The organism is Flavobacterium sp. GNP002, from assembly GCF_054343795.1.
The window spans coordinates 2,306,859-2,364,529 of sequence record NZ_JBTGUW010000001.1; the positions used below are offsets into that span (position 1 = coordinate 2,306,859).

The 57,671-nt window shown below is 34.5% G+C and carries 43 protein-coding genes, 2 rRNA genes and 1 pseudogene (1 of these 46 only partly in view); 16 read left to right on the forward strand and 30 right to left on the reverse strand.

Annotation, left to right across the window (positions count from 1 at the left end; translation table 11 throughout):
- Window positions 1-2,134: ribosomal RNA gene (locus tag ACXX80_RS10170) — 23S ribosomal RNA — on the forward strand (it extends 750 nt beyond the left edge of the window).
- A gap of 145 nt (window positions 2,135-2,279) precedes the next feature.
- A 5S ribosomal RNA gene (gene rrf, locus ACXX80_RS10175) occupies window positions 2,280-2,389 on the forward strand.
- A 195-nt stretch (window positions 2,390-2,584) separates the two neighbouring features.
- Here rrf and ACXX80_RS10180 read toward each other — a convergent pair.
- Window positions 2,585-3,361 (reverse strand): class I SAM-dependent methyltransferase, encoded by a 777-nt coding sequence (locus ACXX80_RS10180; RefSeq protein ID WP_458553091.1) that lies wholly within the window; start codon window positions 3,359-3,361, stop codon window positions 2,585-2,587.
- Between the two features lie 200 nt (window positions 3,362-3,561).
- On the opposite strand from ACXX80_RS10180, the gene pafA reads away from it, so the two are divergent.
- Window positions 3,562-5,178, forward strand: a complete 1,617-nt coding sequence (gene pafA / locus ACXX80_RS10185) for an alkaline phosphatase PafA (RefSeq protein ID WP_458553092.1) — start codon at window positions 3,562-3,564, stop codon at window positions 5,176-5,178.
- A gap of 57 nt (window positions 5,179-5,235) precedes the next feature.
- Here the strand turns inward: pafA and lysA are convergent, their stop codons facing one another.
- The 3 genes from lysA to gltB form a co-directional block, all read right to left on the reverse strand.
- A complete protein-coding gene (lysA, locus tag ACXX80_RS10190; RefSeq protein WP_458553093.1) occupies window positions 5,236-6,456 on the reverse strand; it encodes a diaminopimelate decarboxylase in 1,221 nt (406 codons plus the stop codon).
- Between the two features lie 171 nt (window positions 6,457-6,627).
- Window positions 6,628-8,082: a glutamate synthase subunit beta gene (locus ACXX80_RS10195; RefSeq protein ID WP_458553094.1), complete on the reverse strand. Its 1,455-nt coding sequence runs from the start codon at window positions 8,080-8,082 to the stop codon at window positions 6,628-6,630.
- Between the two features lie 2 nt (window positions 8,083-8,084).
- On the reverse strand, window positions 8,085-12,602 hold the full coding sequence (gene gltB / locus ACXX80_RS10200; protein ID WP_458553095.1) for a glutamate synthase large subunit: 4,518 nt from the start codon (window positions 12,600-12,602) through the stop codon (window positions 8,085-8,087).
- Window positions 12,603-13,010: 408 nt separating this feature from the next.
- On the opposite strand from gltB, the gene sucC reads away from it, so the two are divergent.
- Window positions 13,011-14,204, forward strand: a complete 1,194-nt coding sequence (gene sucC / locus ACXX80_RS10205; protein ID WP_099716000.1) for an ADP-forming succinate--CoA ligase subunit beta — start codon at window positions 13,011-13,013, stop codon at window positions 14,202-14,204.
- Between the two features lie 160 nt (window positions 14,205-14,364).
- Complete coding sequence (locus tag ACXX80_RS10210; RefSeq protein ID WP_458554092.1) at window positions 14,365-15,933, forward strand: protein adenylyltransferase SelO; 1,569 nt, start codon at window positions 14,365-14,367, stop codon at window positions 15,931-15,933.
- 62 nt (window positions 15,934-15,995) lie between these two features.
- Here ACXX80_RS10210 and ACXX80_RS10215 read toward each other — a convergent pair whose 3' ends face one another.
- Genes ACXX80_RS10215 through ACXX80_RS10235 form a run of 5 tightly spaced genes read right to left on the reverse strand, consistent with a single transcriptional unit; the run spans window position 15,996 to window position 20,095 of the window.
- Window positions 15,996-16,652 (reverse strand): Rossmann-fold NAD(P)-binding domain-containing protein, encoded by a 657-nt coding sequence (locus tag ACXX80_RS10215; RefSeq protein WP_458553096.1) that lies wholly within the window; start codon window positions 16,650-16,652, stop codon window positions 15,996-15,998.
- A gap of 2 nt (window positions 16,653-16,654) precedes the next feature.
- Window positions 16,655-17,122 (reverse strand): DUF1456 family protein, encoded by a 468-nt coding sequence (locus ACXX80_RS10220; protein WP_282744503.1) that lies wholly within the window; start codon window positions 17,120-17,122, stop codon window positions 16,655-16,657.
- A gap of 58 nt (window positions 17,123-17,180) precedes the next feature.
- Complete coding sequence (locus tag ACXX80_RS10225; protein ID WP_458553097.1) at window positions 17,181-18,212, reverse strand: aminotransferase class I/II-fold pyridoxal phosphate-dependent enzyme; 1,032 nt, start codon at window positions 18,210-18,212, stop codon at window positions 17,181-17,183.
- Window positions 18,213-18,218: 6 nt separating this feature from the next.
- Entirely contained in the window at window positions 18,219-19,229 is a 1,011-nt protein-coding gene (locus ACXX80_RS10230) for a dipeptide epimerase (protein WP_458553098.1), read from the reverse strand.
- Between the two features lie 44 nt (window positions 19,230-19,273).
- The gene (locus ACXX80_RS10235) at window positions 19,274-20,095 is read right to left on the reverse strand and encodes an alpha/beta hydrolase (RefSeq protein WP_458553099.1); all 822 of its coding nucleotides are present in this window, start codon (window positions 20,093-20,095) and stop codon (window positions 19,274-19,276) included.
- 56 nt (window positions 20,096-20,151) lie between these two features.
- Between ACXX80_RS10235 and ACXX80_RS10240 the strand changes: the two genes are divergently transcribed.
- On the forward strand, window positions 20,152-20,553 hold the full coding sequence (locus tag ACXX80_RS10240; protein WP_458553100.1) for an excinuclease ABC subunit B: 402 nt from the start codon (window positions 20,152-20,154) through the stop codon (window positions 20,551-20,553).
- Here the strand turns inward: ACXX80_RS10240 and uvrB are convergent.
- The 5 genes from uvrB to rlmF all read right to left on the reverse strand — a co-directional run bounded on the left by uvrB (window position 20,550) and on the right by rlmF (window position 29,404).
- Window positions 20,550-22,541, reverse strand: a complete 1,992-nt coding sequence (gene uvrB, locus ACXX80_RS10245; protein ID WP_458553101.1) for an excinuclease ABC subunit UvrB — start codon at window positions 22,539-22,541, stop codon at window positions 20,550-20,552. The two genes, ACXX80_RS10240 and uvrB, sit on opposite strands and share 4 nt — an antisense overlap.
- 126 nt (window positions 22,542-22,667) lie before the next feature.
- Window positions 22,668-25,697 (reverse strand): TonB-dependent receptor, encoded by a 3,030-nt coding sequence (locus ACXX80_RS10250; RefSeq protein ID WP_458554093.1) that lies wholly within the window; start codon window positions 25,695-25,697, stop codon window positions 22,668-22,670.
- Window positions 25,698-26,237: 540 nt separating this feature from the next.
- A complete protein-coding gene (locus ACXX80_RS10255; protein ID WP_458553102.1) occupies window positions 26,238-27,347 on the reverse strand; it encodes a FecR family protein in 1,110 nt (369 codons plus the stop codon).
- Window positions 27,348-27,436: 89 nt separating this feature from the next.
- Window positions 27,437-28,048, reverse strand: coding sequence for an RNA polymerase sigma factor (locus ACXX80_RS10260; protein WP_458553103.1), 612 nt, complete (start codon window positions 28,046-28,048; stop codon window positions 27,437-27,439).
- 396 nt (window positions 28,049-28,444) lie between these two features.
- Window positions 28,445-29,404, reverse strand: a complete 960-nt coding sequence (gene rlmF, locus ACXX80_RS10265; protein WP_458553104.1) for a 23S rRNA (adenine(1618)-N(6))-methyltransferase RlmF — start codon at window positions 29,402-29,404, stop codon at window positions 28,445-28,447.
- Window positions 29,405-29,560: 156 nt separating this feature from the next.
- Here rlmF and ACXX80_RS10270 point away from each other — a divergent pair, with 156 nt between their 5' ends.
- Complete coding sequence (locus ACXX80_RS10270) at window positions 29,561-30,427, forward strand: alpha/beta fold hydrolase (protein ID WP_458553105.1); 867 nt, start codon at window positions 29,561-29,563, stop codon at window positions 30,425-30,427.
- A gap of 3 nt (window positions 30,428-30,430) precedes the next feature.
- Here the strand turns inward: ACXX80_RS10270 and ACXX80_RS10275 are convergent.
- The 6 genes and pseudogenes from ACXX80_RS10275 to trmD all read right to left on the reverse strand — a co-directional run bounded on the left by ACXX80_RS10275 (window position 30,431) and on the right by trmD (window position 38,383).
- Window positions 30,431-31,094: pseudogene (locus ACXX80_RS10275) on the reverse strand (thiamine diphosphokinase).
- A gap of 214 nt (window positions 31,095-31,308) precedes the next feature.
- Complete coding sequence (locus ACXX80_RS10280) at window positions 31,309-32,130, reverse strand: DUF4249 domain-containing protein (RefSeq protein ID WP_458553106.1); 822 nt, start codon at window positions 32,128-32,130, stop codon at window positions 31,309-31,311.
- A 40-nt stretch (window positions 32,131-32,170) separates the two neighbouring features.
- Window positions 32,171-34,552 (reverse strand): TonB-dependent receptor, encoded by a 2,382-nt coding sequence (locus tag ACXX80_RS10285; protein WP_458553107.1) that lies wholly within the window; start codon window positions 34,550-34,552, stop codon window positions 32,171-32,173.
- Between the two features lie 141 nt (window positions 34,553-34,693).
- The gene (locus ACXX80_RS10290) at window positions 34,694-36,916 is read right to left on the reverse strand and encodes an NADP-dependent isocitrate dehydrogenase (RefSeq protein WP_458553108.1); all 2,223 of its coding nucleotides are present in this window, start codon (window positions 36,914-36,916) and stop codon (window positions 34,694-34,696) included.
- Between the two features lie 266 nt (window positions 36,917-37,182).
- A complete protein-coding gene (gene rplS, locus ACXX80_RS10295; protein ID WP_073354306.1) occupies window positions 37,183-37,533 on the reverse strand; it encodes a 50S ribosomal protein L19 in 351 nt (116 codons plus the stop codon).
- Between the two features lie 172 nt (window positions 37,534-37,705).
- Window positions 37,706-38,383, reverse strand: a complete 678-nt coding sequence (trmD, locus tag ACXX80_RS10300; protein ID WP_315210131.1) for a tRNA (guanosine(37)-N1)-methyltransferase TrmD — start codon at window positions 38,381-38,383, stop codon at window positions 37,706-37,708.
- 205 nt (window positions 38,384-38,588) lie between these two features.
- On the opposite strand from trmD, the gene ACXX80_RS10305 reads away from it, so the two are divergent.
- The 5 genes from ACXX80_RS10305 to ACXX80_RS10325 all read left to right on the forward strand — a co-directional run bounded on the left by ACXX80_RS10305 (window position 38,589) and on the right by ACXX80_RS10325 (window position 45,464).
- Window positions 38,589-40,715 (forward strand): M3 family metallopeptidase, encoded by a 2,127-nt coding sequence (locus tag ACXX80_RS10305; RefSeq protein WP_458553109.1) that lies wholly within the window; start codon window positions 38,589-38,591, stop codon window positions 40,713-40,715.
- 630 nt (window positions 40,716-41,345) lie between these two features.
- A complete protein-coding gene (locus ACXX80_RS10310; protein WP_458553110.1) occupies window positions 41,346-41,687 on the forward strand; it encodes a tetratricopeptide repeat protein in 342 nt (113 codons plus the stop codon).
- 11 nt (window positions 41,688-41,698) lie between these two features.
- On the forward strand, window positions 41,699-44,215 hold the full coding sequence (locus tag ACXX80_RS10315; RefSeq protein WP_458553111.1) for a tetratricopeptide repeat protein: 2,517 nt from the start codon (window positions 41,699-41,701) through the stop codon (window positions 44,213-44,215).
- A 12-nt stretch (window positions 44,216-44,227) separates the two neighbouring features.
- A complete protein-coding gene (locus ACXX80_RS10320) occupies window positions 44,228-44,389 on the forward strand; it encodes a hypothetical protein (protein ID WP_458553112.1) in 162 nt (53 codons plus the stop codon).
- 142 nt (window positions 44,390-44,531) lie between these two features.
- The gene (locus ACXX80_RS10325) at window positions 44,532-45,464 is read left to right on the forward strand and encodes a peptidylprolyl isomerase (RefSeq protein ID WP_417953374.1); all 933 of its coding nucleotides are present in this window, start codon (window positions 44,532-44,534) and stop codon (window positions 45,462-45,464) included.
- A 109-nt stretch (window positions 45,465-45,573) separates the two neighbouring features.
- Here the strand turns inward: ACXX80_RS10325 and ACXX80_RS10330 are convergent, their stop codons facing one another.
- Entirely contained in the window at window positions 45,574-46,452 is an 879-nt protein-coding gene (locus ACXX80_RS10330) for an alpha/beta fold hydrolase (RefSeq protein ID WP_458553113.1), read from the reverse strand.
- Window positions 46,453-46,596: 144 nt separating this feature from the next.
- Here ACXX80_RS10330 and ACXX80_RS10335 point away from each other — a divergent pair, with 144 nt between their 5' ends.
- Window positions 46,597-46,935 carry a tRNA-binding protein gene (locus tag ACXX80_RS10335; protein WP_417963870.1) on the forward strand — a complete coding sequence of 113 codons (339 nt, stop codon included), beginning with the start codon at window positions 46,597-46,599 and terminating at the stop codon, window positions 46,933-46,935.
- A 1-nt stretch (window position 46,936) separates the two neighbouring features.
- Here ACXX80_RS10335 and ACXX80_RS10340 read toward each other — a convergent pair whose 3' ends face one another.
- The 5 genes from ACXX80_RS10340 to ACXX80_RS10360 all read right to left on the reverse strand — a co-directional run bounded on the left by ACXX80_RS10340 (window position 46,937) and on the right by ACXX80_RS10360 (window position 51,463).
- The gene (locus ACXX80_RS10340) at window positions 46,937-47,485 is read right to left on the reverse strand and encodes an RBBP9/YdeN family alpha/beta hydrolase (protein WP_458553114.1); all 549 of its coding nucleotides are present in this window, start codon (window positions 47,483-47,485) and stop codon (window positions 46,937-46,939) included.
- A 17-nt stretch (window positions 47,486-47,502) separates the two neighbouring features.
- Entirely contained in the window at window positions 47,503-48,330 is an 828-nt protein-coding gene (locus ACXX80_RS10345; protein WP_458553115.1) for a sulfurtransferase, read from the reverse strand.
- Between the two features lie 4 nt (window positions 48,331-48,334).
- The gene (locus ACXX80_RS10350; protein WP_458553116.1) at window positions 48,335-49,159 is read right to left on the reverse strand and encodes an alpha/beta hydrolase; all 825 of its coding nucleotides are present in this window, start codon (window positions 49,157-49,159) and stop codon (window positions 48,335-48,337) included.
- A gap of 91 nt (window positions 49,160-49,250) precedes the next feature.
- Window positions 49,251-49,631 (reverse strand): PUR family DNA/RNA-binding protein, encoded by a 381-nt coding sequence (locus ACXX80_RS10355; RefSeq protein ID WP_099715976.1) that lies wholly within the window; start codon window positions 49,629-49,631, stop codon window positions 49,251-49,253.
- 71 nt (window positions 49,632-49,702) lie between these two features.
- Entirely contained in the window at window positions 49,703-51,463 is a 1,761-nt protein-coding gene (locus ACXX80_RS10360; RefSeq protein WP_458553117.1) for an ABC transporter ATP-binding protein, read from the reverse strand.
- A gap of 201 nt (window positions 51,464-51,664) precedes the next feature.
- On the opposite strand from ACXX80_RS10360, the gene ACXX80_RS10365 reads away from it, so the two are divergent.
- From ACXX80_RS10365 to yajC, 3 genes are all read left to right on the forward strand, one after another.
- Complete coding sequence (locus tag ACXX80_RS10365; RefSeq protein ID WP_458553118.1) at window positions 51,665-52,771, forward strand: Glu/Leu/Phe/Val family dehydrogenase; 1,107 nt, start codon at window positions 51,665-51,667, stop codon at window positions 52,769-52,771.
- 186 nt (window positions 52,772-52,957) lie between these two features.
- Complete coding sequence (gene nusB / locus ACXX80_RS10370) at window positions 52,958-53,869, forward strand: transcription antitermination factor NusB (protein WP_458554094.1); 912 nt, start codon at window positions 52,958-52,960, stop codon at window positions 53,867-53,869.
- A gap of 27 nt (window positions 53,870-53,896) precedes the next feature.
- The gene (yajC, locus tag ACXX80_RS10375) at window positions 53,897-54,169 is read left to right on the forward strand and encodes a preprotein translocase subunit YajC (protein WP_099715973.1); all 273 of its coding nucleotides are present in this window, start codon (window positions 53,897-53,899) and stop codon (window positions 54,167-54,169) included.
- Window positions 54,170-54,245: 76 nt separating this feature from the next.
- On the opposite strand, the gene ACXX80_RS10380 is transcribed toward yajC, so the two are convergent.
- The 4 genes from ACXX80_RS10380 to ACXX80_RS10395 form a co-directional block, all read right to left on the reverse strand.
- Window positions 54,246-54,695: a hypothetical protein gene (locus ACXX80_RS10380; protein WP_458553119.1), complete on the reverse strand. Its 450-nt coding sequence runs from the start codon at window positions 54,693-54,695 to the stop codon at window positions 54,246-54,248.
- 288 nt (window positions 54,696-54,983) lie between these two features.
- Window positions 54,984-55,568: a YdeI/OmpD-associated family protein gene (locus ACXX80_RS10385; RefSeq protein WP_458554095.1), complete on the reverse strand. Its 585-nt coding sequence runs from the start codon at window positions 55,566-55,568 to the stop codon at window positions 54,984-54,986.
- Between the two features lie 3 nt (window positions 55,569-55,571).
- The gene (pepT, locus tag ACXX80_RS10390; protein ID WP_417952349.1) at window positions 55,572-56,825 is read right to left on the reverse strand and encodes a peptidase T; all 1,254 of its coding nucleotides are present in this window, start codon (window positions 56,823-56,825) and stop codon (window positions 55,572-55,574) included.
- Window positions 56,826-57,002: 177 nt separating this feature from the next.
- Entirely contained in the window at window positions 57,003-57,560 is a 558-nt protein-coding gene (locus ACXX80_RS10395) for a hypothetical protein (RefSeq protein WP_458553120.1), read from the reverse strand.
- Window positions 57,561-57,671 lie beyond the last annotated feature (111 nt).

Genomic DNA, 57,671 nt, shown 5'->3' on the forward strand with positions numbered 1-57,671 from the left:
TGTGGAGGTCCGAACCGGTTGACGTTGAAAAGTCTTCGGATGACCTGTGGGTAGGGGTGAAAGGCCAATCAAACTCGGAAATAGCTCGTACTCCCCGAAATGCATTTAGGTGCAGCGTTATGCGTAAAGTTATATAGAGGTAGAGCTACTGATTGGATGCGGGGGCTTCACCGCCTACCAATTCCTGACAAACTCCGAATGCTATATAATGTTTCATAACAGTGAGGGCTTGGGTGCTAAGGTCCAAGTCCGAGAGGGAAAGAACCCAGACCATCAGCTAAGGTCCCCAAATATATACTAAGTTGAAAGAACGAGGTTTGTCTGCCCAGACAGCTAGGATGTTGGCTTGGAAGCAGCCATTCATTTAAAGAGTGCGTAACAGCTCACTAGTCGAGCGGACGAGCATGGATAATAATCGGGCATAAGTATATTACCGAAGCTATGGATTTAGAGTTTACTCTAAGTGGTAGGGGAGCATTCTAACAGGGTAGAAGGTGTTTCGTAAGGGATGCTGGACTGGTTAGAAAAGAAAATGTAGGCATAAGTAACGATAATGCGGGCGAGAAACCCGCACACCGAAAGACTAAGGTTTCCACAGCTATGCTAATCAGCTGTGGGTTAGTCGGGACCTAAGGCGAACCCGAAAGGGACAGTCGATGGACAACGGGTTAATATTCCCGTACTAGTTATTACTGTGATGGGGTGACGGAGTGATGAAAGCGCCGCGAACTGACGGAATAGTTCGTTGAAGTACCTACCTATAAGCTGCGCAGGCAAATCCACGCGGCTTGGGGAAATACGATAGTACTCGGAGTCTTCGGACAAAGAGATAGTGCGCCTAAGGGCTTCCAAGAAAAACCTCTAAACTTCAGGTAATAAGTACCCGTACCGCAAACCGACACAGGTAGTCGAGGAGAGAATCCTAAGGTGCTCGAGAGATTCATGGCTAAGGAATTAGGCAAAATAGACCCGTAACTTCGGGAGAAGGGTCGCCAGCAGCAATGCTGGCCGCAGTGAAGAGGTCCAGGCGACTGTTTATCAAAAACACAGGGCTCTGCAAAATCGTAAGATGAAGTATAGGGCCTGACACCTGCCCGGTGCTGGAAGGTTAAGAGGAGATGTTATCTTCGGAGAAGCATTGAATTGAAGCCCCAGTAAACGGCGGCCGTAACTATAACGGTCCTAAGGTAGCGAAATTCCTTGTCGGGTAAGTTCCGACCTGCACGAATGGTGTAACGATCTGGACACTGTCTCAGCCATGAGCTCGGTGAAATTGTAGTAGCGGTGAAGATGCCGCTTACCCGCAGTGGGACGAAAAGACCCTGTGCACCTTTACTATAGCTTAGTATTGACCTTGGATAAATGATGTGTAGGATAGGTTGGAGACTGTGAAGTGGCGTCGCTAGGCGTTGTGGAGTCATTGTTGAAATACAACCCTTTGTTTATCTGAGGCCTAACCCCGTAATACGGGGGACATTGCTTGGTGGGTAGTTTGACTGGGGTGGTCGCCTCCAAAAGAGTAACGGAGGCTTCTAAAGGTTCCCTCAGTACGCTTGGTAACCGTGCGTAGAGTGCAATGGCATAAGGGAGCTTGACTGAGAGACATACAGGTCGATCAGGTACGAAAGTAGAGCATAGTGATCCGGTGGTTCCGCATGGAAGGGCCATCGCTCAAAGGATAAAAGGTACGCCGGGGATAACAGGCTGATCTCCCCCAAGAGCTCATATCGACGGGGGGGTTTGGCACCTCGATGTCGGCTCGTCACATCCTGGGGCTGGAGAAGGTCCCAAGGGTTGGGCTGTTCGCCCATTAAAGTGGCACGCGAGCTGGGTTCAGAACGTCGTGAGACAGTTCGGTCTCTATCTACTGTGGGCGCAAGAAATTTGAGTGGATCTGATTCTAGTACGAGAGGACCGAATTGGACAAACCTCTAGTGTATCTGTTGTCACGCCAGTGGCATCGCAGAGTAGCTACGTTTGGAAGGGATAAGCGCTGAAAGCATATAAGCGCGAAACCCACCACAAGATGAGATTTCTTTTAAGGGTCGTGGGAGATGACCACGTTGATAGGCTATAGATGTAAAGGCAGTAATGTCATAGTCGAGTAGTACTAATAACCCGTAAGCTTATGTACGCTTTTCCCCCGATGCAAGTCGGGGGGAGAAACTTTCTAATAAAAAAAACTTTTCTTTATCTCAGTATGTTAAGATATTATGTGATTGATGTTTATTATACAATAAACAACATTACAATAATTGCCCAAAGCAATTATAACCTCTTAAGGTGGTTATTGCGGCGGGGCTCACCTCTTCCCATCCCGAACAGAGTAGTTAAGCCCGCCTGCGCAGATGGTACTGCAGTTATGTGGGAGAGTATGTCGTCGCCTTTCTTTTGAAAAACCCTATTCCTATCGGAATGGGGTTTTTTGTTTTACAGTGGAACCAGCGTTTGGCTAATGCCTAGATGGGGCGACTTTCTTTAAACTTAGCTCGTTCTAGATTCTATTATAATCCTCATCATGTTTGATGAGGATTTTTTGCGTTTAATATGGTTTGTGGTAAATTATTTGGTACTTATTAATATATTACTTTTTTATTCGTACTTGCATGGCATAATCATAAGGATCGAGTTGGGTAAATGATATTTTTTTAGGCTTCACAAATTTAAAATATTGATATATTTTTTCTTTAGTAAATCTTTGTGACCAAAATCTTTCTTTAGTAGCTGTAAAGCTATCTTTAGCATCAGTTATTACAGTCATTCCCATTTTTTTATACGAGAGCTCTTGTTTTTTTCTCGTATTCTCATTGTCAATATAGCATGCTCCAATTAAAATTTCGCCATTAGTAATCAGCATTTCATAGGCAAAGGTAAAAATGGTATCAAATTTTTCATTTTTTGATAAATTGATTTTTTCTGACAATAAATTATAATTTTCAAATGGGAAGTTTTCAGGATAGAAATTGCCAGCAGTAAACCAAGTTGTAATAATTAAATCATACTGTTTTTGTAATTGATTTAATTTTACAGCATCTAAAAAATATATGGTTACTTTATCTTCAATATTTAATTCTTTAGCTGTTTTACGTGATAAATTAACACATGTTTCTGCATTATCAGTACCGTCATAGAATTTAATCATATTCCATATTTCGGGAATTGCACTTAAATGTTTTAGTATTCGAGCATTACCAATTCCTATGTCTAAGATGGTTATAGGAACTCCTTTTTTTAAGTATATTTCTGCAATTACTTTCTTTAGTTCTATAAATTCTGCCCATTGTGCCTGTATTAATTCTTCTGATAAATAATTTTCATCGAATGATTTTTGAGCAGTATTAGTGTTGTCATACATTTCCATAATTACTTTATTTAGAAACCCATTCAAATTTAGTCTTTCATTTGCATTAGCGAGTAAAATATATGCTTGTAAATTTTAATTAACTTTTCCGTATAATTTTTAATGAAGTTAAGAATAGATTAATTTATTATCCTTAAGTGTTTGTTCGGAGTTTGATTAAAGTTTAAGTTGTATTTTTGTTTTAATTATAAAAGTATAATATGAAAAGAATTATTTTGTTTTTGGCATTTGTTATGTCTTTAAACTCACAAGCTCAACAACGACCTAAGTTAGTTGTAGGTATAGTAGTAGACCAAATGAAAATGGAATATCTATATCGTTTCTCAGATGATTTTTCCTCGAATGGCTTTAAAAGATTGATTAATAATGGATATACTTTTCACAATATGCATTACAATTATGTACCTACTTATACTGCTCCGGGTCACGCCAGTATCTATACTGGGGCTACTCCGTCAACGCATGGGATAGTTGGAAATGATTGGTTCAACAAGTCGACAGGAAGAGATATGTATTGTACGGATGATGCATCTGTTAAAGTACTAGGTGACGGTACAGAAAAGGAGGGAGCAATGTCTCCAAAAAACTTACTAAGTACTACCATTACTGATGAGCTTCGTATGGCAACAAATTTTAAAGGTAAAGTAATTGGGATGAGTATCAAAGATCGTGGAGCAATTTTGCCTGCGGGTCATTTTGCTAATTGGGCATTTTGGTACAGCAAAACTGGAGCTTTTATCTCAAGTACTTTTTATGGTTCAACATTACCGAATTGGGTAACGGAATTCAACCAAGAAAAACGATATATGAATTATATTAATAAAGGTTGGGATTTATTGAAACCAATAGCCACTTATAATGAAAGTCTTCCTGACGATAATCCTTATGAAGGCAAATTAGATAAAGCTAACGCACCAGTTTTTCCTTATGATTTAAGTAAAATGTATAAAGAAAAAGGAGCTGATGTTTTGAGAACTACACCTTTTGGGAATGATATTTTGGCTGAATTAGCTATGAAAGCTATTGAAAAAGAAGATTTAGGGAAAGATGAAATCACTGATTTTCTAACTGTTAGTTTTTCTTCTACTGATTATGTTGGGCACACTTTTGGTCCACGTTCTATGGAGTTACAGGATACTTATTTGCGTTTAGATCAAACGATAGCTCAGTTTTTAAACTATTTAGATAAGACTGTTGGAAAGGATAATTATTTACTTTTTTTGACTGCTGATCATGCTGGAGCTGAGAACCCTAATTATTTAAAAGATAACAAATATAGTGTGAAAAACATTCCTTCGAAAGACATTGTAGATGCATTAAAAAAACATTCAAATGAAACCTTTGGTTCAGATTTAATATTGGATTATTCTAACTTCAATCTTTTTTTTAATAAAGAAATTATTAAGCAAAAAGGTTTAGAATTGGCGAAAGTAAAACAAAGTTTCAAAGATTTTTTGATGACGCAAGAACAAGTGAAAAGAGTGTATACTGAAGAAGAAATTTTAGCTTCGTCAGGAGATGATTATTTTTTGAGTTTTATTTCCAAGGGTTATGATCCTAAACAAAATGGCGATATTGTTATACTTGATAAAACTGGTTATATGCAATATCAAGCTACAGGAACTACACATGGTTCACCTAATAGTTATGATACACACGTACCTTTACTTTTTTATGGATGGCAAGTTCCAAAAGGAGAATTGCATACTAAAAAGTACATAACTCAAATTGCACCTACACTTTCACAAATGTTGAAGATTCCATTTCCTAATGGAACTGAATCTGAAGTTTTAGACACGCTGCTTGAAAAGAAATAATAGTATTGCTTATTATTAAAAAATCCCATTTGCATTAGCAAATGGGATTTTTTTATTTTAGACTGATGTTACTGCAGCTGGTAACGGAATTTGATTTTTAAGTAAATCCTCAAAGGTTTCATGTGCTCTGATTAAATGCCCTTCACCGTTCATCCATAATACTTCAGCTGGCTTGTATCTGGAGTTGTAGTTTGAAGCCATAGAGAAACAATAAGCTCCTGCATTTCTAAAAGATAAAATATCGCCTTCTTTTATTTCTGCAATTTTTCTGTTATTTGCAAAAGTATCTGTCTCACAAATATAGCCTACCACGGAGTAGAAACGCTCTTTCCCTTTCGGATGAGATATATTTTCGATATGATGTTGTGATCCGTAAAACATTGGTCTAATCAAATGATTAAAACCACTGTCTATACCTGCGAAAACTGTTGAAGTAGTTTGTTTTACGACATTAACTTTTGCTAAGAAATATCCGGCTTCACTTACTAGGAACTTTCCAGGTTCAAATATCAAGGTTAATTCTTTTCCATATTCGGTACAAAAGGCATTGAATCTTTTGGATAATTTTTTACCTAATTCTTCAATGTCAGTTTCGATGTCGTCTTTTTTATAAGGCACTTTAAATCCACTTCCGAAGTCTAGGAATTCAAGGTTTTTGAAGTTTCTGGCGGCATCAAATAATATTTCAGCAGCATATAAAAATACTTCAATATCTAAAATATCAGAACCTGTGTGCATGTGGATGCCTACAATGTTCATTTTTGTATTTTCAACAATACGAACTAAATGAGGTAATTGGTGTACCGAAATACCAAATTTACTATCGATATGACCAACAGATATATTTGCATTTCCACCAGCCATTACGTGTGGATTTATTCGGATGCATACAGGAACATTTGGGTATTTTGTACCAAATTGCTCTAATATAGATAAATTATCAATATTTATTTGAACTCCCATCGCTGCAACTTCTTCAATTTCTTCAAGAGAAACACCATTCGGAGTATAAAATATTTTTTCTGGGTCGTAGCCAGCATGAAGTCCCAATAATACTTCTTGAATGGAAACAGTATCTAATCCTGAGCCCATTTCTTTCAATAACTGAAGTATAGCAACATTCGACAAAGCCTTCATTGCATAATTGATACGCAACTTTTCTACCTTTGAAAAAGCTTTAGTTAATCTATTGTATTGAGATTGTATTTTTTCGGCATCATAAACGTATAATGGACTGCCAAATTGTTCTGCTAATTGTACTAAGTCTTTCGATTGCATGATTATTAATTTTGAGCAAATTTATTACTCTTTATTTAGTCCCACAAGCTAATAAATGATTTCTAACAAATTCTAACAAAAAGTTATAAATTAAACATTTGTTTGGGATTTTAGAAAAAAAATAACCCTTGACAATTTTTTCTATCTAGGGTTATAAAATGTTATCTAGAACTACAAATTGGGTAAATCCCCATTTCCTTTGGTTGGTAAATTGGTATAACCCATTAAGTATTTATCGATTTCTCGGGCAGCTTCACGACCTTCAGATATTGCCCAAACAATTAATGATTGTCCTCTTCGCATGTCGCCCGCAGTAAATATATGAGGAACATTTGTTTGATAATTGGTTGCTTTATAATTACTTCTCATATCAATTTCTAACCCTAATTGATCACTTAGTGTTTTCTCTGGTCCTGTAAATCCAAGTGCCAATAAAGCTAGATCACAAGGCCATATTTTTTCTGAACCTTCTTTTTCTATCAATTCAGGTCTTTGTCCAGGTGTCATTTTCCAAGCCACTTCAACGGTTTTTAAACCTACAAGTTCTCCTTTTTCATTTGAAATGAATTCTTTGGTATTGATTAACCAGTTTCTATTACAACCTTCTTCATGTGAAGAGGAAGTTTTTAATTGCAATGGCCAAAATGGCCAAGGCGTAGTTTCACTTCTTCCAACTGGAGGTTTTGGTAAAATTTCAAAATTTGTAACTGATTTGGCTCCATGTCTGTTTGAAGTTCCCACGCAATCAGAACCAGTATCTCCACCACCAATAACAATCACATCTTTACCAGTGGCCATTATTTGGTCAGGAACAACCTCACCATATAAAGATTTCGTTTGTTGTGTCAAGAAAGTCATTGCCTGAACAACTCCTTTACTCTCTATTCCTTTAGTAGGCAAACTTCTTCTTTCGGTTGCGCCACCACATAATACGATAGAATCAAAAGTGTTCAATTCTTCAACACTATAGTTTACGCCAACATTTACATCCGTTTTAAAAGTAATTCCTTCAGCTTTTAAAACAGCAACACGTCTGTCGATAATCCCTTTTTCTAATTTGAAATTTGGAATTCCGTAACGTAATAATCCACCAATGGCATTGTCTCTTTCAAAAACAGTAACGGTATGTCCTGCGCGATTTAATTGTTGTGCAGCCGCTAAACCAGCAGGGCCAGAACCTATTACAGCGACTGTTTTTCCTGTTCTAACTTCTGGTGGTTGTGGTTTGATCCAACCTTCAGCAAAACCTCTTTCTATAATATTTTTTTCAATATTTTCGATAGCTACTGGCTCGCTAATAATTCCTAAAACACATGATTTTTCACAAGGAGCAGGGCATAAACGGCCTGTAAATTCTGGAAAGTTATTGGTTGATTGTAATATTTTCAAGGCACTTTCCCATTCCTCCTGATGTACCATATCATTAAAATCTGGAATCAAATTTCCTAATGGGCAGGCGCTGTGGCAAAATGGAATCCCACAATCCATACATCTGGATCCTTGTTCTTTGATTTTATCTTTGGTTAGCGGAATTGTAAATTCATTATAATTCGATACTCTATCTGGAACAGCAACATTACTTTCGTCGGTTCTAGTATATTCTTTAAATCCTCCTATCTTTCCCATGACTATAGTGCTATTAGTTCTTCAATTTTTTTTTCTTCGGCTAATCTCTGCAATGCTTTTTTGTAATCAGTAGGCATTACTTTGATAAAATGGTTACGTTGGTTTTCCCAATTTTCTAAAATCCTTTTTGCCAAAGGACTATTGGTATACATGGAATGATTTTTTATCAAACGTCTCAGTTTAGTAAAGTCATCATCTTCCAATGTTTCAAAAGCTACCATTTCCATATTACATAATGTAGCGTCGAATTTTTTATTTGGATCAAAAACATAAGCAATACCACCGCTCATTCCTGCCGCAAAATTTCTTCCTGTTTTACCTAAAACTACGACGGTTCCTCCAGTCATATATTCGCATCCATGATCTCCAATTCCTTCTACAACTGCTGTTGCTCCAGAATTTCTCACACAAAAACGTTCTCCGGCCATACCATTTATATACGCTTCACCTGTGATTGCTCCATAAAGTGCAACGTTACCAATAATGATATTTTCTTCTGGTTTGAAAGTGGCAGTAGGAGGGACTTTTATAATTAATTTACCTCCGGAAAGTCCTTTTCCTAAATAATCATTACAGTTTCCATGAATTTTAAAAGATAGACCATTTGTTGCAAAAGCACCAAAACTTTGTCCTGCAGAACCTGTAAAATCAACTAATATGGTATCCTCAGGTAAACCTTGAGCACCATATATTTTTGAAATTTCATTACTCAATATAGCTCCAACGGAACGGTCTGTATTTTTGATGTCAAAAGTAACTCTTGTTTTTTCTTTTCTATAAATAGAAGGAATAGCCGCTTTTATAATTTCAAAATCAAGTACATGTTCTAAAGCATGGTCTTGTGTAGTTGTATTATGGTTAGGAACTTCTTTAGCTTTTTCAGGTTTATATAGAATGGTAGACAAATCTAATCCACTTGCTTTATAATGCTTGATGGCTTTATTGACATTCAATTTTTGAGATTGTCCCACCATTTCTTTTAATGTTCTAAATCCAAGTTGTGCCATGATTTCTCTTAACTCCTCAGCAATAAAATACATGAAGTTTATGATGTGTTCCGGCGTTCCTTTGAAGTTTTTTCTCAATTCTGGATCTTGTGTTGCAATACCTACTGGACATGTATTCAAGTGACATGCTCTCATCATGATACAACCAGATGCTACTAAAGGAGCGGTTGCAAAACCAAATTCCTCAGCTCCGAGTAATGCAGCAATTGCGACATCACGTCCTGTTTTCAATTGTCCGTCACATTCTAAAACTACGCGACTTCTTAAATCATTTAAGATTAATGTTTGTTGCGCTTCGGCAAGTCCAAGTTCCCATGGAATACCGGTATGTTGCAGTGAAGTTAAAGGCGCAGCTCCAGTTCCTCCGTCATATCCAGAAATTAAAATCACGTCGGCTTTTGCTTTAGCAACACCGGCAGCAATTGTTCCAACACCCACTTCAGAAACTAATTTTACATTAATTCTAGCTTCACGATTGGCATTTTTTAAATCAAAAATTAACTGTGATAAATCCTCAATAGAATAAATGTCGTGGTGTGGTGGAGGTGAAATTAATCCAACATAAGGTGTTGAATTTCTAACTTCAGCAATCCAAGGCACTACTTTTTCACCGGGTAATTGACCACCTTCTCCAGGTTTTGCACCTTGAGCCATTTTTATTTGTATCTCTTTGGCGTTTGTCAAATAGTTGATAGAAACCCCAAATCTTCCTGAAGCAACTTGCTTGATAGCACTATTTCTAGAATCTCCATTTAAGTCTTTTTGGAAACGTTTTGGATCTTCTCCACCTTCTCCAGAATTACTTTTCCCTCCAATCCTATTCATGGCAATCGCTAGATTTTCATGCGCTTCTTGGCTGATAGATCCATAAGACATGGCACCAGTTTTGAATTTTTTTACAATCTCGGTCCAAGGTTCCACTTCGTCAATTGAAATAGGATCTAAATTATTGAATTCAAATAAACCTCTGATAGTCATTAAGTTTTCACTTTGATCATTGACCATTTTAGAGTATTCTTTATAACTCTCTGGGCTGTTTAAACGTACTGCTTGTTGTAATTTAGAAATGGTCGTTGGATTAAACATGTGTTTTTCTCCAGATCTTCTCCATCTGTAAATCCCTCCAATTTCTAAAGGCAATAAATTACTGACTTTTGAATTCGGAAATGCTTTTTGGTATCGTTTTTTGATTTCTTTTTCGACTTCCATCAGACCAATTCCTTCAATTCTGGAAGGAGTGTATGGAAAATATTTAGAAGTGAATGTTTTATTTAATCCTAAAATTTCAAAAATCTGTGCCGCTCTGTACGAATGTAAAGTAGAGATACCAATTTTATTCATGATTTTCAGAATACCTTTTGCGATAGCTTTATTATAATTTTTAATTGCATAATCAGCTTTTATACCAGTGATAAAACCTTGGTTAACTTGGTTATGAATAATTTCATTCACCATGTAAGGGTTAATTGCACTGGCACCATAACCAAATAATAGGGCAAAATGATGTGGTTCTCGAGGTTCTGCAGATTCTATTATAATTCCAAATTTAGAACGAACTTTTAGAATATTAAGTGAATGATGAATGTAAGAACAGGCCAATAACATAGGTATTGGAGCCATTTTTTCACTTACTCCTCTGTCCGAAAGAATCACAATGTTACACCCTTCAGAAACTGCTTTGAAAGTCGCTTGAACTGCTTTTTCTAATGCACGTTCTAATCCATTAACTCCTTTTTTGATATCGTATAATGTAGAAATAGTGACTGATTTGAAATCAGCATGATCAATATTTCTTATTTTATCTAAATCCTCGTTTGAAATTACTGGATTTTGAATTTTTAGTTTTTTGCAATGCTTAGGCTCAATATCAAAAATATTAAAATCTCCACCAATCGCTAAACTGATATCAGTAATGATTTCCTCACGAATACCATCCAATGGTGGATTAGTAACCTGAGCAAATAATTGCTTGAAATAGTTGTATAAAAGCTGTGGCTGATCTGATAAAACGGCAAGCGGCGTATCGTTACCCATAGAACTTAATGCTTCTGCACCTTCAGCTCCCATTGGGTTTATGATTGTTTTTAAATCCTCTATAGTGTATCCAAACAAACGTTGTCTCGTTTCGAAATCAATATTTTCTGTAGGGATTGGATTGTCAGTATATGGTATTTGAGCCAATTGTACTAAATTTTCATCCAACCATTGTTTGTAAGGACGTTTGGTGACAATCGCATTTTTGATCTCATCATCTTCAATGATACGTCCTTCGTTCATGTCAACCAAAAACATTTTTCCTGGTTCTAAGCGACCGTGTTGAATCACATCTTCTGGTTTGATGTCCAGAACACCAATCTCTGATGACATAATTACGAAGCCACTTTTAGTCAAAGTATAACGAGATGGACGTAAACCATTTCTATCCAATAAAGCGCCAATAACGTTACCATCCGTAAAAGGAATAGAAGCTGGTCCATCCCAAGGTTCCATAATACAAGCATTGTATTCGTAAAAGGCTTTTTTATCGGCTGACATCGTTTGGTGTTTTTCCCAAGCTTCAGGAACGACCATCATCATAGCTTCCGGTAAAGAACGACCTGTCATCAATAACAGTTCAATTACCATATCCATTGAAGCAGAATCTGATTTTCCTTCTAAAATAATTGGGAATAATTTTTTGATATCATCACCAAAAACATCACTTTTCATCAATTCTTCACGAGCACGCATACGGCTAATATTACCACGAAGTGTATTGATTTCACCGTTGTGACACATATAACGGAAAGGTTGTGCTAATTCCCAAGATGGAAATGTATTGGTAGAAAAACGTTGGTGAACCAAAGCTAATCGGGTTACCAAGTCATCGTCTAACAAATCAGTATAGTATCTGCTAATGTCTTCTGGCATCAACAAACCTTTGTATATAATAGTTGTAGTGGAGAAACTCGAAAAATAGAACCTGTGACTTTCTGAAATTCGTGAATTTCTTATAGTGTGTTCTGCAATTTTTCTTGCCGCAAACATTTTGGCGTTAAATTGCTGTTCTGTAAGGTCTAATCCATTTTTACCAACAAATACTTGTTTTACGGTAGGTTCCTTTTCAGCAGCGATTTGCCCCAAATTAGTAACATCTACAGGAACATCTCTCCATCCTAGAATTTCTAAATTTTGATCGTGTACTGATGCTTCAAAAGTTGTTTTACAAAAAGCTACTTGGTTAGGGCTTTTTGGCATAAAAACCATCCCTACAGCATATTGTCTAGCTTCTGGAATTTCAAAATCACATACTTTCTTAAAAAAATCATGAGGGATATCAAATAATATTCCAGCTCCATCTCCTGTTCTGCCATCTGAACTCACAGCACCACGGTGTTCTAATTTGATTAGTATATCCAATGCTTTGTGTATAATATCATTTGATTTAATTCCATTCAAATTACAAATGAATCCTGCTCCGCAATTGTCGTGTTCAAATTCGGGCAAATAAAGGCCTTGTTCTTTAACTTTCATGCTTAATATTTTTTTTACAAAATTAAAGATTTAGTAACATATAATGGGCTTAAAAGTTAAAAACGCCTTGTTTTTACAGTTCTAATAGAAAAAGGTTAAATAAATCACAATAATAAGATTTAAGTATATCTGATTTGATTTTTCGACAAAAACAAAATGAAATTTGAGCCTAAAAGCCACGAATTTTGAGAGAAATATTTTACTGATGGTTTTTGTTGAATATTTATAACAAATTAGTAATTAATATTTATATTTTTTATATTTTCATACCAGTTATCGGCGGGTTTAAAATATCTAAATTTAGACACTATTAAAATTTAAAAAAAAAATAACAGTTAAGTTTAATTTTGCTATTTTTGTGCCACTTTTATTCTGAAATAAATTCAGAATCCAGACAAATTCTATATTATGAACATACACGAATATCAAGGAAAAGAGATTTTAGCTAGCTACGGAGTTCGCATTCAACGCGGAATCGTTGCTAATAGCCCAGTAGAAGCGGTTGCAGCTGCAAAACAATTAACTACCGAAACTGGTACAAGTTGGTATGTTGTAAAAGCCCAAGTTCATGCAGGTGGACGTGGAAAAGGTGGTGGAGTTAAACTTGCCAAAAATTTACAACAAGTAGAAGAGATTTCAGAGCAAATCATCGGAATGCAATTGATTACACCACAAACTTCTGCTGAAGGTAAAAAAGTACACAAAGTTTTAATTGCTGAAGATGTTTATTATCCTGGTGAAAGTGAAACTTCTGAGTTTTATGTTTCTGTTTTATTGAATAGAGCTACAGGTCGTAACATGATTATGTATTCTACTGAAGGTGGAATGGATATTGAAGAAGTTGCAGAACACACTCCACATTTAATTTTTACTGAAGAAGTTGATCCTTCTGTTGGATTACAAGGTTTTCAAGCAAGAAGAATTGCTTTTAACTTAGGTCTTTCTGGAAATGCTTTCAAAGAAATGGTGAAATTCATCGATTCTTTATACAATGCTTATATTGGATCTGATGCTTCGATGTTTGAAATCAACCCGGTTTTAAAAACATCTGACAATAAAATTATGGCTGTAGATGCTAAAGTAAATATCGATGATAATGCTTTGTACAGACAAAAGAAATATGCTGACATGCGTGACGTTCGTGAGGAAAATCCAATTGAAGTTGAAGCAAAAGAAGTAGGTTTAAACTATGTAGATCTTGACGGTACTGTAGGATGTATGGTGAACGGAGCTGGTTTAGCGATGGCAACTATGGATTTAATCAAGTATGCTGGTTTTGAGCCTGCTAACTTCCTTGACGTAGGTGGAACTGCTGATGCAAAACGTGTTGAAACTGCTTTCCGTATTATCTTAAAAGATCAAAACGTAAAAGCAATTTTGATTAATATTTTTGGTGGAATCGTTCGTTGTGACCGTGTGGCGCAAGGAGTTGTTGATGCTTATAAAAATATGGGTGATGCAATTAAAGTACCAATCATTGTTCGTTTACAAGGTACAAATGCAGCTATTGCAAAAGAATTAATTGATAATTCAGGAATGCCAATTTTATCAGCTGTTGAATTCCAAGAGGCAGCAGATCAAGTAAAAGCAGCACTTTCTTAATTAGAAAAATTGTTATATATTGAAAATCCTGTTTGCTGTGGCAAACAGGATTTTTTTTTGGAATAAAATAAATTTTGTCATTGAACAAATCACAATAATAATTGAAATTGCAAAGTTTTCTGACTCACAACAATTATCTTTGTTTTTAACTTTTTTAGTTATTATGAAACTCCAGATACAAAATAATTTCACTACCGAATTGCCTGCTGATCCCAATCAAATCAATGTTCCAAGACAGGTTCAGCAATCGGCATATTCGTTTGTTTTGCCCAAAAAGCCATCTAATCCATCACTAATTCATGCTTCAATTGAAGTAGCTAATGCTATTGGTCTTTCTCAGGAAGATATACTTTCAACTGATTTTTTAAATACTTTTTCAGGGAATACCGTTTATCCGGAGACAAAACCTTTTGCCTTGTGTTATGCTGGTCATCAATTTGGGAATTGGGCGGGGCAATTAGGAGATGGTCGCGCCATCAATCTTACTGAAGTAGTTCATGAAAATAAGATATACACTTTACAACTAAAAGGAGCAGGGCCAACACCATATTCTAGAACCGCAGATGGTTTTGCCGTATTGCGTTCTTCCATTCGAGAGCATTTATGTGCCGAAGCGATGCATTATTTGGGAGTTCCTACGACACGTTCGCTTTCACTAATGCTCTCTGGCGATCAAGTGTTGCGTGATGTTTTGTATAATGGAAATCCTGCGTACGAAAAAGGTGCTATTGTTTGTAGAGTGGCTCCTTCCTTTATCCGTTTTGGAAGCTTCGAAATGTTTGCTTCCCGAGAGGATCATGTTAATCTCAAATTACTAGCGGATTTCACCATCAAACATCATTTTTCTCATATTCAAAAAGAGGGTGTCGAAAAATATCTTGCCTTTTTTCAAGAAGTAACCCAAACGACACTGAACATGATTGTACACTGGCAACGGGTTGGTTTTGTTCATGGTGTAATGAATACCGATAATATGTCTATTCACGGCATTACAATTGATTATGGTCCTTACGGTTGGTTAGAAGATTATAATTCTGGCTGGACGCCAAATACAACAGATAATCAATATAAAAGATATCGTTTTGGCAATCAACCAGAAATTGCGTTGTGGAATTTATATCAATTAGCCAATGCTTTGTATCCTTTGATTCAAGAGGCTAAACCGCTGGAAACTATTTTAGATGCTTTTAGTACGGATTACGAAAAGGAGTATTTGAATATGATGCAAAAGAAACTTGGTTTCCAAATCATAAAAGAACAAGATATTGTTTTGATTCAAAGTTTGACTCAATTGCTTGAAAAGGTAGAAACGGACATGACTATTTTCTTTAGAAATCTAAGTAATGTAACCAAAGCTGATGCTGCATTAACCGCTTTCAATACCATAAAAGACGCTTTTTATAATGAAAAGGACTTGAATGAAACAATTTTAAAAGATTGGCACGATTGGTTAGAGAAGTACACCATTCGAATTAATGAAGAAACACTTTCGGATTCTGAAAGAAAAGAGCAGATGAATTTAGTTAATCCAAAATACGTGCTACGAAATTACATGGCGAAATTGTGTATTGATGATGTGGATAAGGGAGATTATTCCTTGTTAAAAGAATTATTCGAAATGCTGAAAAAGCCGTATGACGAGCAACCAAATTTTCAAAAATGGTTTGCCAAAAGACCTGATTGGGCCAGAGATAAAGTAGGATGCTCTATGTTGAGCTGTAGTTCTTAATGTTTTTATGATAAGTATTATACAAAAAATCCTGAACTCTCATTCAGGATTTTGATATTGTATTAGTTTCCAATTTCTTGAATCACATCCGATTCATATATTTTGAAACCTGTATTATTTATTTGAGCAATTTTCAAAAGTGCTTTAGCTACTGTTTTACCTTCAATGGGTTTGTACTTTTTCAAGTTTCCAAGGAATAAGAAGGAAAGTGTTTTCATAAAAAACGCACCAACTTTTTCTCCAAATCTAAATTCAGTTCGGTTTCCCAAAAGAAGTGAAGGTTGCAATACAGCAACGCTTTCAAAATCACAATCTTTAAGAAAATCTTGAATTTCTCCTTTTGTTTTCAAATAGAAATTTCCAGAATTTGCATCAGCGCTAAGTGAGGAAATAATCAAGTATTTTTGAAATTTATTCTGCAAAGCAAAAGCGGCAAACTGTCGAGGATATTCAAAATCTACTTTTCTAAAAGCTTTTTTACTTCCCGCTTTATTTATTGTTGTGCCTATAGTACAAAAGAAATCATCACCAACGACTAATTCTTTGTAGGTTTCCGGCTTGTCAAAATCAATGATGTGTTGTGTCAATTTTGGATGCTTTATTCCAGTATCTCTCTTGACGAAAGTGATTACTTTAGCGTAATGTGAACTTTCCAAAAGTAAATTCAATAATTCGGAGCCTATTAAACCGGTGCTACCAATAATCACTGCCGTTTTCACAGTTATGATTTTTTATTCTTACCGAAATTAAATTTCACTTTCTCCACTACTTGAACTTTTGGAGTTCCTTTTGAGAATTGTTTTTTGAACGGTTTCTTAGCAGCAGGTTTCGATTTTGAAGGACTTTCATCGCCTCTTGATCTTTCTTCGTCTCTTGGCTTTGCTTTAAATTCTGTTCTTTCTGAAGCGCCTTCTTTTACAGGAATTTGAGCTTTGTGTTTAGCTAAAACATCATTTGGATTTTTTGGGTTTTCTTTCGTTCCACGCAAGTGAATTACTAATGCATTTAGGAAGTTACGCAAAACTTGGTCGCCACATTCCATATAATTTTCATGTTTTTCATCACGAAAAAAAGCACCTAATTCTGATTTAGTGATTCTAAAATCCACTAATTCTAATATTTCAACTATTTGATCGTCACGTAACATTAACGCCACACGAAGTTTTTTAAAGATATCGTTATTTGTCATCATATTCTAATTTTTTACAAAGGTACGGTTTAAAAGCAATTGGACCACAATTTTAGATTCAGAATTGGTTTTGGTTCAGAAGGTGAATTATGGTATCCAAATCTTCTTTTTTATGATTGGCAGTAATTACAATTCTGTTTAAATCTTTAGTGTCTGTTGGGTATTTAAAATTAGTTACTATAATTTTATTCGCAGTGAAAATATCATTTATACCTACGATTTTCGGATAAATTAGCGGATAATTGCTGTCAAAATGAATCCCTCTATTTTTAATTAAATGAGTATCTATATACTTTAAATTGTCTTTTAATTTTTGATGCTGTTGCAAATATATTGACGTCGCATCAGCCATGGTTTGCACAAAGGCTGCATTCATACCGGCACTGGAAACAAAAGTATCGTGAGTTGCAATCTGATTAATAAATTCGGAATCGCTAGCAATTACGCCACCCGTCAATCCAAAAGCTTTTCCTAATGAAGACACCATGATTTTCCTTTTAATATTGGGAAGATTGATTGTCGAAAAAATTCCGCAACCATTTGTTCCTAAAATCCCAAGGGAATGTGATTCATCAATAACCAAAGTAATTTCTTTATTCGAAGAAATCGAATTCATAATAGAAAAATCGATTGGCTGTACATGAAATGATGGAACCGAATCCGTAAGAATCGTAATTTTTTCAGTTCTATCATCGAGCAAACGAGGATTTAGCTCATTTCCAATAAAAACCGGTAAGCTGTTTGGCTTTTTGATGGCGGTGTGCGTATCCGGAAAATGAAAAAATAAATCGGTTTCAGGAGTTAATGTTTCAACAACTAATTTCCCCGCCAACATACCGGAAGAAACTGTAAGTACAGCATCTGCTTTGATGTAATTAGCTAAAAATCGTTCGCCATCTTCATAAGCGTTGAGTTGGATATTGGCACTTCTGGAACTTCCGTAAGCTGTTCCCCATCGCAAAATATTTTTGATAAGCAGTCTTTGAAATTCGGGATGCGTTGGCAAACCTAAATAAGCTGTTCCTCCAAAATAAAGATATTCTTCATTGTTGATTTCTATTGTTCGATCGGGAAATTGGTTGACTTTCATTTAAAGCTACATTAAAGTTACACCGGTTCCATTTAAGTCTGAATAGTTTATTTTTCCAAAATCGATTGTCACACCGGTCGCAATATCTTCTGCCAAAAGCAATGCGCCGTCCATATCTACATAATCCAGTTGTGGCAGTAAATGCGCAATGGCTGATATTCCAACTGTCGATTCGGTCATGCAACCCACCATCGTTTTCAAACCTAAATTTTTGGCTTCCTGAATCATTCGTCTTCCGGGTGTCAGCCCGCCACATTTTACTAATTTGACATTTACACCATGAAAATGGTTATGACATTTGGCTACATCTTCTTCTATAATACAACTTTCGTCAGCGATAATCGGTAAAGCAGAGTGTTTAAAAACTTCTTTGTGTCCTTCCCAATTGTCGGCTTTCATGGGCTGTTCCAAAAATTCCACTCCTAATTTTTTTAACTCGATGGCGTTATTTATGGTTTCTTCAACGCCCCAACCGCAATTTGCGTCAATTCTGAAAATGGCATTAGTATGTTTTCGAAGTTCTTTGACAATGGCAATATCTTCTTTGGTTCCCAATTTTATTTTATAAATCGGCCAAGGAAGTTCCTTCATTTTTGCAACCATTTTTTCAATGGAAGCTATTCCAATTGTATAATCTGTTAATGGATTTTTATCAATTGTATAATTCCACAATTCATATAATTTCTTTCCTTTTTTGCGCGCATATAAATCATTGTATGCCATATCCAAAGCGCATAGTGCAAACATATCGTGTTTTAAGTACGGATGGATTTTTGACCAGAATGCCGAAGGTGTTTCATTTGTCGCAGCTTCAATTACAGAACGAATTTTTTCTAAATCCTGCATCATTACCGGAACGGTTGTTTTGTAATACGGATTGGAAGTTGCTTCGCCAAAACCGGAATAACCATCACTTTTTAGTTCCACAATCAAAGAAGGTTGAAAGTCTATTGATTCTCTCGAAATCGTGAATGTATGTTTTAATTTGAGGTTGTATTCTCTTAATATTAGTTCCATTTGATTTTGTACTTAAAATTAATAAGTTTCTTTAAACATGAGATTTAATAACCAAGCCATAAAACGGCTTTTATAAAACCATCCCGCCATAATTTTTCATTATGTTGTCCGCCTTTTACAATTTTCTTTTCATTCAAATTAAGACAGTAACATCTATTTGAATTTAATAAATATTCCATTTTATTCAAATCCGAAACCATGTCATCACTTTCAGCATCGCCACATAGAAAATAGATTTTCGACTTTATTTTTTTGGATTTTTCTGTCAGCGTATAAATGTCTTTGTTAAACCAAAACGAAGGTGAGAAAACACCCGCTTTTCCAAATATTTCTGGGTATTTTAAAACCGCATAATAAGAATTTAGACCACCAAGGGAACTTCCCATGATAATAGTATTTTTCTTGTTGGTTTTTGTTCTATACGTTTTGTCAATGTATGGTTTTAATGTTTTCACGATGAATTCTAAATAATCATCTGCTTTTCCACCACCATATTTTTCATTTTTAAAAGGTGTTGATTCATCAATACGTTTGTTATTTCCATGTTCGATTCCTACAACAATAACTTGCGCTTTTAGGCTGTCCAGTTTTTCATCCACATTCCATTCTCCTGAATAGGAAGTTTTAGCGTCGAACAAATTTTGCGCATCATGCATGTAAATTACGGAGAATTTCTTTTTTGAAGTTAAATAATTATCGGGTAAATACACCCAAATTTTCTTTTCCATTTGCAGTTGTGGCGCCTCAATCGTATAGGTTGAAACTTGTTTTGACGCAGTACTTTGATTTGACTTTTTAGAGTCCTGAGCAGCAATTTTTGCTATTGCAAAAAAGAAGAGTAGGAGCAGGAACTTTAGTCGATTCATTATTAGTTTTTGTGTTTTGATTTAAAAACAATATTTTAGCTAAAAATAATAATTTGATGAATACATTCGAAGAAAAGAGGAGTTTACTTTTAGAGATGATTGCTTTTTCCACTGTTGATGGACATTTGCATAAGAGAGAATATGATTTTTTAGCAATTATTGCTAAGGAATTGAGTTTTGAAATAGATGTTTTTAAAGATTTATTTCATCAGGAATTACCACAATTACCTATTAAAACGGAATTTTTACGTATTCAACAATTTTATAGATTGGCTTTGTTGATGTATTGTGATGGGATTTTACATGAAAAAGAAATGACAACTATACAGCAAATTGCTATTGATATGGGACTTAATCCTATAGCCACAAAACGAATTCTTAAGTTGATGAATGAAGCACCAAATGCTATTATTGATGGCGAGATTTTATTGAATGTTTTTCAGGAACAACACAATTAAGACAATTGCCCTTGTAACGCTTTTATTTCATCACGTAATTTAGCGGCCTGCATAAAGTCTAATTCTTTAGCAGCTTTTTCCATATTTTTTCGTTTTTCTCGAATGCGTTTCTCAATATCGGGTTTTGATAAATATTCAGTAACAGGTTCGGCTGCAGTTGAAAGATTATAGCCTAATTCATAATCTGCTAAAGGATTTTTGGTAAAGGCACTTTCGATTTTTTTATTCAAGGCTTGTGGTACCAAATTATTTGCATCATTGTAATTAATTTGTTTGGTTCTGCGATAATTGGTTTCATCAATGGTTTTTTGCATGCTTGCCGTAATTTTATCCGCATACATAATTGCTTTACCGTTAAGGTTTCTCGCTGCACGACCAATTGTTTGCGTAAGCGAACGATGGCTTCGTAAAAAACCTTCTTTGTCTGCATCTAAAATTGCTACTAAAGAAACTTCGGGTAAATCCAAACCTTCACGAAGTAAATTGACACCAATCAATACATCAAAAATTCCTTTTCGTAAATCTTGCATGATTTCTATTCGTTCCAAAGTATCTACTTCAGAGTGAATATAACGGCAACGAATATTAACTTTGGTTAAATATTTAGCTAATTCTTCCGCCATTCTTTTGGTTAAAGTTGTCACCAAAACACGTTCGTCAATTTCTGCTCGAACTTGAATTTCTTCAATTAAATCATCAATTTGGTTTAAACTTGGTCGAATTTCAATGATTGGATCCAGTAATCCTGTTGGACGAATCACTTGTTCCACAACAACGCCTTCCGTTTTTTGTAATTCATAATCTGCTGGTGTGGCCGAAACATAAATTACCTGATTTTGCATCGCTTCAAACTCTTCAAATTTCAAAGGACGATTGTCCATTGCTGCTGGAAGTCGGAAACCATATTCCACTAAATTTTCTTTTCGGCTTCGGTCTCCGCCATACATAGCGCTAACTTGCGAAAGTGTTACGTGACTTTCATCCACCACCATTAAGTAATCTTTCGGGAAATAATCGAGTAAGCAAAAAGGCCTAGTTCCGGGTAAACGACCGTCTAGGTAACGGGAATAATTTTCAATTCCAGAGCAATAACCCAGTTCGCGAATCATTTCTAAATCAAAATTGGTACGTTCTTCCAATCGTTTTGCCTCGAGATGTTTTCCTATTTCCTTGAAATAATCAACTTGTTTTACTAAATCCTGTTGGATTTCCCAAATCGCACCTTGCAAAACATCTGGCGAAGTCACAAACATATTGGCCGGATAAATGGTCAGCTTGTCAAATTTTTCAAGAACCTGAGAATTCTTGGTATCAAAACTTTCAATTTCCTCTATTTCATCACCAAAGAAATGAACTCGATAAGCTTCATCCGCATAACTTGGATAAACATCAACTGTATCGCCTTTTATTCTGAAACTTCCGGGATTAAAATCGGCTTCCGTTCTGGAATATAAACTTTGCACGAGCTGATGTAATAATTTGGTACGAGAAATAATTTGTCCTTTCTCAATTGGAATCAAATTTTTCTGAAATTCTATCGGATTTCCAATACCATACAAACAGGAAACTGACGCTACAACCAAAATATCTCTTCGTCCTGAAAGCAACGAAGCGGTTGTTGACATTCGCATTTTTTCCAGTTCTTCATTGATGGATAAATCCTTTTCAATGAAAACGCCGGTTACAGGCATAAAAGCTTCGGGCTGGTAATAATCGTAATAGGACACAAAATATTCCACGGCATTATTCGGAAAAAACTGTTTGAATTCTGAATATAATTGAGCCGCTAACGTTTTGTTGTGTGCCAAAACTAATGTTGGTCTTTGTACTTCCTGAATCACATTAGCCACTGTGAATGTTTTTCCGGATCCGGTAACTCCTAATAAAGTTTGGAATTTATCACCATCTATAATCCCTTGGGCTAATTTTTCAATCGCTTGCGGTTGGTCGCCTTTTGGCTGGTAATCGGATACTACTTGGAAATTCATTTAATTAAGGGGCAAAGTTTTAGAGTTGCAAAGGTACAAAGTTTGGATTCTTTTTTTTCTAAACATTTTGCCAAAAAAAAACCATCCCGATATGACAGGATGGTTTCATTAGAAAAATATAAATTATTAGAAACTGAAGCTTAATCGAGCAAAAACGAAACGACCGTTTTGACCAAATTGAGACGTGTTTCTTGAATATGTAAATTGATTTGCATTTGATAAATCGATTGTTGCAGGAACAGCTGTATAATCAATAGCTCCTGATACTAATCTTGGTCTGATTGCAGTTTGTGTACCAAGATTTGCATCTGGATAAATATCAAAAATATTATTAGCTCCAATAACAATTTTGGCAGCACTAGTAATTTTGAAACCAACAGACAAATCAGTAATGATTTTTGCTCCCCAAATCGGGTGCTCAATTTCTACTGCTTGACCGTTTACAATAACACCTTCAACTCTTCCATCTCCATTTACGTCAGCAGTATTTGGGTCTGTAACTTTACCAAAATAAACATTTCTCAAGAAGAAATCGAATTTTTTATACGTTACAGAGTTGGTTAAATTAGCTTTTACTCTTGGAATTGCTTCTTGTAAATATACTCTACTAGCTTCAGAATAATATCTGTTTATCTGACCTGCAGCTTCTAATACTGGTGAAGCTTTAATTTCTCCTACTCGGTAAGTATTAGAAAAAGTTCCTGATAAATCAGTTTTTAAAGAAACGTTATTTCCAAAACTCGTTTTGTGACTAATTACAATATCAATTCCTTTTGATTCCGTGTCAATTGCGTTTGCAAAGAAAGTCGCTGCAGTTGCGCCAGCCGTATCAAATAATCCATTCAAAATTGCATTTGGAGTTCCTGCTGCAGGAGTTCCTCCCGGTCTTGAAAATTGATCGGTTAGAACCACTCTGTCGTCTATTTTTACAATATAAGCATCAGCAGTCAAGGTTAAATTAGCTTCTGGTATTTTAGCAGTAAAACCAACGCTGGCACTTTGAGATTCTTCTTGTTTCAATTTAGGAATTCCTAATAATTGTGCTGCTTGCGAATCATTACTGAAAGTTCCAACTTCAAATGGTACACCACCTACAAATTGTGTAGCTGTTGAATTGAAATAGATTTGATGTAATGATGGCGCTCTAAATCCAGTTGAAATAGCACCACGTAAATTGATATTATCTGTTAGTTTATAACGAGTCGCTAACTTGAAATTAGTTGTGTTTCCGAAATCAGAATAATTTTCAAAACGAACGGCTCCGTTTACCAACCATTTGTCCGTAACGTCTAATTCTAAATCAGTATACACTGCGACACTGTTACGGTCTTTGTCAATGGCATTTGCAGGTCTAAAACCCGGAAATACTTGTGAGCCATTTGGTCTTGCTGAACCAAAAAAGTCAGTAACTTTTATGTTTGCTGGAGTTGATGCGGTAACTATACCTCCGTTGATATCATATAAATTGTATGATTCTGGTTGACCTGCAGTGATAGCAAAGTTTTCATGACGGTACTCAGCACCAAAAGCCACGTTTAATCCTTTAAGAACATCAAATTTTCTATTCATGTCAAAATTAGTTGTGTTTTGGGCGAAAGCCAAACCACCGGCATCAAATTCAGTAGGAGAATTTTCTCTTAAAGAAGCGTTTACGGTATTTTCAACTCCATAATCAAAAGCATTTCTTCCAAAAGTATTGCTTAAGTCAAAATTCCAATTTTCGAATAGCATACCTCTAAGACCAGCAGCAACTGAGACATCGTTGATTGTAGAATGTATCTCTGGTAAAAATCCGTTTGGATACAATCCGGTGTATGATCTGGCTTGATTAGGTCTTCTGTAGAAACCGGCTGCTTCTCCGGTTCTATAACTGGTCCCACCAAATGCATATGCTTCCAATTTATCATTGATAGGGTAAGCAGCATTCAAAAAGAACTGAGCACTTTGCAATGAAGACTGACCCACTCTCATATTGAAATTGTTTCTTTCAAGACCTCTGTATGCTAATTCTCCTGCTGTAGCATCAAAGTTCAATGCTGTTTGCATTTGTGAAATTGTTGTTGCACCAAGTATTGCAGTTTGCTGTGCACCTGAAAAATAAGATACACCTGGAGCATACTGTTTTATAGTAGTAAGTATTTGTGCTGTATTTGGAGTATTAGTTATGTTTCCATAAAGTGAATTAATATTTGTTCCAGCTTCAGCAGCTCTTTGTTCAACTGCATTATAGGCATTAAACAAAGTTCCTGTAACTTCTTTAGCTCTGCTTGTAGCATCTCTAAGTTGTAAGCTAGCTGTTGCATTAATAAAACTTTTTTCTTTACCAAGACCTGTACCGTAGTTTAAATCTAGTTGGTAGTTGTTACCGTCATTCCCTCCTGTATGGTCGTTTGCATTTTTAGAAAAGTTACTTCCGGCAAAAAGAGCAACATCTAATTTATTGGTGTTTTTCTTAACATTGATGTTGATTACACCAGCAATGGCATCAGATCCATATTGAGCAGAAGCTCCGTCTCTTAATACTTCAATTTTTTCGATAGCAAAAGCAGGAATTGCATTTAAATCTGTTCCTACAGATCCTCTTCCCGGGGAACCATTAATATTTACTAAAGATGAAGTATGCCTTCTTTTTCCGTTAACCAATACCAATACTTGATCTGGTCCTAAACCTCTTAATTGTGCAGGGTCGATGTGATCTGTTCCATCCGCTACAGTTGTAGTATTTGATGTAAACGATGGAGCAACCATGTTCAGAATTTGATTTAAGTTAACTTGAGGACCTTGTGAGGCGATGTCTTTCATAGAAATCACATCAATTGGTACAGCAGATTCAGTTACGGTTCTGGTTGGATTACGGGAACCTATCACCACAACATCTTGTAGTGTTTCTCCACTTCCAGTTAAAGTAACATTTAATGTAGTTCCAGTTACAGTTACGGATTTAGTTTCTAATCCCACATAAGAAAATTGCAAAACGTCTCCAATTTCAGCACTGATGGTATAACTTCCATCAATATCTGTTGTCGTGCCTTTTGTAGTTCCTTTTACAAGAATCGTTACGCCAGGTAAAGACTCTCCTTTTTCATCAACTACGCGGCCTTTAATGATTTCAGCTACTGCGTTTTGATTTAAAGTTGAGAAAATATCTCTATTCATTCCTGTGCTTGCAATACCTTCTTTTTGTAAAATAATTTGATTACTTACTTCGGTATAGTTCATTTTTAATGGTTTCAAAATGCGTGTCAATACACTTGACAATGCTTCGTTGTTAGCGTAAACACTCACTTTTTGATTCAATTGTGACATTCTTGAATTATACGAAAACTTCACATGTGCCAATTTTTCAAGTTTAGTCAGCGCAGTATCTAAGTTCAAATCGGTCACGGTAATAGTTACTTTAGTGTCCAGCTTTTTTTGACCTCTGATATTGTTGGCTATTGTTACACTTGAAAAGACAAGGGCTAAAACAAATTGAAATAAGGTTATTTTCATAATTCGAATTAGTAGTCGTTGTTTAAAGACGGTTTTTTTCATAGTTTTGGTCTGTTTTTATTAATATTCGTTAGTAAGGGTATTGGTTGAACACTGCAATTGCTCTTTACAGAGAGCGAATTGATTTTATTTAAGGCGTCGAGAATGTTACAGCATTTTCGGCGCTTTTTTCATTATATATTTTTATTCATAGACAATTTACGATTAATTACATCCATCGGATATAATACTAATTTGGTTTCCATTCATTTCATAACTCGTATTGTTTCCAAGACTTTTGCAAATGATTTTAAGTTTTTCAGGTAAAGGCTGATCGCTTAAAGACGTAGTCAGATAACAATCTTTTAATTTAGTTTGAGGAAAATCAATTTTCACTAAATACGCCTGCTCGATAGTTTTGAAAATTTGTGCCACAGGTATATCTGTGAATTCAAATCCCAATTGCTCGATATTACTTGTAGAATTAATTAATGATTCATCCTGTGTGATATCAGTAATTTTATTAAAACTTAAATTTTTTCGAACGAATCGCAAGGCTTGATTTGGTAATAAAACAATTAGTTGGTCTTTTGGATTTGCGATTAATTCATTAGATCTTACTTTTACTTTTCCAGTTCGAACCACCACTTCCACATTTGGCTGATTAGCGTATGCTTTTATTTTAAAACTGGTTCCTACTACTTTAGTAACAATTTCATTCGCAAAGACAAAAAACGGTTTTTTAGGATCTTTACTGATTTCGAAAAAGCCTTCACCAGATAGGTACACTTTTCTTTCATTGCCTACAAATATTTTAGGATAACTTAATTTACTGTTGGGTTGTAGTAAAACAGAACTTCCATCGGATAATGTTATGATTTGTGGTTTGTCTGAATTGTTAGTTTGTTCAACTAAACCTTCCTCATTTTCATTGATAAGTTCACTGTAAGTTAGTGCGGAATTATCATCACTGTTGGTTTGATTGTACAACCAGCCTGTTAAAAGACTTAAAATTAAAACAGCAGCAACTCTGTTAAACCATTTTTTTCTTAAAAGTTTAAGAACTGGTTTCTGCTTTTTATTTTCTTCTGTTCTTTCAATTTTCCCCCAAGTAGCTTCCAAAGCATGTTGAATGTCATCCGTAGCTAAATCATCATTAGGAACTTTCATTGCTAATAACCATAATCGGGCTTCTTCAACCAGTTTAGCGCGACTTGAGTTTTCTAGAGTCCATTCTTCCCAATGTTGTTGGTCGTCTTTGAAACACACCCATAATCGGAATGATTCATCAGCTAAAAAGTGTTCTATCTCAGTATAATTATTACGGTGTTGCATCAAAAAAAAGGGTTACAATTGTATAGAGGACAATTTTTTTAATTGATACTCACTAAATGGTATATTTTTTTGAATTTATTTTTGAAAGACTAAAATGCAAATGAAAACAGCATTAAAATACAGCTGATATTTCCTTTCCAATCTTTTCGTAAGCTTAACAAAGCGCGGTGCAACAGATTGTTTGCTGATTGATAATTAATATCCAATGTATCTGCGATTTGGTCTACGGTAAGTTCTTGGGTGTAGCGAAGATATAAAGCTTCTTTTTGTCGAGAAGGCAAGTCATTAATCAGATGATTGAGATGTGACACTTTAGAAGCTGTGGTTTCATCTGAGATAAGGTCGTGTTCAATTGAAAAATCAAATAAAAATTCAACAGTATCTATTGAACTACTCAGCCTAAAAATACGATCCCGTTCTTGTGATCTGGTAATTCTCTTACGAACACAAGCTAATAAATAGGCTTTTACAACCACTTTATCACTTAATTTGTCTCTGTAAATCCAGATGTCTGTGAAAACGTCTTGCACGCAATCTTGCACTTTTTCCGGAAAAGGAAGAAATGAATTTCCATAGCGAACTAAATGAGAATAATGTCTTTTAAAAAGTATTGAAAAAGCATTTTCATTCCCTTCTTTCAGGCTGTTCCAAAGTTTGGAATCATCAAGTATTTCGGTATGTAACAGTTGCTTTTCTACCATTTAGTTTGAATTAAATCACTTATTTTAAACACCAAAAATAATCTGAAAAAAGAATAGTTAATTTGGCTTAAATAATGCGATTTTAAGTTGCCTTTTTAACGCATCGTAAAAAGAAATTTCTTTATAATTTTTTAAAGATTTCTTTACCAAATTTACGTAAAATTATGTTAAAATTAATTTTTGTTCTTAAAAACAGGAAGAAATACAACTATTCCTAAATAGTTGTATGTTTTTTTCGGTAAAATAAATTTATGGAACTTTAATTATTGATTTAATAATGGAAGGTTTTTAAGGGCTTCTTTTTAAATGTATAATAGGAAAAATTATAGGTACAGACTAATTCCCAACTATAAACAATGATTGGAGGGATTGAATGCATAAATGAAAAGGAGGTTTTTATTCGAACTTCCAGTTTTTTTGTTGTGCTGCACTCAGGAAAGTCCAAGCTACAATTCGGCTTGTTTTTTGGCCTTGAGCCATATCAATCGTTTTAATTTCGACAGCACTTACTTTGTTTAATGTTTTGTAAAGACTGGAAAGATTCTCTTTTTTGGACACTAAAGTCGTAAACCATAAACATTGCATCGGATATTTAGCACTTTCGTAAATCATTTGGGTAACAAAACCTAATTCTCCGCCTTCACACCACAGTTCAGCATTATGACCACCAAAATTTAAAACAGGTTTAGTTACTTTGCTCGTGGCGCTTCGAGATTCTAAATTATTGATTTTTCGAACCGTACTTTTTGTAGCTTCATCTTGTGAGGCATGAAAAGGAGGATTGCAAATGGTAAACGTAAATTTGTCTTCAGGAGTGATTATATTTTTAAAAATAAAACGCGATTCCGTTTGTTGCTGTAAACTGATGGCATCAATCAATTTTGGATTTTCTTCAATGATGGCGCTGCAATTTTTAATTGCTTGTAAATCGATATCTGTTCCTACAAAACTCCATCCGTAAGCTGAATTACCAATTATTGGATAAATACAATTGGCACCGACACCAATATCTAAACCTTGAACAGTTTCTCCTTCAGGAATGATTCCGTTATTACCTGAGGCTAATAAATCAGCAATATAATGGATGTAATCCGCTCTTCCGGGAATGGGCGGGCAAAGATAATTTTTAGGAATATCCCAGTTTTGAATATCGTAATGTGATAGTAACAACGCTTTGTTCAAAGACTTTACTGCATCGGGATTACTAAAATCAATAGTCTCAATATTATGCTCGTTATTAGAAACAAAATGTTGCAGTTCAGGGGATTTTTCTATTAATTGCTCAAAATTATATCCAAATCTATCCAGATTTCTGGGATGTAAATTAGTCTTTTCGGTAATCGTTTTTGCTTTCATTTTCTTTATTTCGGTGCAAATATAGTCATAACTATTTTGTAAAAGCACTAACGTTACTTTGAGCCATTAAACAGATGGAAAATAAATCATGAAATTAGAATATTGCCGTTTTTTAGAACCATAAAAACGGTTACTTTTATAAAAAATACAAATAGCATGACTTTTATACCTGCCTCATTTCATTTTAAAAAGAGATACATAGTTTACAGTTTACTGTTTTTGTATATCGTAATGTGTCAGTCTTGTATGATGATGAGATTTTCAAATAAGGAAACGAAAAAATTTTTCGCTGTCTCTAAAACAGAATTTCAGGATAAAACAATAGGTTTTGACGGTTATAAAATTCATTATGTTGAAACGGGTAACGCGCAAAGTCCAACTTTGTTTTTTATTCATGGATCGCCAGGAAGTTGGAATGCTTTCAAAGAATATCTTCAGGATACTTTATTGCTCAGAAAATACCGAATGATTGCTATTGACCGACCGGGTTTTGGATTCAGTGATTTTGGGGATGCTCAAAATTTAAAGGTACAATCTCAAAGAATATCTGAGTTTATCAAAAAAATCGATAATAAAAAGCCGCTAATTTTAGTGGGACATTCCGTTGGCGGGCCAGTTGTAGCGCAATTAGCCGTTGATAATCCATCTTGGTACAAACGATTGGTGATACTGGCAGGATCATTAGACCCGAAAGCTGAAAACCCGGAAAAATGGAGAACGGTTATCAAAGTTTCGCCTTTGCGTTATTTAATTCCTGGAGCATTACGTCCGTCTAATGATGAGTTGTGGTGGCTGAAACAAGATTTGGTGGACTTAGAACCAGAACTGAAAAAGATTGATTGTGATGTTACCATTATTCATGGAACAAAAGATGCTTTGGTGCCGTACAGTAATGTTGCCTTTATGCAAAAAAAGTTTGTCAATGCTAAGTCACTGGATACAATAACGATCGAAAAAGCGAATCATTTTATTCCTTGGAGTCATTATGAGATTGTGAGAAATGCTTTGTTGACTATTCAATAAATACTAATCCAAACATTCCATCATTAATAAATCACCTTCATCATGTTCTATTGTTACGATGCCGTCCTTGATGACATGATTGCTGCTTCCGGTTCTGTAACCAATGGTTAAACTGTCATCTTTCAACGGATAAAATAAATTATTCGAATGAATACCAGTAACGTGACCGATAGGAATTAATGAAATAGGAGTATTTGCCGTATACCATTTTTCGAATTTCTTAGGCAATAGAAAAACTTTCGAGTGATCGTCCAGAATAACAATTTTCAATAGATTTCTGTATCGCGTGATATTGGTAATGTTGGTAATCGTATGATCGGCTCTGCGTCCGGTAGCCCAAACGACGTTTACAGCAGGAATTTTTCTTTCGATTAAATAGTCAAAAGCCTTCTCTAAATCGGTTTTGTTTTGATCCGGCGTATGAATGATTTCTATGGGATATTGTGACGTTTTATAAATTTCAGGATCAAATCCTCTATCGAAATCTCCTAAAAGGACGTCGACTTTGATGTCTAATTCCAGTGACACGCACCATAGCCGAATCTAATACAATTACAAGTGGCGACCATTCCAATAATTGACCCAATAGTTCTGGATTACAGGAAGCGCCATTGGCAATGATTAAAGCAGGTTCTTGGTCGTCGCGAACGATATGGTGTGAAGACATAATTAAGTATAAATTATAAATTGTGACGTAAAAGTAAATAAAAGTTCTCGTTTTATCCCTCACGTACTAGCCCAGATGGCAATGAAAACTAAAACAGGTTGTAAACTTTAGTTTTCCGGCAGTAGAAGAGCGACCAGAGGAAGCTCCTTATACGGGCTGAAAAACTGTTTAGAACCTGTTTTTAGTTGTAATGAACAGCTGGATTAGCTCCTAATTATTCAATCGTGTAATTTCTAACATCGACTTCGCTAAGGGAGAAATAGCCTAACGGATAATTTGCCGCATCCGTTGTATTGATGATATTTCCTCTTACGGTTGCTGGCGGTGATTGAAACGGTCCGCCACCACTGTTTCCTGCGATACTTACTAAAACACTCATGTAATTGTAATATGCTTTAGAAATTCCGTAGTGCGTAACCTCAATTTTATCGTCCTTTTTTAACTCGTCATTTTGAGAGATACTGAAGAATTCGTTTCCGTTAAAAAACTCATCTTGGTCTACATAAAAGTTTGATTTTACTTGGTTTGAATACACATATTTATAAAGATAATAATTGCTTTCACCTGACGGATCTTGATAAAATGTCTTAATTTCAATGTCGGTTCCAGTGAAACCACCTTGATTGTTTTGAACAATTTTTGTGATTGGCGTAACGGGTTTCAATGTTTCTGTTGCGGTGTATGTATTGCCTTTACTGATAACTGTCAGTGTATAGGTTTCATTGATTATAGGAATAAAAGTAGTGCAAGTATATTCGCCGGTATTCGCAATTTCCGAAAAAATAAAAACCACATTAGCGCTATTTTTTATTGAAACTGTTGCGCCAGAAACTTTTGGAATCTCTGTGCTGTAAAATCCGGTTGTTGTAGTCAGTTTTACTTTCTGTTGATTTCCGGAAGTCCCTTTTTTCCAATTGATAGCTGCTTCAATAACCAGTTTTGGGGGCGCATTATCTAAATCTACTTCGATAACATCTTCACAACTTGTCGAAAATATAGCGATGAAAAGTACTAGATATAGTGTTATTTTTTTCATGATTTTATTTTTTATTTTATTCTCTTAATCGATGCTATCATTAAAATTTAAAGTTATAACTCACTGCTGGAACTACACCAAAAATCGAAGTTTTTACAGCTTCATTGCTTCCGGTATCTGTATTTTGTCTGAAATTGATGGAAGCGGCATTTTTTCGATTATATAAATTATAGATACTAAAAACCCATTCGCCTTTCCATTCCCTATTTTTGTTTTTTGTTGGAGTCAAAGTAGCGGCAATATCGAGATGATGATAAGCAGGAAGACGATTTTCGTTTCTCAATCCATAACTAGGTACATTGATTCCTAAATATTCATATTGTCCCACTGGATACGTCACCGGTTGTCCCGTTTGTAGCGCAAAATTAGCTCCAAAAGACCATTTCTCATTCAGATTATACGATGAGGTTACAGCAATATTATGCAATTTATCATATATTGAATTGTACCATTGACCATTATTAATTCCGGTTTCTACTGACGTTCTTCCCGGAGTTTGTTGCTCAGATTTGGATAATGTATACGAAATCCAGCCGTTAAATTTTCCTTCGTTTTTTCGGAACATGATTTCTAAACCGTACGATCGTAATTGCCCGTTCAAGATTATTTGCTCGATGGCTTTATTGGCAATTAAATCAGCACCGTCAATATAATCCAAGCGGTTTTGAACTTCTTTGTAATATGTTTCTACTTCAAGAGAATACATGTCTTCACTGAAGTTTTTAAAGTAACCCAAAGCGACCTGATCTGCAATTTGTGGTTTTATAAAACTATCACTTGGCGTCCAGACATCAAGTGGAGTAGGCGATGAGGTATTCGAAATTAATTGTAAATACTGCACCATTCTGTTGTAACTCGCTTTTATGGATTGCTCTTCATTGATTTGGTAGGCCAAAGAAAAACGTGGCTCCAAATAATTATAGCTTTGCATGACTTTATTTCTGTCGTAAAATTTAGTGCCAATTGGAGTTGCTTTTTCATAAATCTGTAAAGCAGAATTGAACGTTACAGGATTATTGTCGGCATAAATATTCACGGTAGATTGTCCTAAACGGTAAAACATACTGTAACGAAGTCCGTAAGAAAGTGCTATTCTATTTGATATTTCATGATCAGCATTAATGTAAAGTGCGGGTTCAAATGCATATTTTTTATCCAATTGGTCAAAATTTATTCCGGAGTTCTCATCAGATGGTTTGATGGTTCCTGGATTGAACTCATAATAAATTCCGTTTACACCATAATTCAATTTGAATTTATCCGAAATATAATTTTTGAAGTCGTATTTGATATTGTAGTTTCTAATACCGGAATCCCATTTAAAACCTACAAAATCTAAATCTAAACCGTAATAATAATCACTGTAAATAAGGGATAAATTCGAAAATAGCTTTTCAGAGAACAAGTGATTCCAACGAAGATTTAAAGTTGCATTTCCATAGATATTGGTAAAACTTTTATTCAGGCTGAAAACATCACGACCAAAATACCCTGATAAATAAAGACTGTTATTAGAATCCAGTTTATAACTCAGTTTAGTATTCAAATCATAGAAATAAGCCGAGTTGTTTTTTTGCTCTTCGGAAAGCTTCAGAAATAAATGCGCGTACGAACTTCTACCGCCAATAAGGAACGAACCTTTGTCTTTGACCAAGGGTCCTTCGGCCAAAATCCTACTGGAAATCAATCCGATTCCTCCATTAACATGAAATCCTTTGCTGTTGCCGTCTTTTTGATAAATATCCAAAACTGAAGATGCTCTTCCGCCGTATCGAGCCGGAATTCCGCCTTTATATAATTTTAAATCTTTGATAGCATCCGGATTAAAAACAGAGAAAAATCCAAAAACATGCGATGAATTAAAGATAGTCGCTTCGTCCAATAAAATTAAATTCTGATCGGCTCCACCACCACGAACATTGAAACCTGAGGCGCCTTCGCCAGCATTTGTAACTCCGGGAAGTAATAAAATAGATTTTAAAACATCGACTTCGCCCAAAACAACTGGCATTTTCTTTATAGCCGAAATGGAGAGTTTATTAACGCTCATTTCTGGTTTTTTGATATCAATTTTTGTTTTATTATCCGTAATGATAACTTCTTGCAAAGCGGTTTCATTGCTGTATAAATTAAAATTGTTTTTTATATTTTGGTCCAGATTTATTGATTCGGAAATAGTCAGGTAACCCAAATAACTTATTTGAACCGTATAATTTCCTTTTGGTATCGTAATGGAGTAAAAGCCATATTCATTGGTGGTTACGCCAGTTTTTAACTCTGGAATCACGACGTTTACACCTATTAAAGTTTCATTGCTGTTGGCGTCAATAATAGTTCCGCTTAATGTAAATTTCTCTTGTCCGATTGAGGAGAGTGCGGACAGTAATACAACTAAAAAGGTAATAATTTTCTTTGGAGTCATTGTTTATATTTTATCGAAATGAAAAAATGCAAAGTACACTAAATTGAATAGCAATTGTTGTATAACAACTGTTAAGGTATTGCTAATATAAAAAAAAGACAACCGTTTATGGTTGTCTTTTAAATATAATTAATGACTTTGTTAAGCAATTTTTGCCAATATAGTATTGAAAGTTTCGCTTGGGCGCATTGCTTTGCTGGTTGCTTCAGGATTTGGTTGGTAATGACCGCCAATTTCCTGAGGTTTTCCTTGAGCTGCAATTAATTCGACGTTAATTTTCGCTTCGTTTGCTGCAAATTCTGCTGCAATAGGAGTAAAGATAGCTTTTAAAGCTGGCTCTTTATCTTGTGCTGCCAAAGCTTCCGCCCAATACATTGCTAAGTAAAAGTGAGAACCTCGGTTGTCAATTCCTCCTAGTTTACGTGCTGGAGATTTATCAGTTGCTAAGAATTTTTCTGTTGCAACATCAAGAGTTTCTGCTAAAACAATTGCTTTTGAATTGTTTAAAGTTTGCCCTAAATGCTCTAATGAAGCACCTAATGCCAAAAACTCACCTAGAGAATCCCAACGTAGGTATCCTTCTTCACTAAATTGCTCTACGTGTTTTGGAGCTGAACCACCTGCACCAGTTTCAAACAAACCACCGCCATTCATTAATGGAACAATAGAAAGCATTTTTGCAGATGTTCCCACTTCTAAAATTGGGAATAAGTCAGTTAAGTAATCACGTAATACGTTTCCTGTTACAGAAATAGTATCTAATCCTTTGATTATTCTTTCTAATGTGAAGTTTGTAGCTTCAATAGGATTTAAGATTTGGATATCTAAACCGGTTGTATCGTGATCTTTTAAATATTTAGTAACTTTTTCAATTAGTTCTCTATCGTGTGCTCTATTATTATCTAACCAGAAAATAGCAGGAGTATTTGACAAACGTGCTCTGTTTACAGCTAATTTAACCCAGTCTTGAATCGGGGCATCTTTTGCCTGACACATTCTAAAAATATCTTGGGCTTCAACGGCTTGTTCCATCAAAACGTTTCCGTTTGTATCTACAACACGTACCACTCCGTTCTCAGTCATTTGGAATGTTTTGTCATGAGAACCATATTCTTCTGCTTTTTGTGCCATCAAACCTACGTTTGGAACACTTCCCATTGTAGTTGGGTCAAAAGCACCATGTTTTTTACAAAAATCAATAGTTGCTGTATAAACACCAGCATAACATCTGTCCGGTATCATGGCTACGGTATCTTGTTGTTTACCATCTTTATTGTACATCTGTCCTGAAGTACGAATCATAGCTGGCATAGAAGCATCTACAATCACATCCGAAGGCACATGAAGATTTGTAATTCCTTTTTCAGAATTTACCATGGCCAATGCTGGTCCATTTTCAATTGCTTGGTTTAATGCCGCTTCTACTTCAGCTTGCATCGGATGTCCTGCGATTTTTGCATATACATCACCCAAACCATTTCTGGTATCAATGTTCAATTCATTAAATAAGGCAGCGTATTTTTCGAAAACAGCAGCAAAATATACTTCTACAATCGCTCCAAAAATAATGGGATCAGAAACTTTCATCATAGTCGCTTTCAGGTGAACTGAAAGTAAAACGTTTAATTTTTTTGCTTCAGCAATTGTTTTGGCAACAAACGTTTTTAAAGCGTTCAAGTTCATTACTGAACTGTCAATTATTTCACCTGCTTTTAATGGAGTACTTGCTTTCAAAACAGTAGTAGAACCATCTTTAGCAACGAATTCGATTTTTACATCAGTAGCATCAGCAAGAGTAATTGATTTTTCACTTCCATAAAAATCACCGCTTTCCATAGAAGCTACGTGTGTTTTTGAATCAGCAGACCAAGCTCCCATAGAATGTGGGTTTGCTTTAGCGTAGTTTTTTACTGCTTTTGGTGCTCTACGATCAGAGTTACCTTCGCGTAAAACAGGATTTACAGCTGAACCTAATATTTTAGAGTATTTAGCTTTGATGGTTGCCTCAGCTTCATTTTGCGGTTCTTCAGGGAAGTTTGGTAAATTATACCCATGAGATTGTAATTCAGTAATAGCAGCTTTTAATTGAGGAACAGATGCCGAAACATTTGGTAATTTTATAATGTTAGCTTCTGGGGTTGTTGCTAATTGTCCAAGTTCTAATAAAGCATCTCCTGTTTTTTGATTTTCTGTCAAAAACTCCGGGAAGTTTGCTAAAATTCTTCCGGCTAAAGAAATGTCTCTAGTTTCAATTTCAATGTCAGAAGTTGATGTAAATGCTTGTACAATAGGTAAAAATGAATACGTTGCCAATAAAGGCGCTTCATCAGTAAGTGTGTAAAAAATTTTTGATTTCTGTGTCATTTTTTTATTTTTATAATCGAATCACGGTTAAATGTAGCTTATATAAGGTATTTCACTTAAAATAAGGCGGACAAATATATGAAAATCAGATGTAATAGAAGGTGGATTTTATGTAGAAAAATACGAATTTTAAGATTACTAACTTGTTATTCATATATTGTTAGTTTTAGGGGTTCATTAATCCTAAATTAGGAATATATAAGGAAAATAGTAAACAAAAAAAAGTCCCAACAGTGTTAGGACTTTTATAATAAAGAGACAGTAGACTATCTTCTTTTATCTTTAATTTTAGCTTTTTTACCAGTAAGTTCTCTGAAGTAGAAAATTCTAGCTCTACGTACAGCACCTTTCTTATTGATTTCAATTTTTTGCAAAGCAGGAAGATTTACTGGGAAGATACGCTCAACTCCAATAGCACCTGACATTTTACGAATAGTAAAAGTTTCTGTGTTAGCAGAACCTCTTCTTTGGATAACAACTCCTTTGAAAAACTGTGTTCTAGTTTTTTCACCCTCTCTAATTTCGTAGTAAACGGTAATAGTGTCTCCAGCTGCAAAAACTGGGAATTCTTTTCTTGTTACGAATTCGTCTTGAACGAATTTCATTAAATCTGCCATGATAATTTTTTTAATTATGGTTTGTATTAAATCAACATTCACGGATCTCGCCAGAGGTTGAACTAATGTGGGTGCAAAAGTAGATAAAAAAGTTTAAAGTTTAAAGTTTTTCTTGTTTAAAGTTTAGAAGTTCTTGAATACCAACTTTAAACCTTAAACTTTAAACAAATTTTTAATCCTCCAGTAAATCGGGTCTTCTATTCTTCGTGTGTTCATATGCCATATCTTCGCGCCATTTGTCAATTTTGGCAAAATTTCCGCTGGTTAAAACCTCTGGAACTTTCCATCCGTTGTAATCCGCAGGGCGAGTGTAAATAGGTCCCGACAATAATCCATCCTGAAAACTATCCGTCAAAGCTGAGGTTTCATCACTTAAAACTCCCGGAATCAATCGGATTAATGCATCTGATAGTACCAAAGCACCTAATTCTCCACCAGACAAAACATAATCACCAATAGAGATTTCTTTGGTAATAAAATGATCGCGTACACGTTGATCTACACCTTTATAATGTCCGCAAAGGATAATAATATTTTCATACATCGACATCGTGTTCGCCATTTTTTGGTTCAGGGTTTCCCCGTCCGGCGACATATAAATGATTTCGTCGTAGGTTCTTTGACTTTTTAAATGGGAAATACAGGCGTCAATAGGTTGAACTGTCATTACCATTCCAGCACCACCGCCATAAGGATAATCATCCACGCTTTTCTGTCTGTTGGTCGTATAATCCCGTAAATTATGAAAATGAACTTCTACTAAACCTTTGTCAATAGCGCGTTTCATAATCGAAGCCTCAAACGGACTTCGCAATAATTCAGGGAGAACGGTAACAATATCGATGCGCATAATTTTGAATCTTAGTTTGAAGTTGCAAAGGTACAAAGTTGCAAAGGTTTTCAGATAACCAAATCAACTATTAAGCTTTTTTTAGAAACATTTTAAATTTTAGCGTAACGGCCGCTGCTTCTTGTAGGAATTAATTCTTCAAAGCAATATTTAATACTAAACTTTTTTCAACTACTTTTATATCTTAAAAATAAATCACTTAATTATGCGAATTTTTTCGAAAATAATCGTTGCTAGTTCCTTGTTTTTAGTTGCTTCTTTCCAAACTGAAACACTCTATGCACAAAACAAATCTGTTAAGATGACGAATCCTCTTTTACAAAAAAGTACGTTGCAGTATCAAGCGCCGACTTTTGATTTAATTAAAGACGAACATTTTAAACCTGCTTTTGAATATGGTTTAAAAATTCACGATCAGGAAATTGAAAAGATTGCAAACAATCCAGCTAAACCTACTTTTCAAAATACGGTATTGGCATTAGAAACCAGTGGCGTAGACTTAGGCAGAGCAACGGGTATTTTTTATAATTTATCGGGGGCTAATACTAACCCAGTATTGCAAGCGATTGATGAGGAATACGCTCCAATTTTTTCAGCTCACAATGATAAAATCTATTTGAATAGTAAGTTGTACAATCGATTCAAAGCGTTGAATATTGCTGCTTTAAAAGGTGAAGACAAAAAATTGACACAATATTATTTGCAACAATTTGAATTAGCCGGAGCAAATTTGTCAGTTGCCGATAAAGATAAAATGAAAAAAATCAATGAAGAGCTCGCAAGTCTTAGCACTTCATTTAATAATAAACTGCTAATAGCCAGAAAAAATGGAGCGGTTTTATTTGATAACGTAAATGATTTAGCAGGTTTAAGTGCTGATGAAATTGCGGTAGCAAAGGCAAAAGCTACTGAATCAGGTCAAGACGGAAAGTATTTAATAGGATTGTTAAACACGACTCAGCAACCATTATTGCAAAGTCTTACTAACAGAGCTACCAGAGAAAAGATATACAAAGCGTCTTGGAATCGTGCCGAAAAAAATGATGATGGCGATACTCGTGAAGTAATAGAGCGAATGGCAAGATTACGTTTGCAAAAAGCAAATTTAATGGGTAAGAAAAGTTTTGCAGAATGGAAATTACAAGATCAAATGGCGCAATCACCGGCACCAGCGATGGATTTATTAGCAAAGATTGCAGGTCCGGCAGTTGTAAAAGCAAAAGTTGAAGCCAAAGAAATTCAAGATTTGATTGATTCACAAAACGGAGGATTTAAATTAGAGCCTTGGGATTGGAACTTTTATTCAGAGCAAGTGCGTAAAGCAAAATATGATTTAGATGAAAGCCAAATAAAACCGTATTTCGAAATTGGTACTGTTTTAGAAAAAGGAGTATTTTTCGCAGCACAACAAATGTATGGAATCACATTTAAAGAAAGGAATGATTTACCGGTCTATCATCCAGATGTAAAAGTGTATGAAGTATATGATAATGACGGAAAATCAATTGCAATATATTATTTAGATTTCTACACAAGAGACAATAAAAACGGTGGTGCTTGGATGAGTAATTTTGTGAATCAGTCGCATCATTTAAAACAAAAGCCAGTTATTGTCAATGTCTATAATTTTTCAAAACCAGCCGGAGGAAATCCATCTTTAATTAGTTTTGATGATGTAACCACGCTTTTTCATGAGTTTGGACATACTTTGCACGGATTGTTTGCAAACCAGCAGTATGTAACGCTTTCTGGGACATCCGTTCCGCGTGATTATGTAGAGTTTCCTTCCCAAATCAATGAGCATGCGGCATTGGATCCTTTAGTTTTAAAAAATTATGCGATACATTATCAAACCAAACAAGCTATTCCTCAGGAGTTAATTGATAAAATCAAAAAAGCGGATACCTTCAATAAAGGATATGTTGTTACGGAACTTTTAGCAGCGGCAACACTGGATATGGCTTGGCATAGTGTCGAAAAGGAATCCGATTTCAAACCTACTTTAGTTTTCGAAAAAGAAGCGTTGCAAAAATACGGCTTGTTGGTAAATGAAGTTCCAACGAGGTACCACACGCCTTATTTTGCCCACATTTGGGGCGGAGGGTATTCAGCAGGATACTATGCCTATACGTGGTCAAAAACATTAGATTATAATGCTTTCGATTGGATGCAGGCCAATGGTGGTATGACAAAAGCCAATTGTGAACGTTTTAGGAAGTACATTTTATCAGTGGGTAATAGTGTCGATTTAAACAAAGCCTTTAAAGATTTTATTGGACATGACATGCAAATAGAACCGTATTTGAGAAACGCGGGTTTGTTAGTAAAATAATAAAATTTTGATATAAATAACTAAAATGACATTCGTAAGGATGTCATTTTTTTTGGAGCTATTTCCAGCTTTACACTCTATCTTTCCTTGCTTAAACAAAGCAAGAAAAGGATGCCGTTTCAATCTGGGCTAGAGTTTTTGTGGAATTAGGAGGTTTTAATTATCTGGATTAGTGAGAAAGGTATTTATAAAATAAACGATTGTTTGTGGGGTTTTTAGACTATTTTTGGATAGGTTTACATAATAAAAAATGGATCTAGTGGTTCATGTTGTATAATTTGTTTAAAATGAATCACTGTTATTATTTTAAACATGTAGTTCTATTAAAAAAACTAAAAATTAAACATATGTCAAATTTTCATTGTGAGTACTGCGGTACTAAAAGTTCTAGCATTTCAAGTTTAACAGGAAGTTCTTGTTATCGCCATCCACTAGGATCAAACAAAGGAAAACACAAACTATATGAAGGAAGTGAAAAACCTCAGTACAGTTGTAAATATTGTGGAACTTCTTCTTCCTCTATTTCAAGCCTAACAGGTAGTTCTTGCCATCGTCATCCCAGTGGTTCAAATAAAGGAAAACACGCACCGGCGTTGTAGAGTTTGAAATATTTTAAAAACATAAATAAAAATGAAAGAAGAAGAGTATATTTTAAAAGGAAGAGTTGAATTGCTTTTTGGACAATTTGAAGAAGCAATTGAGTCTTTTAAACAGGTTCCAAATTCAAAAGATGCTATTTCTTTAATGGAAAAAGCAAAAGATAGATTAGAAAAACATGAAATAGCAATAGAACGGTTTTTAGAAGCTATTAAAAAAGACAAAGATAATATTGATAATTATTTAGAAAGAGGACTGGAATATTTAGATTGTTGGAAAAGAGACGAGGCTTGTAAAGATTTTAAGAAAGCATCAGACTTAGGACATAAAGGTGCTGAAGAATTATTCAATAAATATTGTTTAAGAAATCAATAAAACAAACAAAAATGACAACAAGAGAATATAGAGTCAAGGGAGATGAAAAAAATAAATCAGGAGACCACAAAGGGGCAATAGCTGATTATACAAAATCAATTGAGGTAGATTCAAGTAATTTTTTGGCTTATTACGGCAGAGGATCTGCAAAATCAACAATAAAAGATTATCAAGGAGCAATAGTTGATTATACAAAAGTAATTGAGATAGACCCAAAAGCAGAAATGGCTTATTTCAAACGAGGATATGCAAAAATAGAATTAAAAAACTATCGAGGAGCAATAGCTGATTGCACAAAAACAATTGAGATAAATCCTAATTGTGCAAATTCGTATAACAACCGTGGGTTTGCAAAAATATACTTAAAAGACTATAAAGGAGCATTAGCTGATTGCACAAAAGCAATTGAGATAGACCCTGATTTTGCAGAAGCTTATGAAAGCCGAGGGTATGCAAAAATATATTTAAAAAACTATAATGGAGCAATAGATGATTATACAAAAGCAGTTGAGATAGACCCAAATTATACAATTGCTTATGACAACCGTGGGTTTGCAAAAATATATTTAAAAGACTATAAAGGAGCAATAGACGATTATACAAAAGTAATTGAGATAGATCCAAATTATGCAAATGCTTATTGCAGCAGAGGTTTTGAAAAGGCGATGCAACAAGAATATAAGGAAGCAATAGCCGATAGTACAAAAGCAATAGAGTTAAATCCCAAAGACGCTTTGGCTTATTGGAATAGAGGAATTGCAAAAATAGGTTTAAAAGATCACCAGGGAGTTTTTGCAGATTATACAAAAGCAATTGAGATAGATCCAAATTATGCAGAGATTTGTAGCAACAAAGGAAATGCAAAAGATAATATACAAGATAGAACAATTTCCGAACGTTATTGGTTTTTTTATACTTGTTCCGAAATTGATAAATTAGGCAGTAGACCCGAAGACGAAAGTAAAATTGAAGATTATGCTAATCAAATTATACGTATTTGTGATGAGTTCGATAAAAATGCAGCACGCTTTTATGTCTATATTCATGATATTTTATGTGATGCTTTTATATTGAAAAAGGAATATAGCAGAGCAATTCAAGAATTAGATAATATTACAGTTGAATTAATTGAAGACAATTCTAATTTATGGAAATTTTACACTAAAAAAGCCGATTTGTATATCAAATTGGGCAATATCAAAGAAGCAATAGACAATTATAAAAAAGCATATCATTATTGCGATGACAATGTAGATAAAATAGGAGTAAATAAAAAACTTCAAAGATTAATTGATGGATATAATAATCAATTTGTAGAGTTACCCTATACACAAAGAAAGTGGGTGGTTGTTGATGATGACAAAACAGCCACATCTGATGTTTTTGTAGTGTTAGACAAAAAGAATCTGCCTTCAAATGTTAAATTCCCATTGGGACATCCACTTAAAGAAGAATTGTATATAGGACACCCTTTTATTAAGGACATTTATATGCCGTATTTAAACTATGAGGTGACTCTGTTTAGAGATAAATTTGAGGAGTTTTCATATTTTATCCAATGTTTGGGAGCAAAAGCAATGACTATAAAGGTTGCTAAGGGAAGTGAAAGCAGTCTTGCTAACATAATTAGTTTCTTATCACATGGAGACAATCAAAAGTCAATAGAAGGTTCGGTTGGTTTTAAAGGTTTTGGGGTAAATGGAAATAAGAAAGATGGCGACACTTATGACAAAAGTAACAATAACAGTCAAGGTATGCGAGAAGATGCTCAAACCGCATATTCGAGAACGCAAATATTTAATCCAACCAAAAAACCTTATTTGCCTTCTGATTTGATTTGGCTTGCAAATGAGCCTTCTTGGCAAAGATTATATCAACAAAGAACCACAGGGAATATATTGCATCATCATGATGTTTTGAGTTCAAAGAGTAGTTATTCTATTTCCGAAAAAGAAGAAACAAGTTTGAAAGAAGCTTTTAAAACTTTTATTGGTGGTGATATTGGTTTCAAAATGGTTAATATAGGTGGCGGTAAGACCACGGAAAGAAATAATAATATAGAGGAACTTGTAGAAAAAACATTTAGCCAAAGCGAATCTATTCAATGGGAAATCGAAATTGAATTTGAATCAATCGAGAATTTAACAGAAGATCTTATTCGTTCAGAGGCAACAATAGTTATTTCAGAAGCCTTGTCTGATGTTGAAGATGAATATATTGAAGAAGTAAAATTTATGTTGGAGGATGATGGCATAATAGATGAAAAAGAAAGGTCAATTTTAGAAAGATTCAGAGAAAGAAAGGGAATTTCAAAGGATAGAGCCGCCGAGTTAGAAAACAGATTGTTCTCAATAGGAGATTTGAATGAAAATGAAAAAGAATATTTAGAAGAGTATCAAGAGTTGTTAAACGATGGTGAAATCACTGAAAAAGAAAGAAAAATATTAAACAGGATGGCAAACAGATTGGCTATTTCAGAGGAAAGGGCTAATCAATTAGAGGGGGTAAAAAAAACAGGGAAATATTAAATTACAAGAGTGATGGCAAAAGGAAATTATAGAAAAGAATATGGAGGAAGTAAAAATGCTTACGAAAAAGGAAAAAAAGACACTATTGATAAAATTTTAAATGGAGTTGGAATTGGTTTAACAGCATTGGCGTCAATTGTACTAGCAGTGGTACTAGGAGCGAAAAATAAATAAATTTCAAGGAAGCATAACTATTGGATGAATAGAGCCCTTATTCACTAGAGCTCTTTTTTTCAAATAACTAAATCAACCAATCTCCCAATTCCCTTTTTAAAATTAATTTCGTAAATTTGCCTTTCAATAAAAATTAAAAAAAATGGAAAACGGAATATATGCTAAATTCAACACCACAAAAGGTGCTATTTTAGTAAAACTAACACACGATTTGACTCCTGGTACAGTGGGGAATTTCGTAGGATTGGCAGAAGGAAATTTAGAGAATAAAGTGAAACCACAAGGGGTTAAATTTTATGACGGATTAAAATTCCACAGAGTAATTCCTGATTTCATGATTCAAGGTGGTTGTCCACAAGGAACAGGAACTGGAGATCCAGGGTATAAATTTGATGATGAATTTCATCCTAGTTTGAAACACGATCGTCCGGGAGTTTTGGCAATGGCTAATTCAGGACCTGGAACAAACGGTTCTCAATTCTACATTACACATATTCCTACAGAATGGTTGGATAACAAACATACTGTTTTTGGTCATGTGGTAGAAGGTCAAGATGTTGTTGATGCTGTTGCTCAAGGGGATGTTTTGGAGTCTTTAGAGATTGTTAGAGTAGGAGAAGAAGCTAAAAACTGGAATGCAATTGAAGCTTTTATCAATTTCAAAGGAGCTCGCAACAAGCGTGATGCTGCTTTAAGAGCAGATGCTGAAGCAGCTATGGAAAAACTGGCTGCTGGTTTTGAAAAAACAGAAAGCGGTTTGCGTTACCAATTCATCCAAAGAGGTGAAGGTAAAAAAGCAGAGAACGGAAAAACAGTTTCTGTACATTATACAGGACAACTTCCTGACGGAAAAGTCTTTGATAGTTCATATCCTCGTAAAAAACCAATTGAATTTCCATTAGGAAGAGGAAATGTAATTGAAGGTTGGGACGAAGGTATTGCCTTGTTGCGTGTAGGTGACAAAGCACGTTTCGTGATTCCATCTCATTTAGGTTACGGATCTCGTGGTGCTGGAGGAGCAATTCCACCAAATGCTACTTTGATTTTTGACGTAGAATTAATGGATGTTAAATAGTCTAGAACTATTTTTATAATTTATAAAATTTAAAAATCCCAAAACGAAAGTTTTGGGATTTTTTTTGCAATACATAAATTGCGACTTATAAATTCTGTTAGATTCGAATTTATGAATTTAGAAATTCAATCAAATCTTTATTTAATTTATCTTTTTCAATGTAAAATAACCCGTGAGGAGCTCCCTCATAAACAATAAATTTATTGTCCGGTATTAATTTTGCTGCTATTTCTGAAGTGATTTGCATAGGAACCGTTTTATCTTCATCTCCATGAATAATTAATGTAGGAACATTTACGGAAGCCATTTCATGACGAAAATCGGTTGTAGAAAATGATTTAGCACATTCTAAAGTGGCACGTGGTGATGCAAAAGAACACAGCATTCTGTAATAGTCCAGTAAAGGAGTACTAATAGGTTTGCTGATAAAGCTCACTCCAAAAAATGTTTTTCCAAAATTATCCAGAAAACCAATTCGGTCTTCTTTGATTAGCGTTGCCATACCATCATACTTTTCTTGGGGAACACCATTTGGATTTGAGTCCGTTTGCAGTTGAAATGGTGTAATTGAAGCGATAAGAACCGCTTTTGAAATTCCTTTTCCACCATGACGACTGAAATAACGAACCACTTCTCCGCCACCCATTGAAAATCCAACAAGCGTGGCTTCTTTTAAATCTAATTGCTCAATAATAGCCTTTAAGTCATCTGCTAAAGTGTCATAATCATAGCCATCCCAAGGTTGTGACGATTTACCAAAACCACGACGGTCATAAGCAATTACTCTATAATTATTTTGAACTAAAGTATCAATTTGGTACTCCCACATTTCGTTAGATAGTGGCCATCCATGAATAAGAATTACAGGTTTTCCTTCGCCATAATCTTTAACATATAATTTGACATTTGGTGCAGTTTCAATAAATATGTCTAATCCAGCATTATTTCCCTTTCTCGATTCGCTGCTGTTTTTCTGATTCATTTCCATAATAGTTACTATTTAAAAGATGAATTTAATATTCCTCTTTTGTAAAATTAGGTGCATGAACTGAAAATAGTATTACAGAATTAGTGTAAATACTTGTAAAATTTATAGGTTTGTTATTCAATACTTTATTTAATAAAACTAATTATGGAAAACCTTACCTGGACTGAATTTGAAAGAGTGGAAATGCGTGTAGGAACTATTCTGGAAGTCAATGATTTCCCTGAAGCTAGAAAACCAGCTTATCAATTGACGATTGATTTTGGTTCTGAAATTGGAATTCGAAAAACATCAGCACAAATAACGAAACGTTACCAAAAAGAAGATTTACTCAACCGACAAATGGTTGCCGTAGTCAATTTTCCTAAAAAACAAATCGGAAAATTCATGAGCGAGTGCTTGGTATTGGGAGCAGTAGGAGAGGAAGGCGATGTGATTTTACTGACTCCTGATTTTAAAATAGAAAATGGATTGCGAATTGGGTAAACTAGGAATTCCTTTTATTTAGTAATTGTTGCAAAATGAACTGTCCTTCTTCCCAATATTCTAAATTAGATTCCGAATTGATATGTCCTTTTTGACCTATGTTGATAAAATCACTTCCCCATTTTTTAGCAAGATATTCGGCTCTTTCAATTGAGATGTACGGGTCGTTTTCACTGCTTATGACTATCGAAGGGAAGTTGATTTTCGATTTTGGAATAGGGCCAAAGTTCCAAGTTACTTCGGGAGTATGTTCAGTTGAGTCAACATCGGCAGGAGCAACGAGTAAAGCGCCTATGATATTCTGATTACTATTGGCAGAAGCCCAATGTATAACCATTGAAACCGCTAAACTATGCGCAACTAAAACAGTTGGAGTGTTTAATTTTTGGATTGTTTCATTGAGATTTGTAAGCCAATTTTTAAGTTGAGGTTCCTCCCAATTGTCTTGAATAAGCTTAGTTGAATTTTCAAATTTTCGCAACCAATAACTTTGCCAATGTTTTTCTCCAGAATCTCCAAGTCCTGTTAGGATTAATAATTTTGCTTCCATATTGTAAAAAAATTAGACTATTTTTCTATTGGGAGATTTTCCAGTTGTCCCCATTCTGTCCATGAACCATCGTAGACTGATTTAGGATTTTTACCTATCAATTCATATGCAATTAAATCAATACAGGCTGTAACTCCTGAACCGCAGGTGAATATTAGAGGTTTGTCGGTGATTTTTAAGATTGTGGCTAATTCTTCTTTTGGTAAAAATTTTCCATTTTGTAAAAGTTGTGTGTACGGCATATTTATAGAACCGGGAATATGACCGCTTCGTAATCCAGGTCTGGGCTCATCGCCAATTCCTTTGAATCGGTTTTCTGCACGGGCATCAATCAGAATAGCGTCTTTGGTTTGTATATTCTCTAAAATTTGTTCTTTACTTTTTACTAATTCCGGGTTGAATTCGGCTTTGAAATTCCCCACGGTGTAGATTGGATTTTCCGTTATTTCTTCAATAGGATAGTCTTGTTTTATCCATTCAGGTAATCCACCATCTAAAACAGCAACATTTTGATGTCCCATTATTTTAAACAACCACCAAGCTCTTGGACTCGAATAAATACCCAAGTTGTCATAAACTACAATTGTACTGTCCTTGTTAATCCCTAGTTTTTTAGCTTCTATTTCGAATTGATTGGTACTTGGGAGCGTGTTAGGTAAAGAAGAATTAGTTGTATCGCTGAAGGTGTGTTTTATATCAAAATATCGGGCGCCTTTAATTTGGATATTTTCTAAGTCCGTTTTTAAATTAGATTGATTCTCTTTTAAACTGGCATCGAGGATTATTAAGCTTGGATCTTTAAGATTTGCTTGAAGCCATGCGACACTTACTATTGGTTCTGTCATTGTTTTAGTGTTTCTTTTCATTGGTAATTCTGCGAACTTCGTTAAGTAATAAAGGGAAAGCAGGTGCTGTCATGTTGTGACCAAATCCGTCTAATTCATATAGTTTAGTGTTTTTGTGTCCAGCAATTTTCATCATGCGCATCAAATAAGCATTTTCTTCATAACGGCCTAACATTTCTAATTCACGATCTCCTGTTATTAGTAATAAAGGAGGAGCATCTGCACGAACGTGAAAAAGTGGTGCTAACTCATCTATTACGGGCTGTGTATCTGGGATACCACGTTCTTTTCGAACTAAAAAATGGGTAATCGCCTGTCCGCTAAAAGGAATAAGACCGGCTATTTTATTGGCATCGATTCCTTGAGTGTTCAGCCATTTCTTATCTAAACCCACCATGCTTGCCAGGTATCCGCCTGCGGAATGACCTGACACAAAAATCAAAGATTCATCTCCACCAAATGAAGGGATGTTTTTAAAAACCCAAGCTACAGCGGCTGCTGCATCCTCAATATATTTTGGAGAAATGACTTTTGGGCCCAAACGATAATTGACTGAAATAACTGCAATTCCTTGGTTTTTTAGCTCTTCAGGAAGTTCCTTATTTCCGCCAGTTAATCCACCACCATGAAACCAAATCACGGTTGCAAATCCAGAACTATTTTTTGGGTAATATACATCTAATACACACCTTTCTTTTATGTATGAATCGGATTTAATGATGGCTTCTGTGTAGTAGGGAAGATTGGTTTGTATTACATATTCTAATTTTTGGGCTGAAATATTAGCTCCAAAAAAGAATAACAATACGAAAAGAGAAACGTTTTTCATTTGGCATCATTTATTTTTTAAATGTACCAAAAAAAGTCCAAAAATCAATTGACTTTTGGACTTTTTCCTTTTGTAAGTAGGGAACTAAAAATTAAATATCATCAAATTCAATATCAGTGAACGTTGATGTTTGTGGTATGATTTCGTCATCTGATTTCTCAGATGCATATTCTTTTTTGAAATCTTTTTGGTGTCTTTCTGAGATTACTTCTTCGCCTTTGTGGTTCAAAACATAAGAAGTCATTTCGCCAAGAATTTCTGCAAAAGCAGCAAAATCTTCTTTGTATAAATAGATTTTATGTTTTTTAAAATGGAATGATCCATCTTCTTCAGTAAATTTTTTGCTTTCGGTAATGGTAATGTAATAATCATCTGCTTTTGTCGCTCTCACATCAAAGAAATAAGTTCTTCTTCCAGCTCTTAAAACTTTAGAAAATATCTCTTCTTTTTCTAACATGTCATGTTCTCTCATAATCCTTTCTATCAATTTATGGTTGTTAAGTAGTATCCAAAAATCTAAAAAATATATGTATTATCCAACAATTATAGCATTTCTTTTTCTGAAAGTTGTTTCAAATACAAAGCGGCATAATAGCCTTCTTGATTTATCAATTGATTATGAGAACCTTGTTGTATAATTTCACCCTTTTCTATGATGATAATTCTATCTGCATTTTTAGCAGATGACACACGGTGGCTTACAATTATTGTTGTTTTGTCTTTGCAAATTTCATACAAGTTATTTAATATCGTTTCTTCGGTTTCTGTATCTACTGCCGATAAACAATCGTCAAAAAGTAAAATAGGAGGATTCTTAATAATTGCTCTGGCAATAGAAACTCTTTGTTTTTGACCTCCGGAAAGTGTAATTCCTCTTTCGCCAAGAATCGTTTCGTATTGCTTGTTAAAGCCCATGATGTTATCATGAACAACGGCGCTTTTAGCTGCAGCTTCCACTTCTTGCATGGTCGCATTCTCTTTGCCAAACATAATGTTATTCTTGATGCTGTCTGAAAATAAGAACGCATCTTGCGGAACGATACCAATGCTGTTTCGCAAATCAAAAAGATTAACGTTACTTATTTCGCTTCCGTCAATGGTTATTTTTCCATCGGTTACATCATACATTCTGGAAATTAAGGATAAAATGGTAGATTTTCCAGATCCTGTTTTCCCTAGTATAGCTAATGTTTCTCCTTTTTTTACAGTGAATGAAATATTTTGTAACGCTTTGATATTTGTGTCTTCGTAAGTATAGCTAACATTTTCGAAAGATATAGAACCTTCAATCACTGATTTATTTTCGTTTTTATTTTTTATCTCCGGTTCAATTTTAAGGAATTCGTTGAGTCGTTTTTGAGAAGCTTCGGCCTCTTGAACCATAGACGAAACCCAACCTAAAGAGGCTACCGGCCAAGTCAGCATATTCACATACAAAATAAATTCAGCAATGGTTCCAATGCTTTTGATGGTTCCATCGATGTACATTAAACCTCCAAAATAAATCACCACTAAGTTACTAATTCCTATCAGCGCCAACATTAACGGTCCAAAGAGTGATTGCACTTTAGCCAAATTCAAGCTTTTACTTTTGCTTTCATTGGCCAAACTCACCATGTTATTTTGATGTTGGTCTTCCAATGAATACGCTTTTATCACACGGATTCCCGAAAAGATTTCTTGCGAAAAACTGGAAACTTTAGATAGATATTGTTGGAAAATAGTACTTCTTACATTGATTTCGGAACTCAGCTTAAAAATGGCGTACGATAAAATTGGTAAAGGAAGTAATGTGTATAAAGTCAATATTGGCGATACATTATACATATAGACAATTACTATAGCAAAACGAATTACGGTATTTATGGTATACATCACCGCTGGTCCCACATACATTCTTACTTTTGAAACGTCCTCACTGATTCGGTTCATTAAATCTCCAGTACGATTTTGCTTGTAGAAGTTTTGCGAAAGATTCTCATATTGACGGAATACTTCGTTTTTTAAATCAAATTCTATGTGACGCGACATCACAATTAAGGTTTGTCTCATCAAGAAAGTAAGAAACCCTGCAATAATTGTAGTGGCAATAATCAAAAGGATATTCGAAATTAATTCTTCGTGAATAACTGATTTGGCTACTGTTTTATCTTTGGCGAAAGCCTCAATGACCTTGAATGATTTGCTAATCAACTTAGGAGTGAAAAGCATGAATATTTGTGCAATGATGGTAAAAATAATTCCTAGTAAGAAACTGTATTTGTATTTGACGAAATATTTATTTAAATAACGTAATTCTTTCATTTTTTATGATATTCTATGTTGAAATGATTTTATTTTTTAAAATAATTTTACTTTTTAATAATTTTAGTGATAAGTTATTTATCGAATTAAATTATTGATTTGATAATTTTTAAACAAAAAATTAATACATATTTGTTTTTTGTTTAAATTTGGATTGTCTTTTTGACGAATTCGTAATTTATCACTATAAAAACTTACACTATGAATGCAGCTTTCACAACTGGAAAGGAACTTCAAAAAATGGATCCCGTTTTTGGTCAATTGTCATTTGATGATCACGAACAAATTGTATTTTGCAACGACAAAGATACAGGTTTAAAAGCAATTATTGGTATTCATAATTCGGTTATGGGCCCTGCTTTGGGTGGTACTCGAATGTTTAATTATGCAAACGAATGGGAAGCATTAAACGATGTATTGCGCCTTTCTCGCGGTATGACTTATAAGGCTGCTATCACAGGATTGAATATTGGAGGAGGAAAAGCAGTGATTATTGGAGATGCTAAAACGCAAAAAACGCCTGGTTTGATGCGTAAGTTTGGTGAATTTGTACATTCTTTAAGCGGAAGATACATAACTGCTGAAGATGTAGGAATGGAAACCGCAGATATGGATATCGTTAGAGATGTAACACCTTATGTTACCGGAATTTCTGAATCAAGAGGAGGTTCTGGAAATCCATCACCTGTTACGGCTTACGGAGTGTATTTAGGAATGAAAGCGGCTGCAAAACAACAATTTGGTTCTGATGTTTTGAGTGGTAAGAAAGTATTGGTTCAAGGAATTGGTCACGTAGGTGAAACTTTAGTTGATTATTTGACAAAAGAAGGAGCAATAGTAACAATTTCGGATATCAATGAAGATAGATTGTATGAAGTGGGAGCGAAGTATAATGCAGAAATTTTCAGAGGAGAAGATTTATACAGTGCAGATGTTGATATTTATGCGCCTTGCGCCATGGGAGCAACGCTAAATGACAATACAGTTTATAAAATTAAAGCAAAAGTAATTGCTGGTGCTGCTAATAATCAATTAGCTGATGAGAATGTTCACGGTGCAATTCTACAGGAAAGAGGCATTCTTTATGCTCCGGATTTCTTGATTAATGCAGGTGGAATTATCAATGTATATGCTGAATTAGCGCATTATGACAAAGCGGAAATCATGCGTAAAACAGAAAACATTTATAACACAACATTAGAGATATTTGATTTTGCTATTGCGAACAAGATGACAACGCATCATGCTGCTTTGACTATTGCTCAAAATCGCATCAATCAAAGAAAAATAGAAAACAGCAAAAAGTAAAAAAAAAGTGCTCAGTTATCAGTATTCAGTGAACAAATAATATCCGTTCACTGAATGCTGCTGATTGAAAACTTTAAAATAAGCGATTATATATTTTATTTTAAAAAATGAAATACTTATTTTTGCAGACTAATTAATAAAAGTTCTTACAAGGTGGTAAATAGAAGACACATTCGCGTTAAAGTTATGCAGTCCATTTATGCAATGCATCAAAGCGGTTCAGATAGTTTGGAAAAAGAAGAAAAATTCCTTTTTTACAGTATCGATAATATTCAAGATTTATACCTTATAATGCTTTCTTCCTTGATTGAAATTTGTAAAACAGAGACTGTCTTTTTGCATAAATCAAGTTTGAAACATCTTGCAACTCCTGAGGAACGTAAACCCAACGAAAAGTTCATCAAAAACAAAATTTTTCAAATTCTTGCCGAAAACAATTCATTAAGCATTGCGCTGGAAAACCGTAAAATTAATAATTGGTCTTTAAACGACGATTATATTTTATTGCTTCTGAATGATGTAAAAGCAAGTAAATTGTATGCGGATTACATGAGTAATTCAGTAAATACATTTGAAGAAGACAGAAAATTTATTGTTGATTTATTCATGGATGTAATTGTTCCAAACGAGAAATTATATGAATATTTAGAGGATGATAAGTTAACTTGGGTTGACGATATTCCATTAGTGAATACGCATATTATCAAGCAATTGAAAGCGATTAAATCTGGCGAAGATGATAATTTCAGAGTTCCAAAATTGTATAAAGACAATGAAGACAAGGATTTTGTTAAAGATTTGTTTAGAAAGACAGTTTTAAACGAAACGGAATTAGCCAAAGAATACCTTGATAAAACACCAAACTGGGATACTGAAAGAATTGCCGAAATTGATACGATTATCCTGAAAATGGCAATCTGTGAATTTTTGAAATTCCCATCCATTCCTGTAAAAGTAACTCTTAACGAGTATTTAGAGGTTGCCAAAGAATATTCTACGCCAAAAAGTAGTATTTTTATCAACGGAATTTTAGACAATTTAGTAAAAGAACTGGAAGCTAGTAAAAGAATTATCAAAGCTGGTCGTGGTTTAATGTAATTAATCAATAAAAAAAGAATTTAAATTATGGAACAATTAACTCAATTTGCACCGTTTTTATTAATGTTTGTGGTAATCTATTTCTTCATGATCAGACCACAACAGAAAAGAGCGAAAAATGAAAAAGAATTTGAAAGCAGCTTGAAAGTAGGTGATAAAATCATCACAAAAAGTGGTCTTCACGGAAAAGTTTCTGAGTTAGCTGATACAACAGTAGTTGTTGAAACGATGTCAGGAAAATTGAAAATGGAGCGTTCTGCTATTTCTATGGAAATGAGTGCAGTATTGAACAAAAAATAATTCTCATTTTAATAAATTAAAAAAGTCCCAACCGATTATTCGGATTGGGACTTTTTTTTGACAAAAAATAAAAGTCTTATTTTTTATTCTTTTTATTCTTCTTTGCTTTTTTTGATTTTGCTTTAGCTTTTTTAGCTTTTATCTTTGATTTGACTTTTGCTTTTTTAGCTTTATCTTTTTTGGCTTTTTTAGCCTTTTTAGCTTTTGCTTTTGCTTTTTGCTTTGCTTTCTCTTTTGCGTCGGCTTTTTTAGCCTTTTTCTTGTCTTTATCTTTCATCTTTACTTTCTTTTTAATCTCGTTTTTACTTTTTTTCTGATTTGAAACATCACTATTATCACTATCCTCTAGACTAATAGTCGAAATCTCTATGATTTCCGTTATTTCTTCTTCAATGGCAGGAGCTATAATTTCAACGGGTTCCGCTATAGGTTTAATAACTTTTGTCCTAGGAGCTCTAATAGGCTTATCAATTTCAGGTTTTGCTGGAGATACGGGATCTGTCTCCGCTTCTTTCTTTGGTATCATAATTTATAGTATTAGTTTTTATGCAATTAAACGAATAGTTGTTCTTGTGTTATTAAATAGTTATGTGATTGTAAGTAAATATAGTGATTTAATAGACTTGTCAATGTTAAGTTTTTCAGAATGATTTTTATAATTCATTCTAATTTGTAGCAAATAATGCACAAACAAGTATTTTCTTTTGTATAGGAAAGAGATTGTATGAATGATTATGGGAGAACAATGAGATATTCTAATATGATTTTGAATAAAAAAAGTCCCAACTCTGAGCTTCAGAATTGGGACTTAATTTTATCGGTACTTATCATTTAAACCAATGCTTTCTTTTATCATCGGTTTGATTTTTTCAATCCGGGAAAGTTTGGTCTCTTCCCGCTTAGCAGTTTCAATATACTCTAAGAATTCATATTGTTTGTAAGGAGAGAATTTTAGAAAAGCTTCTGCTAAATTAGTATCTGTATCTAATTCTTTTTGAAAAAGTTCAGAAACGATAGGTTCTTTTTTCTGTGGCTTACTATTCTTTCCTTGTTTCTCATTGGCAATCGCTTCATTAATATACTCTAAAACTGCAGCTTCATTGACTTCTTCTTTCGATGAAAAACGCCATTGTCGCAATGATTTGGTAACGCCTTCCTGTGCATTGACTAACGCCTTTTTTTTATCTTGCAATAAAACTCCGTTGAAAAACCAAATGGCAAAGTAATTTTTGAATCCTCCAATTCCGAGTACGTTTTTACCATTCAAGACATAAACAATACCGCCCCATTTGGTTGTTTCCACGAGTTCTGTTTTGCCAATAATTGATTTTAGAAGTTCTAATTCTTCTGGCCAACTGTTGTTTTTCTCCAGGAATGAGTTGTTTTTGAGGATTCCAATAGATTATTTTTTAGATGAATCTTCTGTAGCTGTTAATTCCGCTATTTTGACAATTACTTCAACTGCTTTTTGCATGCTTTCTACAGGCACATATTCATATTTCCCATGAAAATTGTGTCCACCAGCAAAAATATTTGGGCAAGGCAATCCTTTATAGGATAATTGAGAACCGTCAGTTCCACCACGAATAGGTTTTATAAGCGGTTTAATTCCTATTTCTTTCATCGCTTTTTCAGCAATATCCACAATATGTTTCACAGGCAGAACCTTTTCTTTCATATTGTAATATTGATCTTTAATCTCCGTGATAACAATATCTTCACCAAATTGTTTAGCAAACTTCTTATTGATTTTTCGAGCAATCTTCTCGATTAGTTCTTTGCGCTTTTCAAACTTTTTCTTGTTGTGGTCGCGAATGATTAATTCTAGAACGGTTTCTTCAATACTTCCATTCAAATGATGTACGTGAAAGAATCCTTCATATCCTTTAGTTTCCTCAGGAGTTTCTCCAGCGGGCAGTTCATTAATAAAATCATTGGCAATCAACATAGAATTGATCATTTTTCCTTTGGCATAGCCTGGGTGCACGCTTTTACCTTTGAAAGTGATTTTGGCGCCAGCCGCATTGAAATTTTCATATTCCAATTCGCCTATTTGGCTGCCATCCATTGTATATGCCCAATCCGCTCCAAATTTCTCTACATCAAAATGGTGCGCACCACGACCAATTTCTTCATCTGGTGTAAAACCGATTCTGATTTTTCCGTGTTTGATTTCAGGATTGTTGATAAGGAATTCCATTGCAGTAACAATCTCCGTGATTCCGGCTTTGTCATCGGCACCTAGCAGTGTTGTTCCGTCAGTAGTAATCAAAGTTTGCCCTTTGTAAAGCAATAAATCTTTGAAATAACTTGGAGAAAGAATAATATTTTTATCTGCATTTAATACAATGTCTTTACCATCATAGTTCGATACAATTTGAGGTTTTACATTGGCTCCGGTAAAATCAGGTGAAGTATCAAAGTGAGAAATAAAACCAATTACAGGGACTTCATGAGTTACATTACTTGGCAGAGTTGCCATGATGTATGCTTTCTCATCAATTGTCACGTCTTGCAATCCAATTGCTTTAAGTTCTTCAACCAATTTATTGGCTAAATCCCATTGTTTTGCTGTACTTGGTGTACTTTCTGATTTGTGGTCAGATTCAGTATCAATAGTTACGTAACTGATGAAACGGTCAATTATATGTTGCATTTTAATTTGTTTTAATGCAAATATAAACATTTTTTGAGGAGCATTTTGAAGTTAAGCAGTTACAAAATCTTGCAAATTAAAAATAATAATTGAATTGTTTGAACCTCAATAAACAATACTTTTTTTGTAGTGAAATAATTTTTTTTATATAAAAAAACCACCCGAAGGCGGTTCAATTTAATCTCTCATTTTATGTAGCTTTTCTTCTGCTTTATCTAGATCTCCTTCAAGCTTATTTATTTTTATTTGTCGCTTACTGATTTTGATATTTTCTTTTTCAATTTCAGTAGAAGTAAGCTTTCCTTTTGATTTTTTTTGTTCAAATTTTTCTTTGAGTTTGATTAAATTTCTTTCTTCATTTGAAATTTTTGTTTTTATCTTACTAATTGATTTTTCACTCGAAAGAATTTTGTCTTGTCGTTTGTCAAAAGCTTTTTGTTTTTTTTCAAAAGCTTTTTCCTCTTTTTCTATTTTATTAGCTTCTCTTAGCGCTTTTTTTTCTGATTTTATTTTGTCCTTAAGAACTTTAGCTTCTTTTTTTAATGCCTCTTTTTCTTCATTAGTTGCTAATTTTGCTGCAACTACTGGAGCAATTTTTATGGTGTCTTTAATTGTTGTAGCCGTAGTTATGATAGTTTTTGTGGCTAATTTTATTGTATCAGTTTTTGTGTCTTGCGCAAAGAAAAGTTGAAAACTAGATAGCAATACTACCGTGAAAAGTAATTTTATATTCATGATTATGTGTTTTAAGTTGATAAAAGTTTATGTTTAGCAGTGATTTATTTAAGTACAAGATAAGAAAAATCATTTCTTATTCGATGCTGAGAAATTTTAAATGACAACTTT

What these genes read in the sequence shown, in the direction of transcription:
- ACXX80_RS10180 (WP_458553091.1), bottom strand. Translation starts at nt 3,361, where the DNA reads ATGGAAATGTATGACAACACTAATACTGCTCAAAAATCATTCGATGAA.
- pafA (WP_458553092.1), top strand. Translation starts at nt 3,562, where the DNA reads ATGAAAAGAATTATTTTGTTTTTGGCATTTGTTATGTCTTTAAACTCA.
- lysA (WP_458553093.1), bottom strand. Translation starts at nt 6,456, where the DNA reads ATGCAATCGAAAGACTTAGTACAATTAGCAGAACAATTTGGCAGTCCA.
- ACXX80_RS10195 (WP_458553094.1), bottom strand. Translation starts at nt 8,082, where the DNA reads ATGGGAAAGATAGGAGGATTTAAAGAATATACTAGAACCGACGAAAGT.
- gltB (WP_458553095.1), bottom strand. Translation starts at nt 12,602, where the DNA reads ATGAAAGTTAAAGAACAAGGCCTTTATTTGCCCGAATTTGAACACGAC.
- sucC (WP_099716000.1), top strand. Translation starts at nt 13,011, where the DNA reads ATGAACATACACGAATATCAAGGAAAAGAGATTTTAGCTAGCTACGGA.
- ACXX80_RS10220 (WP_282744503.1), bottom strand. Translation starts at nt 17,122, where the DNA reads ATGACAAATAACGATATCTTTAAAAAACTTCGTGTGGCGTTAATGTTA.
- ACXX80_RS10225 (WP_458553097.1), bottom strand. Translation starts at nt 18,212, where the DNA reads ATGAAAGTCAACCAATTTCCCGATCGAACAATAGAAATCAACAATGAA.
- ACXX80_RS10230 (WP_458553098.1), bottom strand. Translation starts at nt 19,229, where the DNA reads ATGGAACTAATATTAAGAGAATACAACCTCAAATTAAAACATACATTC.
- ACXX80_RS10235 (WP_458553099.1), bottom strand. Translation starts at nt 20,095, where the DNA reads ATGAATCGACTAAAGTTCCTGCTCCTACTCTTCTTTTTTGCAATAGCA.
- ACXX80_RS10240 (WP_458553100.1), top strand. Translation starts at nt 20,152, where the DNA reads ATGAATACATTCGAAGAAAAGAGGAGTTTACTTTTAGAGATGATTGCT.
- uvrB (WP_458553101.1), bottom strand. Translation starts at nt 22,541, where the DNA reads ATGAATTTCCAAGTAGTATCCGATTACCAGCCAAAAGGCGACCAACCG.
- ACXX80_RS10250 (WP_458554093.1), bottom strand. Translation starts at nt 25,697, where the DNA reads ATGAATAGAGATATTTTCTCAACTTTAAATCAAAACGCAGTAGCTGAA.
- ACXX80_RS10255 (WP_458553102.1), bottom strand. Translation starts at nt 27,347, where the DNA reads ATGCAACACCGTAATAATTATACTGAGATAGAACACTTTTTAGCTGAT.
- ACXX80_RS10260 (WP_458553103.1), bottom strand. Translation starts at nt 28,048, where the DNA reads ATGGTAGAAAAGCAACTGTTACATACCGAAATACTTGATGATTCCAAA.
- rlmF (WP_458553104.1), bottom strand. Translation starts at nt 29,404, where the DNA reads ATGAAAGCAAAAACGATTACCGAAAAGACTAATTTACATCCCAGAAAT.
- ACXX80_RS10270 (WP_458553105.1), top strand. Translation starts at nt 29,561, where the DNA reads ATGACTTTTATACCTGCCTCATTTCATTTTAAAAAGAGATACATAGTT.
- ACXX80_RS10280 (WP_458553106.1), bottom strand. Translation starts at nt 32,130, where the DNA reads ATGAAAAAAATAACACTATATCTAGTACTTTTCATCGCTATATTTTCG.
- ACXX80_RS10285 (WP_458553107.1), bottom strand. Translation starts at nt 34,552, where the DNA reads ATGACTCCAAAGAAAATTATTACCTTTTTAGTTGTATTACTGTCCGCA.
- ACXX80_RS10290 (WP_458553108.1), bottom strand. Translation starts at nt 36,916, where the DNA reads ATGACACAGAAATCAAAAATTTTTTACACACTTACTGATGAAGCGCCT.
- rplS (WP_073354306.1), bottom strand. Translation starts at nt 37,533, where the DNA reads ATGGCAGATTTAATGAAATTCGTTCAAGACGAATTCGTAACAAGAAAA.
- trmD (WP_315210131.1), bottom strand. Translation starts at nt 38,383, where the DNA reads ATGCGCATCGATATTGTTACCGTTCTCCCTGAATTATTGCGAAGTCCG.
- ACXX80_RS10305 (WP_458553109.1), top strand. Translation starts at nt 38,589, where the DNA reads ATGCGAATTTTTTCGAAAATAATCGTTGCTAGTTCCTTGTTTTTAGTT.
- ACXX80_RS10310 (WP_458553110.1), top strand. Translation starts at nt 41,346, where the DNA reads ATGAAAGAAGAAGAGTATATTTTAAAAGGAAGAGTTGAATTGCTTTTT.
- ACXX80_RS10315 (WP_458553111.1), top strand. Translation starts at nt 41,699, where the DNA reads ATGACAACAAGAGAATATAGAGTCAAGGGAGATGAAAAAAATAAATCA.
- ACXX80_RS10320 (WP_458553112.1), top strand. Translation starts at nt 44,228, where the DNA reads ATGGCAAAAGGAAATTATAGAAAAGAATATGGAGGAAGTAAAAATGCT.
- ACXX80_RS10325 (WP_417953374.1), top strand. Translation starts at nt 44,532, where the DNA reads ATGGAAAACGGAATATATGCTAAATTCAACACCACAAAAGGTGCTATT.
- ACXX80_RS10330 (WP_458553113.1), bottom strand. Translation starts at nt 46,452, where the DNA reads ATGGAAATGAATCAGAAAAACAGCAGCGAATCGAGAAAGGGAAATAAT.
- ACXX80_RS10335 (WP_417963870.1), top strand. Translation starts at nt 46,597, where the DNA reads ATGGAAAACCTTACCTGGACTGAATTTGAAAGAGTGGAAATGCGTGTA.
- ACXX80_RS10340 (WP_458553114.1), bottom strand. Translation starts at nt 47,485, where the DNA reads ATGGAAGCAAAATTATTAATCCTAACAGGACTTGGAGATTCTGGAGAA.
- ACXX80_RS10345 (WP_458553115.1), bottom strand. Translation starts at nt 48,330, where the DNA reads ATGACAGAACCAATAGTAAGTGTCGCATGGCTTCAAGCAAATCTTAAA.
- ACXX80_RS10350 (WP_458553116.1), bottom strand. Translation starts at nt 49,159, where the DNA reads ATGAAAAACGTTTCTCTTTTCGTATTGTTATTCTTTTTTGGAGCTAAT.
- ACXX80_RS10355 (WP_099715976.1), bottom strand. Translation starts at nt 49,631, where the DNA reads ATGAGAGAACATGACATGTTAGAAAAAGAAGAGATATTTTCTAAAGTT.
- ACXX80_RS10360 (WP_458553117.1), bottom strand. Translation starts at nt 51,463, where the DNA reads ATGAAAGAATTACGTTATTTAAATAAATATTTCGTCAAATACAAATAC.
- ACXX80_RS10365 (WP_458553118.1), top strand. Translation starts at nt 51,665, where the DNA reads ATGAATGCAGCTTTCACAACTGGAAAGGAACTTCAAAAAATGGATCCC.
- nusB (WP_458554094.1), top strand. Translation starts at nt 52,958, where the DNA reads ATGCAGTCCATTTATGCAATGCATCAAAGCGGTTCAGATAGTTTGGAA.
- yajC (WP_099715973.1), top strand. Translation starts at nt 53,897, where the DNA reads ATGGAACAATTAACTCAATTTGCACCGTTTTTATTAATGTTTGTGGTA.
- ACXX80_RS10380 (WP_458553119.1), bottom strand. Translation starts at nt 54,695, where the DNA reads ATGATACCAAAGAAAGAAGCGGAGACAGATCCCGTATCTCCAGCAAAA.
- pepT (WP_417952349.1), bottom strand. Translation starts at nt 56,825, where the DNA reads ATGCAACATATAATTGACCGTTTCATCAGTTACGTAACTATTGATACT.
- ACXX80_RS10395 (WP_458553120.1), bottom strand. Translation starts at nt 57,560, where the DNA reads ATGAATATAAAATTACTTTTCACGGTAGTATTGCTATCTAGTTTTCAA.